General features: G+C 69.0%; 43 protein-coding genes and 1 riboswitch (2 of these 44 only partly in view). Of the genes, 18 read left to right on the forward strand and 25 right to left on the reverse strand.

The window, feature by feature from the left end:
* Nucleotides 1-364, forward strand: partial view of a PHP domain-containing protein gene (locus tag IT184_06800; GenBank protein MCC7008508.1) — the 3' end only. 668 nt of this gene lie to the left of the window's left edge; 364 of the gene's 1,032 nt are visible here — the last part of the coding sequence; its start codon lies beyond the left edge, outside the window; its stop codon occupies nucleotides 362-364.
* A gap of 30 nt (nucleotides 365-394) precedes the next feature.
* Here IT184_06800 and IT184_06805 read toward each other — a convergent pair whose 3' ends face one another.
* Nucleotides 395-1,279, reverse strand: coding sequence for a DUF1080 domain-containing protein (locus tag IT184_06805; GenBank protein ID MCC7008509.1), 885 nt, complete (start codon nucleotides 1,277-1,279; stop codon nucleotides 395-397).
* Nucleotides 1,280-1,423: 144 nt separating this feature from the next.
* Here IT184_06805 and IT184_06810 point away from each other — a divergent pair, with 144 nt between their 5' ends.
* A complete protein-coding gene (locus tag IT184_06810) occupies nucleotides 1,424-2,428 on the forward strand; it encodes a quinolinate phosphoribosyl transferase (protein MCC7008510.1) in 1,005 nt (334 codons plus the stop codon).
* A gap of 18 nt (nucleotides 2,429-2,446) precedes the next feature.
* Here the strand turns inward: IT184_06810 and IT184_06815 are convergent, their stop codons facing one another.
* Entirely contained in the window at nucleotides 2,447-3,211 is a 765-nt protein-coding gene (locus IT184_06815; protein ID MCC7008511.1) for a hypothetical protein, read from the reverse strand.
* A gap of 293 nt (nucleotides 3,212-3,504) precedes the next feature.
* Here IT184_06815 and IT184_06820 point away from each other — a divergent pair, with 293 nt between their 5' ends.
* Complete coding sequence (locus tag IT184_06820) at nucleotides 3,505-6,129, forward strand: EAL domain-containing protein (GenBank protein ID MCC7008512.1); 2,625 nt, start codon at nucleotides 3,505-3,507, stop codon at nucleotides 6,127-6,129.
* A gap of 133 nt (nucleotides 6,130-6,262) precedes the next feature.
* On the forward strand, nucleotides 6,263-7,618 hold the full coding sequence (locus tag IT184_06825; protein ID MCC7008513.1) for a starvation-sensing protein RspA: 1,356 nt from the start codon (nucleotides 6,263-6,265) through the stop codon (nucleotides 7,616-7,618).
* On the opposite strand, the gene IT184_06830 is transcribed toward IT184_06825, so the two are convergent.
* The 5 genes from IT184_06830 to IT184_06850 all read right to left on the reverse strand — a co-directional run bounded on the left by IT184_06830 (nucleotide 7,608) and on the right by IT184_06850 (nucleotide 14,881).
* Complete coding sequence (locus IT184_06830) at nucleotides 7,608-9,077, reverse strand: glycosyltransferase family 2 protein (protein ID MCC7008514.1); 1,470 nt, start codon at nucleotides 9,075-9,077, stop codon at nucleotides 7,608-7,610. The genes IT184_06825 and IT184_06830 overlap by 11 nt on opposite strands.
* A 252-nt stretch (nucleotides 9,078-9,329) precedes the next feature.
* On the reverse strand, nucleotides 9,330-9,635 hold the full coding sequence (locus IT184_06835) for a hypothetical protein (protein MCC7008515.1): 306 nt from the start codon (nucleotides 9,633-9,635) through the stop codon (nucleotides 9,330-9,332).
* 46 nt (nucleotides 9,636-9,681) lie between these two features.
* Nucleotides 9,682-12,567, reverse strand: coding sequence for a serine/threonine-protein kinase (locus IT184_06840; GenBank protein ID MCC7008516.1), 2,886 nt, complete (start codon nucleotides 12,565-12,567; stop codon nucleotides 9,682-9,684).
* A gap of 132 nt (nucleotides 12,568-12,699) precedes the next feature.
* Nucleotides 12,700-13,167, reverse strand: coding sequence for a RidA family protein (locus IT184_06845; protein MCC7008517.1), 468 nt, complete (start codon nucleotides 13,165-13,167; stop codon nucleotides 12,700-12,702).
* A 22-nt stretch (nucleotides 13,168-13,189) separates the two neighbouring features.
* Nucleotides 13,190-14,881, reverse strand: coding sequence for an aminotransferase class V-fold PLP-dependent enzyme (locus IT184_06850; GenBank protein ID MCC7008518.1), 1,692 nt, complete (start codon nucleotides 14,879-14,881; stop codon nucleotides 13,190-13,192).
* A 180-nt stretch (nucleotides 14,882-15,061) separates the two neighbouring features.
* On the opposite strand from IT184_06850, the gene IT184_06855 reads away from it, so the two are divergent.
* The 6 genes from IT184_06855 to IT184_06880 all read left to right on the forward strand — a co-directional run bounded on the left by IT184_06855 (nucleotide 15,062) and on the right by IT184_06880 (nucleotide 23,655).
* Nucleotides 15,062-16,384 carry an amidohydrolase/deacetylase family metallohydrolase gene (locus tag IT184_06855; protein MCC7008519.1) on the forward strand — a complete coding sequence of 441 codons (1,323 nt, stop codon included), beginning with the start codon at nucleotides 15,062-15,064 and terminating at the stop codon, nucleotides 16,382-16,384.
* Between the two features lie 109 nt (nucleotides 16,385-16,493).
* Nucleotides 16,494-18,812, forward strand: a complete 2,319-nt coding sequence (locus IT184_06860) for a PQQ-binding-like beta-propeller repeat protein (protein ID MCC7008520.1) — start codon at nucleotides 16,494-16,496, stop codon at nucleotides 18,810-18,812.
* Nucleotides 18,813-18,822: 10 nt separating this feature from the next.
* Nucleotides 18,823-19,551, forward strand: a complete 729-nt coding sequence (locus tag IT184_06865) for an RraA family protein (protein ID MCC7008521.1) — start codon at nucleotides 18,823-18,825, stop codon at nucleotides 19,549-19,551.
* 72 nt (nucleotides 19,552-19,623) lie between these two features.
* The gene (locus IT184_06870) at nucleotides 19,624-20,799 is read left to right on the forward strand and encodes an aldose 1-epimerase (protein MCC7008522.1); all 1,176 of its coding nucleotides are present in this window, start codon (nucleotides 19,624-19,626) and stop codon (nucleotides 20,797-20,799) included.
* Nucleotides 20,800-20,853: 54 nt separating this feature from the next.
* Nucleotides 20,854-21,609: a DUF1080 domain-containing protein gene (locus IT184_06875; protein ID MCC7008523.1), complete on the forward strand. Its 756-nt coding sequence runs from the start codon at nucleotides 20,854-20,856 to the stop codon at nucleotides 21,607-21,609.
* 699 nt (nucleotides 21,610-22,308) lie between these two features.
* Nucleotides 22,309-23,655 (forward strand): Gfo/Idh/MocA family oxidoreductase, encoded by a 1,347-nt coding sequence (locus IT184_06880; GenBank protein ID MCC7008524.1) that lies wholly within the window; start codon nucleotides 22,309-22,311, stop codon nucleotides 23,653-23,655.
* A gap of 13 nt (nucleotides 23,656-23,668) precedes the next feature.
* On the opposite strand, the gene IT184_06885 is transcribed toward IT184_06880, so the two are convergent.
* The 3 genes from IT184_06885 to IT184_06895 all read right to left on the reverse strand — a co-directional run bounded on the left by IT184_06885 (nucleotide 23,669) and on the right by IT184_06895 (nucleotide 27,073).
* Nucleotides 23,669-24,700, reverse strand: coding sequence for a sugar phosphate isomerase/epimerase (locus tag IT184_06885; GenBank protein MCC7008525.1), 1,032 nt, complete (start codon nucleotides 24,698-24,700; stop codon nucleotides 23,669-23,671).
* 175 nt (nucleotides 24,701-24,875) lie between these two features.
* Nucleotides 24,876-25,943, reverse strand: coding sequence for a Gfo/Idh/MocA family oxidoreductase (locus IT184_06890; protein MCC7008526.1), 1,068 nt, complete (start codon nucleotides 25,941-25,943; stop codon nucleotides 24,876-24,878).
* Nucleotides 25,943-27,073: a DegT/DnrJ/EryC1/StrS family aminotransferase gene (locus IT184_06895; GenBank protein MCC7008527.1), complete on the reverse strand. Its 1,131-nt coding sequence runs from the start codon at nucleotides 27,071-27,073 to the stop codon at nucleotides 25,943-25,945. The genes IT184_06890 and IT184_06895 overlap by 1 nt, the downstream gene beginning before the upstream one ends.
* A 465-nt stretch (nucleotides 27,074-27,538) precedes the next feature.
* Here IT184_06895 and IT184_06900 point away from each other — a divergent pair, with 465 nt between their 5' ends.
* Nucleotides 27,539-27,955, forward strand: a complete 417-nt coding sequence (locus IT184_06900) for a four helix bundle protein (protein MCC7008528.1) — start codon at nucleotides 27,539-27,541, stop codon at nucleotides 27,953-27,955.
* 176 nt (nucleotides 27,956-28,131) lie between these two features.
* On the opposite strand, the gene IT184_06905 is transcribed toward IT184_06900, so the two are convergent.
* The 11 genes from IT184_06905 to IT184_06955 all read right to left on the reverse strand — a co-directional run bounded on the left by IT184_06905 (nucleotide 28,132) and on the right by IT184_06955 (nucleotide 39,723).
* Entirely contained in the window at nucleotides 28,132-28,326 is a 195-nt protein-coding gene (locus tag IT184_06905; GenBank protein MCC7008529.1) for a hypothetical protein, read from the reverse strand.
* Nucleotides 28,327-28,334: 8 nt separating this feature from the next.
* Nucleotides 28,335-28,904, reverse strand: coding sequence for a cytochrome c oxidase subunit 3 (locus IT184_06910; GenBank protein MCC7008530.1), 570 nt, complete (start codon nucleotides 28,902-28,904; stop codon nucleotides 28,335-28,337).
* Between the two features lie 2 nt (nucleotides 28,905-28,906).
* On the reverse strand, nucleotides 28,907-29,272 hold the full coding sequence (locus IT184_06915; protein MCC7008531.1) for a cytochrome C oxidase subunit IV family protein: 366 nt from the start codon (nucleotides 29,270-29,272) through the stop codon (nucleotides 28,907-28,909).
* 5 nt (nucleotides 29,273-29,277) lie between these two features.
* Nucleotides 29,278-29,817 carry a cytochrome c oxidase subunit 3 gene (locus tag IT184_06920; protein ID MCC7008532.1) on the reverse strand — a complete coding sequence of 180 codons (540 nt, stop codon included), beginning with the start codon at nucleotides 29,815-29,817 and terminating at the stop codon, nucleotides 29,278-29,280.
* Nucleotides 29,818-29,886: 69 nt separating this feature from the next.
* Nucleotides 29,887-31,647, reverse strand: coding sequence for a cbb3-type cytochrome c oxidase subunit I (locus tag IT184_06925; GenBank protein ID MCC7008533.1), 1,761 nt, complete (start codon nucleotides 31,645-31,647; stop codon nucleotides 29,887-29,889).
* On the reverse strand, nucleotides 31,644-32,360 hold the full coding sequence (locus IT184_06930; GenBank protein MCC7008534.1) for a cytochrome c oxidase subunit II: 717 nt from the start codon (nucleotides 32,358-32,360) through the stop codon (nucleotides 31,644-31,646). The genes IT184_06925 and IT184_06930 overlap by 4 nt, the downstream gene beginning before the upstream one ends.
* A gap of 127 nt (nucleotides 32,361-32,487) precedes the next feature.
* Complete coding sequence (locus tag IT184_06935; protein MCC7008535.1) at nucleotides 32,488-33,132, reverse strand: c-type cytochrome; 645 nt, start codon at nucleotides 33,130-33,132, stop codon at nucleotides 32,488-32,490.
* Nucleotides 33,133-33,307: 175 nt separating this feature from the next.
* Nucleotides 33,308-34,957, reverse strand: a complete 1,650-nt coding sequence (locus tag IT184_06940; protein ID MCC7008536.1) for a PQQ-dependent dehydrogenase, methanol/ethanol family — start codon at nucleotides 34,955-34,957, stop codon at nucleotides 33,308-33,310.
* Entirely contained in the window at nucleotides 34,954-35,769 is an 816-nt protein-coding gene (locus IT184_06945) for a c-type cytochrome (GenBank protein MCC7008537.1), read from the reverse strand. The genes IT184_06940 and IT184_06945 overlap by 4 nt, the downstream gene beginning before the upstream one ends.
* 1,194 nt (nucleotides 35,770-36,963) lie before the next feature.
* Nucleotides 36,964-38,121, reverse strand: a complete 1,158-nt coding sequence (locus IT184_06950) for an MFS transporter (GenBank protein ID MCC7008538.1) — start codon at nucleotides 38,119-38,121, stop codon at nucleotides 36,964-36,966.
* Between the two features lie 207 nt (nucleotides 38,122-38,328).
* Nucleotides 38,329-39,723 (reverse strand): 6-phosphofructokinase, encoded by a 1,395-nt coding sequence (locus IT184_06955; GenBank protein ID MCC7008539.1) that lies wholly within the window; start codon nucleotides 39,721-39,723, stop codon nucleotides 38,329-38,331.
* A gap of 156 nt (nucleotides 39,724-39,879) precedes the next feature.
* On the opposite strand from IT184_06955, the gene IT184_06960 reads away from it, so the two are divergent.
* Both IT184_06960 and IT184_06965 read left to right on the forward strand, forming a co-directional pair.
* On the forward strand, nucleotides 39,880-41,490 hold the full coding sequence (locus IT184_06960; GenBank protein ID MCC7008540.1) for an amidohydrolase: 1,611 nt from the start codon (nucleotides 39,880-39,882) through the stop codon (nucleotides 41,488-41,490).
* Nucleotides 41,491-41,899: 409 nt separating this feature from the next.
* On the forward strand, nucleotides 41,900-42,571 hold the full coding sequence (locus IT184_06965) for an N-acetyltransferase (protein ID MCC7008541.1): 672 nt from the start codon (nucleotides 41,900-41,902) through the stop codon (nucleotides 42,569-42,571).
* Between the two features lie 292 nt (nucleotides 42,572-42,863).
* Here IT184_06965 and IT184_06970 read toward each other — a convergent pair whose 3' ends face one another.
* Nucleotides 42,864-44,873, reverse strand: coding sequence for an amidase (locus tag IT184_06970; GenBank protein MCC7008542.1), 2,010 nt, complete (start codon nucleotides 44,871-44,873; stop codon nucleotides 42,864-42,866).
* Nucleotides 44,874-45,370: 497 nt separating this feature from the next.
* Here IT184_06970 and IT184_06975 point away from each other — a divergent pair, with 497 nt between their 5' ends.
* From IT184_06975 to IT184_06985, 3 genes are all read left to right on the forward strand, one after another.
* Nucleotides 45,371-48,214 carry a TonB-dependent receptor gene (locus tag IT184_06975; GenBank protein ID MCC7008543.1) on the forward strand — a complete coding sequence of 948 codons (2,844 nt, stop codon included), beginning with the start codon at nucleotides 45,371-45,373 and terminating at the stop codon, nucleotides 48,212-48,214.
* A gap of 169 nt (nucleotides 48,215-48,383) precedes the next feature.
* Nucleotides 48,384-49,568, forward strand: a complete 1,185-nt coding sequence (locus IT184_06980; protein ID MCC7008544.1) for a Gfo/Idh/MocA family oxidoreductase — start codon at nucleotides 48,384-48,386, stop codon at nucleotides 49,566-49,568.
* A gap of 24 nt (nucleotides 49,569-49,592) precedes the next feature.
* Entirely contained in the window at nucleotides 49,593-50,117 is a 525-nt protein-coding gene (locus IT184_06985; protein ID MCC7008545.1) for a hypothetical protein, read from the forward strand.
* 99 nt (nucleotides 50,118-50,216) lie between these two features.
* Here IT184_06985 and IT184_06990 read toward each other — a convergent pair whose 3' ends face one another.
* Entirely contained in the window at nucleotides 50,217-51,728 is a 1,512-nt protein-coding gene (locus IT184_06990; protein ID MCC7008546.1) for a Ppx/GppA family phosphatase, read from the reverse strand.
* 109 nt (nucleotides 51,729-51,837) lie between these two features.
* Here IT184_06990 and galK point away from each other — a divergent pair, with 109 nt between their 5' ends.
* Nucleotides 51,838-52,998 carry a galactokinase gene (galK, locus tag IT184_06995; GenBank protein ID MCC7008547.1) on the forward strand — a complete coding sequence of 387 codons (1,161 nt, stop codon included), beginning with the start codon at nucleotides 51,838-51,840 and terminating at the stop codon, nucleotides 52,996-52,998.
* Here the strand turns inward: galK and IT184_07000 are convergent.
* Nucleotides 52,978-55,437, reverse strand: coding sequence for a TonB-dependent receptor (locus tag IT184_07000; protein MCC7008548.1), 2,460 nt, complete (start codon nucleotides 55,435-55,437; stop codon nucleotides 52,978-52,980). The genes galK and IT184_07000 overlap by 21 nt on opposite strands.
* 27 nt (nucleotides 55,438-55,464) lie before the next feature.
* Nucleotides 55,465-55,662, reverse strand: a riboswitch (cobalamin riboswitch).
* A 10-nt stretch (nucleotides 55,663-55,672) separates the two neighbouring features.
* Between IT184_07000 and IT184_07005 the strand changes: the two genes are divergently transcribed.
* Nucleotides 55,673-56,527: a hypothetical protein gene (locus IT184_07005; GenBank protein MCC7008549.1), complete on the forward strand. Its 855-nt coding sequence runs from the start codon at nucleotides 55,673-55,675 to the stop codon at nucleotides 56,525-56,527.
* Between the two features lie 336 nt (nucleotides 56,528-56,863).
* Here the strand turns inward: IT184_07005 and fabD are convergent, their stop codons facing one another.
* A protein-coding gene (gene fabD, locus IT184_07010) for an ACP S-malonyltransferase (GenBank protein ID MCC7008550.1) crosses the window boundary here: on the reverse strand, nucleotides 56,864-57,671 show its 3' portion. Its footprint extends 47 nt past the window's final position; 808 of the gene's 855 nt are visible here — the last part of the coding sequence; the start codon falls outside the window, past its right edge; it ends in the stop codon at nucleotides 56,864-56,866.

The raw sequence follows: 57,671 nt of genomic DNA on the forward strand, positions 1-57,671 counted from the left end.
GCATCACTTCAAGCGGCCGGGTGATCCCAACGCGTCCGGCCCCGGCCGGGGATGGGTGGTCGTGCGGGCCACGGCGCTCGATCCGGCGGCCGTCACTCGCGCGCTCGATCAGGGCGAGTTCTACGCGTCGACCGGCGTGGAGCTGAACGCGTACGAGGCCACCGACACCGGCATCACGGTGTCGGTCAAGCCTACGACCTTCTCGAAATACCGCATCCAGTTCGTGGGCAAGGAGGGACGGCTGCTCGCCGAGAGCGCGACGCCGTCGGCGACCTACACGTTCCGCGGCGGCGAGGGCTACGTCCGCGCGCGCGTGCTCGAGAGCAACGGCCGGATGGCGTGGACGCAGCCGGTGATGCGATGACTCGCCGCGCGCGGCCGGGCCGCCGGCGCACTACGGACGGCAGGCGCCCGGCTTCGGTCTGACGTAGTAGCTCTTGTAGTTCGACGCCTTCGGGTCCATGCATCCCTCGAGCTCGAGCAATTCGATCTTGCGGAAGTCGGCTGGCGCCGTTTCGGCCTGAATCGAGATGAAGCCGCCGGCGAGCGGCGTGCCGTCGACCTTCACGGCCGGATCGACCGGGTTCACCGATCCGCCGCCGATCTGCGGCCGCGTGTACTCGAGCACGGCCTGTCCGTCGATCAGGTGCTGGATCGCCTCGTCGCCCTTGACGAGCACTTCGACCCGCACCCACTGGTCGCCGTCGTACGTCTTCGAGCTCGAGTTCAGACAGTGCGTCGTCGTCAGCAGGCCTTTCATGACGATGTTGGTGCCGGGCGTGCAGACGTTGGCGGTCGTGCGCGGCTTGCCGTCGCCGAGGCCGCCGAGCAACTGCACCTCGATTGAGATCGGGAAATCCTGATCGCGCAGCATCGTCCGCGGATCGGGACTGCTCAGCATGAGCCCGTTGTTGCGCATCGCCCAGGCCGGCCCGCCGGGCACCTGCTGCCCCACGAACCGGTACTCGGCGGCGAGCAGGTAGTACGAGAACGGCTGCCCGTAGAAGAGGTGGCCGAACTCTCCGTCGAACTTCGTCCACTTGTCGTAGCGGACTTTCAGCAACCCGTCTTCGACACGGAACGTGTCGTTGAAATTCTCGCCGAGCGGGTGCTTCGTGAACTTCGGCGTCCAGCCGCCGAGATCGCGCCCGTTGAAGAGCTGAATCCAGGCCTTCTCGTCGGCCTGTGCCTGCGAGGCCGCCGGCGCCGACCGGCCGGCGATGGCCGACGCGCCGAGTCCGGCCAGGACGATCCCGAGCGTCCATCCTGCTCGCTTCATACGCACCTCGACGACAGAGAGACGAGGGGGACTATACGACAGAACGGGCGAGGGGTTGCCACGTCCGAGCGCGGCCCGCTAGCATGCCCTGCTGTGCCGCGTCCGCGTCTCGATCCCTCCGTCTTCAATCTGCCCGTCGAGCGCATGCGCAGCGGGTACTACTCCGACAAGTACTTCGTGCGCACGCGGGACGTGCTGCACCGCGAGGGCCACGCGCCGCGCGTGCTGATGCAGGTGTTCGGCAAGTCGCGGGCGTACCTCGGCGGCATCGACGAAGCCATCGCGATCCTCAAGCTCTGCGCCGACGACTGGCACGCGCTCGAGGTGCACGCGCTCTACGACGGCGACGAGATCGCGCCGTACGAAACCGTCATGACGATCGAAGGGCCGTACCCGTCGTTCGCCGTGCTCGAGACGCTGTATCTCGGCGTGCTCGCGCGCCGCACGCGCGTCGGTACCAACACGCGGCTCGTGGTCGACGCCGCCCGGCCCAAGACCGTGATGTTCTTCCCGGCGCGCCACGATCATTGGCTCGTGCAGACGGGCGACGGCTACGCGGCGCACATCGCCGGCGCCATCGGCGTCTCGACCGACGCGCAGGCGAGCTGGTGGGGATCGTCCGGCATCGGCACGGTGCCGCACGCGCTCGTCGCGGCGTACGGCGGCGACACCGTGCGCGCGACGCAGGCCTTCGCCGAGGCGACCGGCCCCGATGTGCAGATCGTCACGCTCGTCGACTACGAGAACGACTGCGTCCGCACGTCGCTCGAGGTCGCGCGCGCGCTCGGCGCCCGGCTCTGGGGCGTGCGGCTCGATACGTCCGAGAACCTCGTGGACCGGTCGATCATCCCGCAGATGGGCGCGTTCCGGCCGACGGGCGTGATCCCGCAGCTCGTCCGCAACGTGCGCGAGGCGCTCGACCGCGACCGCTTCCGCTCCGTCCGGATCGTGGCCTCCGGCGGGTTCACGGTCGAGAAGATCCGCCAGTTCGAGGAACAAGGCGTGCCGGTGGACTCGTACGGCGTCGGCTCGTCGCTCTTCGGCGGCCGCTACGATTTCACCGCCGACATCGTGATGGTCGAGGACCGCCCGCAGGCCAAGGTCGGCCGCCGCTACCGGCCGAACCCGAGGCTCACACGAGTGGACTAGCTGTCGCCCCCGACGCGATCACTTCCGGAGCGTCGTGAGACAGTCCTGGAGTCCGGCGCGCAGGGCACCGCCGTCCGATCCGAGCGCGACGAACGAGTAGCCCCAGTCGCGGCATCGCGGCACGAGCGCGGGGTCGTGCACGAGGATGCCGGCCGCCTTGCCGTGCGCGCGGGCCGAGGCGCTCACGCGACGGAGCGCCTCGACGAAGCGCGGATGATCGTACTGGTCCGGCAGGCCGAGGGTGTACGAGAGGTCGGTCGGTCCCACGAACAGAACGTCGGCGCCGTCGACGGCGGCGATCGCGTCGACGTGATCGACGGCGGCGGGCGTCTCGATCTGCAGCACCGCGAGCAGCCGCTCGTGCGCGTGCGCGAAGTACTCGCCGAACGCCGCGCCGAATGCCGATCCGCGATGGAACTTCGCCACGCCCCGCACGCCCCTGGGCGGATAACGCATCGCGGCGACCGCGCGCGCCGCCTCGTCCGGCGTGCTCACGTACGGCACCATCACGCCGCAGGCGCCCGCGTCGAGCACCCGCTTGACGCGCGCCGCGTCGTTCGCGGCGATGCGCACAATCGGCACGGCGGGCGTCGCCGACGCTGCCTGCAACTGATGCAGCAGCGTGTCCTCGCCTCCCGGCCCGTGCTCGTGATCGATCAAGAGGAAGTCGAAGCCGACCAGGCCGGCGATTTCGACGACGAGCGGCGACGCCAGGTTCAGGAACGTGCCGCACGTCCACTCACCGGCGAGCACCCGCGCGCGGAATTCCGGCGATGGTTTCATGCGCGCGCATCGTACACCGGCCGCGTTCAAAATTGTGGACGACCGTGCGTTTCTGTCGGCGGCGCCGGTGCGGTCCCGTGCAGAAACGTGATCGCCGCTTCCCGGCCCGAGGGCACACCTCTTGCTCCCTCCCGCGGCCGATGCCGTCCGTCCATCCCCCCTTTCAAACCCCGCCAGGCTCCTCCGGCTCCTCCGCCCCTGACCACGCGTCGTCACCCGGCGATGGCGGAGACCTCCACACGACGCTCGAGCGGCTGCATCGCCAGTTCGATGCGCTCGGCCAGGCGGCGCAGATGGACACCATCATCGGCGGCGACGTGGACGCCGCCGCCCGCGCGCTCGTCGAGCTCGCGACGCGCGCCATGGCGTGCGAGCGCGTGAACGCCTGGCTCTTCAACGAAGCCGAGTCGGAGCTGCACTGCATCGCCTGCTACGAGGCCACGCCAGGGCGGCACTCGTCCGGCATGGTGCTCTGCGAGCCCGACTTCCGCAACGAGTTCCAGGCGCTCAAGGACGCGCGCTACGTCGACGCGCACGATCCGTTGACCGATCCGCGCACGGCGGGCTACGTCGAGTCGTACTTGAAGCCGCTCGGCATCACCTCCATGCTCGACGCGGTCATTCGCGCCTCGGGCCGCAATCTCGGCCTGCTCTGCTTCGAGCACGTCGGCCGGCCGCATCGCTGGACGAAGGACGAGATCGCGTTCGCCTGTCAGCTCGCCGACAAACTCGGCCTCGCCCTGCTCACGCGCGAGCGGCTCGGCGCCGCCGAACGGCTGCGCGACAGCGAGGCCGCGCTCGCCGAGGCGCAGGCGATCGCGCGCGTGGGGAGCTGGGAGTTCGATCTCGTCCGACGGACGCTGCGCTGGTCGCGCGAAACGTACCGCATCTTCGGCGTGACGCGCGCGACGTTCGTGCCGACCTACGAGGCCATGCTGACGCGGCTCCATCCCGACGATCGGGACCGGGTGGACGTGGACTTCCAGGCCTCCGTCCGGACCCGGACGCTGCTCGCGCTCGATTTGCGGATCGTGCAGGACGACGGCCAGATCAGGCACGTGCACGCGCGCGGCCGCACGTCCTACGACGCCCAGGGCCGGCCGACGCGCGCGGTCGGCACCGTGCAGGACATCACCGAACGCAAGCGCATCGAGGACGACCAGCAGTTCACCAACACGCTGCTGCGCACGCAGATGGAGACCTCGCCCGACGCGATCCTCGTCGTGGGGACCCATGGGCGCATCATCGCGGCCAACCAGCGTTTCGCGGACATGTTCCTCACGAGCGTCGATCGACTCCTCGGCGCCGACGGCGACCAGGTCCTCACCGCGGCGGCGTCGCACATGAAGTCGGCCGACGCCTTCCTCACCCGGCTGCGCCAACTGCACACGCCCAGCGACGAGATGGGTCACGACGAGCTCGAGACGACCGACGGCCGCTACTTCGAACGCCACACGGCGCTGCTCCGCACGCCGGCCGGCACCGAGCTCGGCCGCGTGTGGTTCTTCCGTGAGATCACCGCGCGTAAATCCGCCGAGCTGCAGATCCTCCATGCCGCGCGGCACGACGCGCTCACGGGCCTGCCGAACCGCCGGGTCTTCGTCGAGGAGCTGCGGCACGCGATCGCCCGGGTGACGCGCGGCGCCAAACCCTTCGCCGTGCTGTACCTCGATCTCGACTACTTCAAGGACGTCAACGATACGCTCGGCCATCCGGTCGGCGACGAGCTGCTGCGGGTGGTGGCGGCGCGGCTGCGCGCCACGGTCAGAGACACCGATCTCGTCGCGCGCTTCGGCGGCGACGAGTTCGCCGTCGTGGTCTCCGAGATCGACCAGCCGGTGGACGCCGCCATCGTCGCCAGCCACATCGCCAAGGCCATCAGCGAGCCGTGCTGGGTGCAGGAGAGCGAGATTCGGCTCGGCGCCAGCATCGGGATATCCGTGCACGGCCCGCAGTACCTCGATCCGGAGATGCTGCTGGCGCACGCGGACGTCGCGCTCTACCGCGCGAAGGCCGAACGGCGCGGCTTCTACCGGTTCTTCACCGAGGCGATGGACACCGACGTGCGCACGCGCGTCACCCTGCGCAGCGAGCTCCGTCGCGCGATCGACGACGGCCAGCTCTTTCTCGTGTATCAGCCGCAGATCGACCTCGAGTCAGGGCGGATCACCGGCGTCGAGGCGCTCGTGCGATGGCGTCATCCCGAGCGAGGCGTGCTGGATCCGGGCGTGTTCATTCCCGTTGCCGAGGACAGCGGCCTCGTCGTCGCGCTCAGCCACTGGGTGCTGCGCGACGCGTGTCACCGGACGCGCGCATGGCTCGACGAAGGCATCCCGCTGTCGCGGGTCAGCGTCAACCTGTCGGCGGTGCAGTTCAAGATGGCCCTGGAGCTCGAGGCCGAAATCGCGGCCGCACTGGTCGACTCGAGCCTGGCGGCCCACTATCTCGAGCTCGAGCTGACCGAGTCGGTGCTCATGGCGGCCTCGCGCGAACACAACGACGTGCTCGCCCGCCTGCGCGCCAACGGCATGACGCTCGCGATCGACGACTTCGGCACCGGCTACTCGTCGCTCGGGTACCTCCGGCGGTTCCCGGTCGATCGGATCAAGATCGCGCGCGAGTTCGTCTCGCGCATCCTCGACGATGCGGGGAGCGCGGCGATCGTGAAGGCAACGATCAGCCTGGCCCGCGAGCTGGGCATGGCGGTGATCGCCGAAGGCGTCGACTCGCCGGCGCAGGTCGGATTGCTCAGCCAGTGGGGCTGCCGCGAGGCGCAGGGGTTCTTCTTCGCGAAGCCGCTCAGCGGCGACGAGATCACGCCGCTGCTCCGGCGCGGCCACACGATGTCGTTCGTCCCTCCGCCGCGCCGGCGGCGGCTGCGGGACGGCTCCGACGTACCGACCCCATCGGTCCACTAGCCGCGAGCCGACTGCCAAGCTCACGGAGGCGCGTGCGCACGTCCCGGGCGGCAAAGGGCGCGCCGGCCGAGTCGCCGCGCCCGCGATTCCGGGGCCGCCTGCGGTGGCGTAGAATGCGCCGCGGGAGTCAACCATGACCGCCATTCCGCGCCGCAGCCTTCTGAAACTCTTCGGGGGCGCCGGGTTCGCCGGCGTCTCGACGCGCCGGATGCTCGCCGCCGAGGCGGCCGCCGCGCAGGCCACGCGCGCGCTGCCCACGCCGCGCATCCGCGACGTGAGCGTGATCGAGACCGCGCCGGGCGGCGTGAGGCTCACGGTCGTCAAGATCACGACCGACCAGGACGGCCTCTACGGCTACGGCTGCGCGACCTTCACGCAGCGCGCCGATCTCGTCAGGCCGGCCGTCGAGCGCTATCTCAAACCGTTCCTCGTGGGTAGACCGGCCGATCGCATCGACGACACCTGGCAGGCGCTGTACTTCAGCTCGTACTGGCGCAACGGGCCGGTGCTGAACAACGCGATCAGCGGCGTGGACCAGGCGCTCTGGGACATCAAGGGCCGTCAGGCCGGCATGCCCGTGTACCAGTTGCTCGGCGGCAAGTGCCGCGAGGCCGTCGACTGCTACGGACACGCAGCCGGCAACGAGATCCCGCAGGTCATCGAGAACGCGAAGAACTACATCGCGCAGGGCTTCCGTCACGTCCGCGTCCAGGTCGGCGTGCCGGGCATGGCCGGCTACGGCGCGGGTGGCGGTGCGGCGGCGGCGCAGGCCGCGCTCCACAACGCGCCGGTCTTCGAGCCGATGGCGTACTACCGGCGCGCCATGCGGCTCTTCGACGCGTGCCGCACCGAGCTCGGCGACGAGATCGAGCTGCTCCACGACGTGCACGAGCGCGTGTCGCCCAACCAGGGCGTCCAGTTCTGCAAGGACGCCGAGCGGTTCAAGCTCTTCTTCGTCGAGGACCCGGTGTCGCCAGAAGACATCGCGTACTTCCGCCAGATTCGACAGCAGTGCAGCACGCCGCTCGCCATGGGCGAGCTGTTCAACAGCCCGCACGAGTGGCAGCCGCTCATCGCCGAGCGGCTGATCGACTACATCCGCATCCACGTCTCGCAGGCCGGCGGTCTCACGCCCTGCCGGAAGATCGCTGCCTTCGCCGAGCAGTTCGGCGTGAAGACGGCCTGGCACGGGCCCGGCGACGTCTCGCCCGTCGGCCACATGGCGAACGTCACGCTCGGCATCGCGTGCTACAACTTCGGCATCAACGAATACTCGGCGTTCAACCAGAATCACCAGGAGGTCTTCAAGGGCTGCCCGGTGATGAAGAACGGCTACCTGTGGGTGAACGAGTCGCCGGGATGGGGCATCGAGATCGACGAGAAGGCCGCGGCGAAGTTCCCGTTCGGACGCGAGACCGGCGAGCGCGGCCAGCTCAACGGCGGATGGGGCGAGGTGCGTCGCCGGGACGGCACGGTGATCAAGCAGTAGACGCGGCGATGGTCCTGAGCCGCCGGGCGCGCGTCCACAGCGCCGGCCATGCCTCGACGAGCGCGCCGAAACGCCGAACGAAGCCGGCGAGCGCGCGATAGCCCGCGTCGATGCCGGCGCGATCGTGGAACTCGATCGGCAGCGCAAACCACGGGGAGTCTGCCGCGGCTGCCACCCGGCGCCGGCAGTCCGCGAGCGCGTCGCGCCAGTACTGCGGACAGCCCTGCGTGAGGGCGTCACGCTCCGCCGCGTCGATCTGCTGGAACCTCGCGGTCCGCATCACGCCCGCGACGAACGCCTTGAACTCGAGAGGCTTCCACCCGGCGACGTCCTGCAGCCCCGCGCCGACGTCGCGAAGCCGCGCCGCTGGCGATTGGCGTGCAGACGTCCGGGCGAGACGGCGGATCAGCACGATCAGCAACTCGGCGACCCGCACCTGCGTCACGCCGCGACGTTCGGCCTCGGTGTACGGCGACCGGCGCGCCGAATCGTGTAGCACGCCGACTGCCAGATGGCCGAACAGCGCGGCCGCGTCGGTCGCCGCGAGAAGCGCGCCGAAGACGCCGTCCTCGTTGCGGGAGATCGGCGGAAACGGCGGCGCGAGCCGGCGGTTCTCCAGAGCCAGGCACCCGGCGGGCGTATTGGCGGCGTGCGTGGCGTAGCTCGCAACGGCGACGCGGCGCTCTTCCCGGCTCGTCATCGCGGTCCTGAATTCGCGGGCACTCGACCAGAGCCGCTCGCGTAACGATCCGCGGCTGAAGAGCAAGCGATCGGGCGCCGGACGCCCGGCGTCTCCGGCCATGCCCGCGCAGGTCACGCGCACGGTCATCGGACGTCCCTGGGCCACCCGCGCCTTCAAGTGCGCGCACGCGTCATTCAGGTCGGGCAGGTCGAGCGCCGCATCCGTCGGCACGGCCCCGACCTGCCGGCCCAGCAACTCCTCGTGCGCGCCGAGGAGGTCTATCGGCGGGCGCGTCACCAACGCGAGCGCCGCACGGCGGGTTGGAAAGAACCTGAACTCGCGGCGCTCGTCGTGCCCGGCGACTGTCCATCCATGCCGCCGATCCGGCAGCTCCCACGGCTCCAGCACGATGTCGTCGTCGACGAACAGCACCTGTCGGCCCGCAGTGAGCAACAGGAGCAGATTGCGATTCGCCCCGGCGCTTCCCGGCGTGAGCGACGACGCGAGCGCGCGCGGCACGCGCCACGCTCGCCGCAGCCGCGCAGCTTTCGCGGCACCGATGTAGATGAACGCCATCTTCGAGTGCTTCGTCGCGCGCGTGACCACCGCCCGCGTCTCGCGACGCCCGCGTGCCGTCCGTGAGCCGTCGACAACGACAGCTCGAAGCCGGCGGCCTGGAGGCGCAGCGGCGACGACCGATGCCAGCGTCCGTGCGAGGCTCGCGGGCCGATCGGCCGTCACCACGCCGATGTCCGTGATTGGAGAGACGCTGGCCACGGGGCTCCACCGGCCAGCGTGCCTGGCCGCACAAAGCACTACTCGACGCGACGGACCTCGTCAGACGCACTGGCCCACGCTGTCGACTTCGACATCGTCGAGTCGTATGTGCTGAGCCGCAACTGACGGCGTTGTGAGTCGTGAGCTCTGAGTTGTGAGGCCGGACGGCGGCCACACTCGAGACGCACTCTCAGAGCTCGAGATCGCGCCACGGGCAACGGCTCATGGGCGTGACGTCGGGGTGCGCCGAGATCAGGAGCAGAGATCGGGCATGTCGCAGTGATCGCCGCAGTCGACGAACGGATGCCGGCAATCCTGCCCGCGCGCGCTGGACGTTGGCGGTTGGCGGTACTTGTGCCGGATGTCCTGGACGAACGTGCCGAGATCCTTGAACAACGACAGCATCTTCGTGTGCTTCCTGTCGTCGCCCGAGTAGATCGAGATCCCTTCCCGCTCGATCGCCAGCACGTACTGACGCAAGCCGGCGAGAATGGTCGCATCGCTTCCCGTCCGTGACCGTTGGACGGTCCGTGCCCGATTCGAAGGACGCTTGGCCATCAGGTCTCCTCTGCTGGGTGAACGCCGCCGCGCGCGGAGAATAGCACTATCGGCCTGCCATCGCCATGAGCCAGATGTCGTTCTTCTGCTCGGCGCGCGACGCGAGCAGGGTTCCGTCGGGCAACGGCGCGAGGCCCGCGAACGTCACGCCCGCCAGCCTGTTGTCGGTCATCTTCCGGCCGCGGCCCCCCTTCAGCGGATACTCGACGACGTTGTGCACGCCGGCCTCGACGACGGTGGCGTAGATCGCTCGCGCGGCACCATCGAGCCGCGTCGTCGGACCGAAGACGCCGGCAAGGCGCAGCACCACGTCGGCCGTGTCGGGAGGCCTGACGACCAGCACGTCGACGTCGGCCGATCGGTCCTCGTGCACCACGCGCGATCGCACGACGACGACGCCCTGTGAATCGGCCAGCCATCCGCGCATGAAGGTCGAACCGGATCCTTCCAAGCGGACGTCTCGCGACGCCCGCTGTTCGAGGTCGATCAGACGCGCGAACGAGGCACCACGGCGCGAGACCAGGAGCGCAAGCCATCGCCCGTCCGGCGACACGCTCAGACCGTGGAAGACCTCCTGCGCGTCGGCCTGGGCCAGCGGTGCGTCTGGAGCGGACGCGCCGATGACGTACCGGCGTACGACCCAGCCCTGGCTCTCGTCGATGACGAACAACGCCGCGCCATCCGGCGCCCAGGCCACGTGCGGTTCCGTCCAATCCGAAGGAAACGTCGCGTACCCCGGAACACGTCCGGTCGAGCTGACCTGCGTCTTCTGATCGGAGGAGAGATCGAGGACGAAGACCGCCGCGTGCGCGCCGTCCGGCGCCATCCGGTGATAGGCGATGCGGCGGCCATCGGGCGAGACGATCGGCGCGAACCCGTCGGTCAGCGCGCGCGGCGCCGCCACGGGCTGACCGCGCTGGATCGCGCCGGTGAACAGCACCGCGTCGAGCGACTCATTGCCTTCGCGCGTGACCGCGGGGTTGCGCTGGAACACCACACGTGCGCCGTCGCGGGCGACGCTCGGCGACGAATCCCGCAGCGCGTCGTCGGTCACCTGGCGGCCTGCGGCGCCGTCGACGATCCAGAGATGTGCGGCCTGCGACGTCTGCTGGAAGCTCACGAGCCGCCCGTCGGGCGATGTGCTGTCGGGCAGCTCCACGGTCGGGCTCGACGTGAGCGGCGAGGATCGACCCGACGACAGCGAGGTTTCCCAGAGGTCCACCTGTCCGCTGCGGTTCGTCTGGTAGATCACCGTGTCGTCCCGGCCGGCCCAGATCGGATGGCGTTCGAAGAACTGGTCGTTCGTCACGCGACGCATCGACGAGCCGTCGAGGTTCGCCGTCCAGAGATCCTCCTGGCCGGCGATCGCCATCGAGAACACGACGCGGCCGTCGGCCGGACGCACGTCGAACTCCTCGGGCGTGCCGTCCACGCGCCAGGCGGCGCTGACGGGCTGAAAGGTGCCCGCGTCCAGGTCGACCTTCCAGAGCGATCGTCCCCGCGCGTCGCTGACCTGCACGTACACGATGTGGCCAATCCAGCGCAGCAGCTTGAAGGGCGCGGAGCCGGCGGCCATCGCCACGCTGGCGACCGGCGTGCCGCCGAAGAACGCCGGCACGACCACGAGGCGCGACGCTGACGCCTGCCGGACGACGTACGCGATCCGCGCGCCGTCGGGCGACCAGACCTGGCTCACGACCGTGCCGTCGGAGGTCGCGACGCGTTGCGCGTCGCCTCCATCCACGCGCCGTACTTTCAGCTCGGTGAGCCCGGCCGCGCTGGAGATGAACGACACCCACTGCGCGTCGGGCGAGATTCGGCTCTCGAACTCCTCCGCCGACGTCGTGACGAACGGGCGGTGCATCCAGACGGGCGCCGGATTCGCGTCTCGCCCCGCGATCCACGCGAGCGCGATCGCCATCGCTCCAAGCGCACCGGCCCACAGCCACCGCTGGACGTGTGTCCGGCGCCGCACGGCGCCGGCGGTTTCTGCGTTGCCGCCGATGCCGCTGCTGCTCAGCCCGCCGGCGATCCGGCGAAGCTCGGCCACCACCTCTCCGGCCGACGCGGGGCGGTCGGCCGGGACCTTCTCGAGGCAGGCGTCCACGAGGCGCGCGAGGTCGGCCGGCACGGCGGGCGCGATCCGATCCAGGCGGATCGGCGGATCCGACTGGATCCGGCGCACGTAGTCGTACGCGTTGCTGCCGCGAAACGGCAGCCGTCCGCTCAGGCACTCGAAGAGGACCACGCCGAACGAGAAGAGATCGGCGCGCGCGGTTACGGGCCGTCCCGCGGCTTGCTCCGGCGCCATGTAGTGCGGTGTGCCGGCGAAGGCATCGCTCAGCGGCGGCGCGATGCGCGTCTCGCCAGCCGTCGGATCCGCGAGCGCGAGACCGAAGTCCAGCAGCTTGACGTGGCCATGGGTGGTGATGACGACGTTGGCGGGCTTGACGTCACGATGGACGAGCCCGTGTGCGTGCGCGGCGGCCAGCCCTTCGGCGATCTCGATCGCGACCCGCACCGTGGCCTCGATGGACGGCACGCCGCGCGCCAACACGGCCGCGAGCGTCTCGCCCTCGACGAACTCCATGACGATGAGCGGCTCGCTGCCCGTGTCGACGAGCTCGTAGATCTTGCAGATGTAGGGATGGTCGAGCGATGCGGCGGCCAGGGCTTCGGCCCGCAGCCTGGCCGCGCCGCGCGTGTCGAGCAACTGCGCGCCGTGGAGCGCCTTGATCGCCACCGGCCGCGCGAGGCGTGTGTCGACGGCCTTGTAGACTGCCCCGATGCCGCCCGAACCGACGAGCGAGACGACCTCGTAGTGCGCCGACCGCCCTGCTGCCGCGATGAGCGCCCGGATGTGCTCCAACCCCGGCGGCGGCGAATCACCCCGGCCTCCGGCCGGCGGCGCGACAGGCGGATCGGCGCTCATGGGACTAGGGCAGCGACGGACTCTGAGTCATGAATGGTGAGCCGTGAGCCTGCGCGCGTCGCGCCGAGGCGCGGTCGGGAACACAGGGCTCAGCCGGGGCGCCGGCCCAGCGACCCGGGCCGAGCGCCGTCGTCAGATATACGCCACGCAATCGATCTCGACGAGGCCGCCGTCGGGCATCACGACGCCGCCGATCGTCGTGCGGGTCGGGAACACCGGTCCGAAGCGCTGCCGATAGACGGCGTTCATGGCGTCGAAGTGCCGGATGTCCGCGAGGTACACGTTGACCTTGAGGACCTTGTCGAGCGCCGAGCCGGCGGCCTTCAGCGACTCCTCGACGTTGTCGATCGTCTTCGTCACCTGCGCGGTGATGTCGCCCTGGAAACCGGCGCCGACGCCCTTGCCGGAGATGAAGAGCAGGTTGCCGTAGGCGACCTCCGGGCTGTACGGCGGCGGAGGGTTGCCGGGAGACTGACGGAAGAAGCGACGCTCCTGTCGGGCGCCGCCGGCGGGGGTTTGCGCTGCAGCCGCGGCGGGCGCGCCGACGGCCAGCGCGGGGAGTCCGGCGGTGAGGAACGTTCGGCGAGTCTTCTTTGGCATCGACGGGCCTCGAAAATGGATGCTATCCGGCAGAGCGGGCACTGCCGGACGCGCGGCGTTTCGCGGTCCAGGTCGCCTTGAGGTACTCGCCCATGTCGAGCGCGCCCGACATCGCGTCACCTGCGAGCGTGCCCGTGAACCGGTAGCTGAGCGAATCCCCGTGCCGCTCGGTCACGGTGCTGCCGAACGCCACGGCGTCGCCGCTCACCGTCCCGGTGAGGTCGCGGCTCTGGAAGTCGCCCTGATGGACTCCGGTCAGGCGGCCGTTGTTCTGGAACACGGAGATGGTGTGCGTCGAGGCGCTCGCGACGTACTTGATCTGGACGTCCCAGACGCCGGTCAGATCGCCGGCAGGAGGCAGCACCGGCGCTGGCGGCTTCAGCGTGTGGGCCGCCGACAGCACGGCCGCGAGCCGATCGGCGACGATCTTCTCGTCGCCGGGCGCCATCGTCGACGGCACGAGCGCGATGCCGGTGTCGCCGGCGAGCGGTGGGCCGCCGCCACGCCCGCCGTTGCCGCCGCTCGCGCTGAGCAGGATGCGCGGATCGGTGCTGTCGAGCAGTTGCACCACGTCGGCCCCGGTGAGGCCCAGCTTCTGCGCTTCCCAGCGCACGGTGAGCTGCGGGCTGCGGTTGCTCCGGCCGCCGGGCTCGGTGCGAAGGTTCGTCGTGACGCCGGCGATGGTCGACACGCGATCGGCGATGAACCGGCACCGGGCGATCCAGTCGCGCCACTGCGCCTCGTGATCGCGCGCCGCCCAGCTCTCGACGGCCACGAGCATCCCGATCATCTCCTCGCGGCCGACCTTCATCGCGCGCGCATAGCCGTGGTGCGGCGCGCTGTGCACCCAGGCCGCCTGCACGAGGTCCTTGCGGCCGAGCAGCAAGCCGGCGCTCTGCGGCCCGCGGATGAACTTGCCGCCGCTGTACGCGACGAGCGTGGCGCCGCGCTGGAGGTGGAGGTTCGGGATCGTCAGCACTTCGGCTGCCGCGTCGACGAGCACCGGCACGTCGTGGCGCTTCGCGACGGCCGCGATGGCCTCGGTGCCCATGGGCCCGCTCTCGTTCTCCGGCTTCGCGAAGATGTAGATCATCGCGGTCCGCGGGCCGATCGCCCGTTCGAGCTCGTCCGGCGTGTCGACCTCGACGATCCGCACGCCCACCGCGCGAATGGCCGCGTCGTAGACGTTGCGCGAGCTGCCCGGGATGATCACCTCGTCCTTCGCGAATCCCTCGAGGTTCGGGATGCGAACGTGCCGGTCCGGATTGCCGCCCGCGACGCACGCGGCCGTCGCGTGCGACATCGCCGCCGCGCAGCCGGCGCTCACCATGCCCCACTCGGCGCCGGTGAGCTCAGCCAGCCGCTGCCCCACGGCGTGCATCACCTCGTCGAGCTGCGCGTGCTGGAGGTTGGCCCGCGTCTTCGCCGCCTGCACTTCGGGCAGCTCGATGTTGCCGCCCAGCACGGTGAGCGTGCCGCGGCAGTTGACGAACGGCCGCACGCCGATGGCTTCGTAGACGTTCGGCGCCGCCGCGATGGTGCTCCCGCCGATCTTCTGCGCGGCCTGGTCCATCGCCCCCGGCATCGTTGCGGCCGCCGCGGGATTGCGACCGGCGAACCACCCCATGCCGCCGGCCAGGCCCGCCCATCCGAAGAGCTGCCGCCGGTTCAACTGTCGCAGGGACTTCGGCACCCAAGAGTCCGGGGTGGACATGCACGCCTCCTCTGGCGGGAGCGACAAGAAAAACACCTCGGCCTGGGTTTGTCAATCGTCAGCATCGCGCGTCGGCATGGCCGATCTCCCGATGCCCCGCAGCGCGATGCCCCGATGTCCCGATACCCGATGTCCCGATGCCAGTGTGTTACCATCCGCTCCTCTTCCGGGAATGGCTGAATGAGACGTGTCGCCGTGTGCCTGCTCGGTCTTGCGCTGGGGCCGGCGACGAGCGCCCAGCAGCCAGCCTACGATCTACTGCTCAAAGGCGGCCACGTCGTGGACGGCCGCAGCTCGCTCAGCGCGATCCGCGACGTCGCCATCAAAGGTCGAACGATCGCGGCGATCGCCGAGAACATCCCGGCCGCGCGGGCGGCGCGCACCGTGGACGCGCGCGGCCTGTACGTCGCGCCCGGCCTGATCGACATCCACGTCCACGTGTTCACCGGCGAGAAGACCGCGACCTACGCGGGCGGCGACCTGAGCGTCTGGCCGGACAACTACGGCCTGCGCACGTGCACCACGACCATGGTCGACGCGGGCAGCTCGGGGTGGCGCAGCTTCGAGGACTTCAAACGCCGCGTGATCGATCGGTCGAAGACGCGCGTCCTCGCGTTCCTCAACATCGTCGGCGTCGGCATGCGCGAGGGGCAGCTCGAGCAGAACGTCGAGGACATGGACGCGCAGGCGACGGCCGACATGGCCCAGAAGTACAAAGACCTCGTTGTCGGCATCAAGAGCGCGCACTACAACGGCCCAGGGTGGACGCCGTACGAGCGGGCCGAAGCGGCCGGCCGCATGGCGAACGTGCCCGTCATGGTGGACTTCGGCGGCAACGTCCGGAACGGCCGGAGCATCATGGAGCTCTTCACGAAGTACTTCCGGCCGGGAGACATCTACACGCACATGTACGGCGGCGTCCGCGGCGAGCAGGACGCCGCGACGCGGGGGCCCAGCGCCGCGTTCATCGAAGGACGCAAGCGCGGCATCGTCCTCGACGTGGGCCACGGCGGGGGAAGCTTCCGGTGGAGCGCGGCGGTGCCGATGGTCGAGGCGGGGCTGCTGCCCGATTCGATCTCGACCGACCTGCACACGTCGAGCTCGCAGTCGGGCATGAAGGACCTGCTCGACGTCATGAGCAAGTTCCTGGCGCTCGGTCTGTCGGTCGAGGACGTGCTCGTCCGCGCGACCTGGAATCCCGCGCGGGAGATCAAGCGCGACACGCTCGGGCATCTCTCGGTCGGCGCACCGGCCGACGTCGCCGTGCTCCGCGTCGAGGACGGGCAGTTCGGCTTCTACGATCAGGTCAACGCGCGCGTGGCCGGCACGCGCCGGTTCGCGTGTGAGATCACGCTGCGCGACGGGACGGCCGTCTGGGACGCGAACGCGCGGGCGAAGGACGCCTTCGATCCTCAGGCGCCGCTGCCGGCGCCCGGTGCCGGGCTGTCGTTTCCGGCCGCGTCACCGGCCGGTTCGCCCGCCACTCCGCCGCCGGCGCGCTGATGCCCACGCCCTCCGTCTCGCTCGCGCCCGTCGTCTCATCACCGTCCGTTCGTTCGCTCGTTCGTTCGTGTCGTCATCCATCCCTATCGTGTCGTTCCAGGAGTCATCGATGTCCGATCGCACTTCGTCTTCTCGACAGCGAAGCCACGTGACGTTCGCCGTCGCCGCCGTCGCGCTCACCGCGATGGCCGCCGGCGGCGCGCTCACGGCCGCCCGATCCACCAACTGGTGGTGGGACAATCTCGGCGGCCCCGACAGCTCGCACTTTTCCGCGCTCGATCAGATCAACAAGTCCAACGTGAACCAGTTGCAGGTCGCCTGGTTCTATCCGCACGGCACCACCGGCTTCAACCCGATCGTCGCCGACGACATGATGTTCGTCAGCGGCCGGAACAGCTCGCTCATCGCGCTCGACCCGACCACCGGCAAGGAGATCTGGATTCACGAGAACATCCCCGGCCTGTCGGTGCGCGGCGTGAACTACTGGCAGAGCGAGGACGGGAAAGACAAGCGGCTGATTTTCACGACCACGCCCGGCCCGTTCCTCCAGGAGATCGACGCCCGCACCGGCAAGTCGATCACGAGCTTCGGCACCAACGGGTACGTGGACCTGCGGGAGGGTCTGCGCAATGCCGGCATCGGCTTCCGCGTGCCCAATCCCGGCAAGGTCTACAAGAACACGATCATCCTCGGCTCGGCGACGGGCGAGGCCTGGATCTCGCCGCCGGGCGATCTCCGCGCGTTCGACGTGGTCACGGGCAAACGGCTCTGGCAGTTCCACACCGTCCCGGAGCCGGGCGAGTTCGGCTACGAGACGTGGCCGAAGGATGCCTACAAGTACGTCGGCGGCGCGAACACCTGGGGCGAGATCGCGATCGACGAGGAGCGCGGCATCGGGTACTTCCCGACCGGCTCGCCGACCTACGACTTCTACGGCGCCGACCGCGCCGGTCAGAACCTCTTCGGCAACTGCCTCATCGCGCTCGATCTCAAGACCGGCAAGCGCCTGTGGCACTTCCAGACGATCCACCACGACCTCTGGGATCTCGACAACGTGTCGGCGCCTCAGCTCGTCACCGTGCGACAGAACGGCCGCCGCATCGACGCCGTGGCGCACGCCGGCAAGACGGGCTTCCTGTACGTCTTCAATCGCGTCACGGGCGAGCCGCTCTGGCCCATCGAGGAGCGCGCCGTGCCGAAGAGCGACGTGCCCGGCGAGCAGTCGTGGCCGACCCAGCCGTTCCCGACGAAGCCCGAGCCGTTCGCGCGGCAGAGCTTCACGGCCGACGACATCAACAAGTGGCTCCTCACGCCCGAGCAGCAGGCCGAGCTGCGCGAGCGGGTCTTGAAGGCGCGCAACGGCACCGGCCCGCAGGGCGGCATCTTCATCCCGCCCGCGGTCGGCGAGGACTCCATCTCGATGCCAGGCAATCAGGGCGGCTCCAACTGGGGCACGACCGCCGCCGATCCCGACAAGGGCCTCGTCTTCGTGCTCGGCATCGACGAGGTCGCGATCCTGAAGCTCGTCAACGTGAAGGACGCGGGCGCGGCCGGGCGCGGCGGGTTCGGCAACCAGGCCGGCGCGCAGGCCTATGCGCAGTACTGCGCGGCCTGCCACGGCCAGAACCTCCAGAACCCGCTCCCCGGCGTGCCGAACCTCACCGGCGTGACGACGCGCGTCGCCGACGATGTGATCCGGACGATGGTCACGTCGGGCGGCGGCCAGATGAGGCCGGTGCCGGGCATCACGGATCTCGAGCTCGCGGCGGTCATTCAGTTCCTCTCGGCCGGCGCGGGCCGCGGCGGCGGCTTCGGACGCGGCGGCGCGAACGTCGTGTTCCCGCCCGGACCGGTCGTCGCCTCAGGCGGCGTGCCGACACCCGCGCTCGCGCCCGACACCCGGCCGGAATTCGGCGGCCGCGGGCCGACGGGCGGCAACGCCGCGTATCCTGCCGGCGTCGAGGCGCCGGCAATGCGCTTCGCGACCGGCTACAACGTCATGGGAACATCGACCAGCCCGCCGTACTCGCGACTCACGGCGTACGACCTCAATACCGGCACGATCAAGTGGCAGGTGCCGGTCGGCGATGACCCGCAGACCGTCGCGCGCGGCGGCCCGGCCAACACCGGCGCGGTCGGCCTGCGCACCGGCATCATGCCCACCAAGGCCGGCCTCGTGTTTCTCGCCGACGGCGACGGCAAGGTACGCGCCTACGACGAGGAGACCGGCAAGGTGCTGTGGACCGGGACGACACCCGCCGGATCGCGCGGCGTGCCGGCCGTCTATCAAGCCAAGGGCAAGCAGTACCTCGTCGTCGTCGCCCAGCCCGGCGGCGGCCGAAACGGGGGCGGACGCGGCGGCGAGGCCCCGACCCTCGCGCCGGATGCGCCGCGCGGCTACATCGCCTTCGCGCTGCCGTCGAAGTGAGATCGCCATCATGCTGAGATCGTTCACCGTCTTCATCGTCGTCGTCCTCGCGCTCGCAGTCACGGTACACCGGCCGCTGGCCCAGACCGATCCGCTCATCGCCGGGTTCAAGAAGACGTACCCGGCGTCCGTGTCGGACGCGGTCGAGATCGTGACCGGCCGCAACGGCGCGATGGGGCACGACATGAAGCTGGTGAACGGCACGTCGATCGTGGGGCGGGCCGTGACGGCGCTCGTCAGGCCCGCCCCGCCCGAGCAGGCCACGCCGGCGCTCGCGACGAAGCACTCGGTCGAGATGATCGACAACGCGCGCGTCGGCGACGTCGGCGTGATCGTGATGGAGGGCACGCTCGACATCGCGGCGATGGGCAACCTGATGGCCACCGGCGCCAAGGCGCGCGGCATGGCGGGCGTCGTCCTCGACGGCGCCATCCGCGACGTCTGGGACATCCGGCGCATGGGCCTGACGGTCTTCGCGCGCTCGGTGTCGCCGCGCACGGCGGTGGGCCACTACGCCACGGTCGCCCGCGATGTGCCGGTCGAATGCGGCGGCATCACCGTTCGGCCCGGCGACATCATCGTCGGCGACGAGGACGGCGTGGTCGTCGTACCCCAGGAACGCGCGGCCGAGGTGCTCAAGGCCGCCCAAGATATCGACGCCCGCGAATCCGGCATGTTCCCGTTCATCCGCAGGTTCAAGTCGCTGCAGAAGGCGATCGAGACGTTCAACAGAATCTGAACGCTCACCGACCGACCCGCAGTCGACCCAAACCTCCGCACCAGCCGCAGCGCCTCGAGGAGCGCATTCCACGTGACGGGGCGGACGGTCGTCATCGGCACGAGCGGCGGTGGATCGATCATGCGCGGGAGTGCGATGATGTGCCCACTGCACGCCATGAGCCGTCCACGCGGATCGCCGTTCGCGCTCGCCGTCGTCGTCGTGCTGTATCTCGCGGTGCAGGCGACGGCGCAGTCGCCGCGCTACACGGCGCGCCAGATCGGTGACATCGTCGAACTGCGCGACGCGCGGGCCGACGTGAAGGTGTCGGTGCTGACGCCGGTCAGCAACGCCTACGAGATCGTCGTCAAAGGCCAGGACATCCTGCGCAAGCCGTTCGCGTCGCTCGACCAGTTGCGCGCGAGCCCCGGGCTGAACGGCGTGCCGCTGCTCTGGCCGTTCGCGAACCGGCTCGATGAGCAGGCGTTCTACGCGAACGGCACGAAGTACTCGTTCGATCCAGGGATCGGCAACACCGGGCGCGGCGCGATCCCGATCCATGGATACCTGACGAGCGCGCGCGACTGGAAGGTCGTCGAGGCCAACGCCGGCGCCAGCGGCGCGTGGGTCACGAGCCGGCTCGAGTTCTTCCGCAATCCCCGATACATGAAGCAGTTCCCGTTCGCCCACGTCCTGACGATGACGTATCGGCTGTCGGACGGCCGGCTGGAAGTGCGCACGAGAATCGAGAACCTGAGCCAGGAGCCGCTGCCGGTGACGATCGGGTTCCATCCGTACTGCCAGCTCACCGACTCGGCGCGCGACGCGTGGACGCTCTCGCTCGCGGCGCGCACGCACTGGCGGCTCGACGACCGAAAGATCCCGACGGGCGAAAACGAGCCGATCGAGCGCCTGCTGCCGGCGCCCGCCCGCGTGCCGCTCGCCGGCGTGGCGCTCGACGACGTCTTCAGCGATCTCGTGCGCGACGCGGACGGACGCGCCACCATGACGCTCTCCGGCGTGCGGCAGGCGATCGACGTCGCGCTCGGTCCGAAGTTCCGGACCGTCGTCGTCTACACGCCGCCACTCGGCGGCCGGGGTGCGACAGGCTCGCCCGCCGAAGCGCGCGGCAGCATCGCGATCGAACCGATGGCCGGCATCACGGATGCGATGAACCTGGCCCATCGCGGGCTTTACAGGGATCTGCAGAGCATCCCGCCGGGCGGCGTCTGGGACGAGAGCTTCTGGATCACACCGCGCGGCTTCTAGCGGAGCCGGTCGTTTCCTGTAGAATGCGAGCTTCCAGAACTCGAGGGAGGACCCATGAGAGTGACCGCATCCCTGTTCGCGGCTGGCCTCGTCGTCGCGCTCGGCCTCGTCGCCACCCCGCTCGCCCAGAGCGCGCCGCCTGCGGGCTTCGTCTCCATTTTCAACGGCAAGGACCTGACCGGCTGGAAGATCCCCGAGGGCGACGGCGGTCACTGGAAGGTCGTCGGCGGAGTGATCGACTACGACGCCAGCAGCGAAGCCAAGGACAAGAACCTCTGGACGGTCAAGTCGTACAAGAACTTCGAGCTGATGGTCGACTGGCGGATCAAGGAAGTCGTCTACATCAACAAGAACATGAAGATCGTCATGCCGGACGGCACGAACAAGAAGAACGCCGACGGCAAGGAGATCAACATGGCGGTCCCGGACTCCGATTCCGGCATCGTCCCGCGCGGATTCGGCAAGGCGCAGTTCAACATCTGGAACTGGCCGGTGGGATCGGGCGAGATGTACGGGTACCGCACGGACGCGAAGTCGACGCCGGAGATGCGCCGCAACGCAACGCCGCGGATGAACGCGGACAAGAACATCGGCGAGTGGAACACGTTCCACATCACGGTGGTCGGCAACACGGTCATGTGCCAGCTCAACGGACAGACCGTGATCCCGAAGTGGACGCTGCCGGATCTGCCGGCCGAGGGCCCGATCGGCCTCCAGCACCACGGCGGCCCGAAGGGACCGGACGGCATCTACAGCGGCATTCCCGCCCTGCTCCAGTACCGCAACATCTACGTGAAGGAAATGCCGTAGACGGGTACGACTGGTACGACAGGAACGGCGGGTACGGCGGGTACGAGGAACGAACTGGCGCGGGTCAACTTCGTTCGGGTACGACAGATACGACGGGTACGACAGGTCCAAGGAACGAACTGACGCAGGTCAGCTTTGCTCTGACAGCCGGATCGCGGGTGGGTTCCGGCCGAGGTGTGCGGGATCGAGTGTTCGGTGTAACGCCGGCAGACCGCGCCGCCGTGGAGCGCCGCGATGTAGATTCCGCTATGGACGGTCCGGAGTGGGGTCGTGAGCGTCGGCCGTCGCGGGCGGCGACGACGGCGTTCGATTCCTTGGCGCGGGGTCGCGCGGCGTGACGCGCGTGGCGGCTCGGGCGGAGGGTGCGGATACGGGGTGCGACGGCGTCCAGTTGACGTCAGGCAGCACCATCAGGATGCCGACGAGGCCGGCACACGTCCATCGTCCTGGTTTCATTGGCTGAGGAGCCTTTCCCGCGAGGCTGCCCCCAGTCTGGCGGCCGCGCGGCCTTGCTGTGCGGCGCGGAGCTCGGCTGTCCATCGCCGGACTTCGTGCGCGCGTTTCGATCCCGATTGGAATGCCTGCGGCGGCGCTGCGTCAAGCACTTTCGCGGGTTGTCCGCGTAGGTGGCCCGACGCGTGCGATTCGCGACTCTGTGGCCGCGGGTTGTCTTATGCTGCCCTCTGACGGAGGCCTCCCATGATCGAACGGCGTCGCGTCATCACCCGGCGTGAGTTCGTCGGCGGAACGCTTTCGGCGGTGGGTCTGGCCGCCGCCCCGGCAATCCTGCGCGGCCGGGGGCTGAACGACAAGCTCGACATCGCGATCATCGGCGCCGGCGGCCGGGGCGCCGCGAACCTCAAGGGCGTCGCGTCCGAGAACATCGTCGCGCTCTGCGACGTGAACCGGACGGCCCTCGATCAGGCCGCCGCCGCGTTCCCTGCCGCGAAACGCTACGCCGATCTCCGCAAGGTGTTCGACGACGCGCGCGGGTTCGACGCCGCGGTGGTCAGCACCTGTGAGCACACGCACGCGTTCGCGACGATGCTGGCGCTCGAGCACGGCAAGCACGTCTACTGCGAGAAGCCGCTCGCCTACAACATCTGGGAGACGCGCCGCGTGCGCGAGAAGGCGGCCACGGCCAAGGTCGCGACGCAGATGGGCATCCAGATCCACGCCGGCGACAACTACCGGCGCGTGGTGGAGCTGGTGCGGAGCGGCGCCATCGGCCCCGTGCGCGAGGTGCACGTCTGGGTCGGCCGATCGTGGGGTCTACAGAGCCGCGAGGCGGCCGAGCGCAACAAGGACGTCGTGTTCGTCGCCGAACGGCCCGGCCCTGAGCCTGCACCGGCCGATCTCGACTGGGATCTGTGGCTTGGCCCCGCACCGGCGCGACCCTTCAACTCGGTGTACGTGCCTGGTCCGAAGTGGTACCGCTGGTGGGATTTCGGCAGCGGGACCATGAGCGATCTGGGGAGCCACTGGAACGACTTGCCCTTCTGGGCGCTGGAACTCGACGCGCCGCTCACCGTCGAGGCGTCGACGGCGATGCGGCACCCGGACCTGGCGCCCGCGACGATGAGCGCCACCTACGAGTACGGCGCGCGAGGCGATCTGCCGCCGGTCACGCTCACGTTCTACCAGGGCGAGATGAAGCCGCAAGTCTGGGCCGAGGGCCGGATCCCGCAATGGCCGAGCGGCTGCCTCTTCGTCGGCAGCAAGGGCATGGTGCTCTCCGACCACTCGAAGCACGTGCTGCTGCCGGAGCACGCGTTCGCCGGCTTCGTGCGACCGCCGCAGACGATCGAGAAATCGCCGGGACATTACGCCGAGTGGATCGATGCCTGCAAGACCGGCAAGCCGACCTCGGCGGATTTCCAGTACTCTGGCTGGCTGACCGAAGCCAACCATCTCGGCAACGTCGCGCTCAGGGTCGGCAGGAAGATCGAGTGGGACAAGGGGCGCATGCGCGCGACGAACGCGCCGGAGGCCGAGCGGTTCATTCGGCGCGAGTACCGCAGCGGCTGGCGCGACATCCTCGGCTGAACGTCGCCGACCGTCACTTGCCGTCGCGTATCAGCGACAGCCGGGCAGCCTGCTCGGCGAGCGTGAGGTCGATCGGCGCTTCGATCGTCATCCAGCCGTTGTAGCCGACCTGGTCGAGCGCCGTCCTGACGATCGGCCATCGCACGCTGCCCTCACGCAGGTTCACGAACCTGCCCTGGCCGTCGGGATCAGCCGGGTCGAGCCAATAGTCCTTGACGTGTACCTTCGCGAGCAACGGCCCGAGCGTGAGGATCCACTCTTCAGGCCGGCTGTACTTCACGTGGTTGCCGATGTCGTAGTACGCGCGCACCCACGGGCTCTGGAACGAGGCGACGAAGTGTTGGAAGTACGCCGGGCTCGGCCAGAGGTTGTTCCACACGTTCTCGAGCGCGATCACGACGCGCAGCCGCTCGGCGAGCGGGATGAGGCGCGCGACGAGCGGCACCGACGCATCGACCGCGTGGTTCTGCGCGCGGATGTACTCCGAGTACGGCGCGTTGTCGCCGGCGACGACGCGGCGGACGTGTCCCGTCCGCTCGTCGAACTCGATCTGGAACTCCCACGGCCTGGGCATGAGCAGGCCGCCCTTCTGTCCGCTGCCGCCCGGCGTGTGAGCGTCCACACGGCACGGCACGAGCAGCACGGCGTCGGCGCCGAGCGCCGCGGCCGACCGCAGCGCATCTTCGGTCACGGCGTAGCTCTGATCGACCTGGCTCCGATCCTGGCTGTTGAACGCCGCCGATCCGCGAAGCACGGAGTGGATGCGGAGCCCGATCGACTCGGCCGCCTTACGGACCTCTTCGGCCTCGGCAGGCGGCACGATGCGGCTCTCGATGCCGTCGAAGCCGGCAGCCTTGGCATCGGCGAGCGACTGGGGCGTCGGGCGTTCCTGGATCATCGCGATCCGGAGAACCGTCGTGAACGGCGCGGCGGCGCGGGGGGCGTCGACGGTCGCCCGCGCGCTCACCGCCTGTGCCGCGCCGGCGCCGATGACCGCGCCCACCGATGATGTGAGGAACTGACGACGGGTCGCGCGTGGTGTCATGACTCCCCAACGTGGCCGGCGCATCGTCGATCGCCGCGACGCAGGCCGCCGTCCGGCGGCCATTCCCCGCGGAGTGTATCAGCCGAACTTGCCCGCCGGACGTGTCATGACGGCACCGTGCCGTAGCGCCGCCCGAGATGCGCCGCGCCGCGTCGCGCCTACGGATCGCGGAGCGCTACTCCTTGTACTCCTTGGCGCTCTCGTCGAGCGTCATGAGGACCTTGCCGGCCGGAACGCGGGCGCGCAGGGTCTCGAGCTCGTCCATGCCGCCGGCTAGCGGCAGCGCGACCTGTCCACCGAGCGCCGCCGACCGGTACAACGCCGCCATGATCTCGAACCCTTGAAAGGCGCGATCGAAGCTCGCCGGATGTGGCCTGTTCTCGTCGTCGAGCCAGTCCGCCATTTCCTGAACGTACGGCGCCATGTCGTGGTCGTAGTCCATGCCGCCGGGACCTGAGAGCACGCCGTCCTTCGTGACGGCGCGCCAGCCGCTGCCGGTGTGCACTTCGGCGTACCCCTCGGTCCCCTGCGCGCCGATCCGGGCCTTGCGCCACCAGTACGGAACCTCGGGAACGTCCGGCGCGCCGGCGCCGCAGTCGTACACGCCGCGCACGCCATTGCCGAAATGCACGACGCCGGCGACGTAGTCGGGCGACGCGTGGATGTCGGCGAGCTTGCCGCGTCCGGCCGCCTGTCCCATCGCCCATTCGGCCGGCTGGTAGTCGTTGAACCAGCAGGTGTAGTCGATGAGGTGGCTGAGCATGTGCGCCGCCCAGCCCGTGGCCGTGCCGTAGACCGTGTAGACGCGGCCGATCGCTCCGCTCGCGATGATCTCCTTGACCTTCCGGTAGTGGTCGCCGTAGCGGTGCTGATGGCTCACCACCGCCTTGACGCCAGCCCGATCGAGCGCGCTCTTCATCGCGAGCGCCTCGAGGCTCGTCATCGCGACCGGCTTCTCGAACGCGATGAGCCGCGCGCCGCTCTCGATGCCGATCTGGACGAGCGGCAGGCGCAGGTTCGGCAGCGTACAGAAGCAGAACACGTCCGGCTTCGTTTCGCGCGCCAGCACCGCGGCATCCGTGCTCGTGCGCGGCCCCGCGAGCTTCGCGGCGGCCGCATCGAGCTTCGCCCGATCGATGTCGCACAGCCCGACCAGCTCGAAATGCGGATTGCGGGCAAACGCCTGCGCGTGGTGCACGCCGCGTTTGCCCATCCCGACGACGACGACGCGATAGCGCGCCATTACTTCGCCGCCTTGTCCCACTCGAGAACCTTCGCGATCACGTAGTCGACCTCTTCGGCCTTCAGCTCGGGGAACATCGGCAGGCTGACGCACGACGCCGCGTTCCGCTCGGCGTGCTCCACCGAGCCGACGATGCGGGCGCCCTTGCCCCAGGGATAGCCCTCCTGCTCGTGGATGGCGATCGAGTAGTGCGTCTTCGCATCGACCCCGTGGGCCACGAGGAAGTCCACCAACTGGCCGCGGTGCGCCGGATTCTTCGTCTCGACGGCGTAGAGGTGGAAGACGTGCCGATAGCCGTGCCGCGCGTGCGGCAGCGTGATGTGCGAGGCGCCCTTCAACCCGGCGGTGTACCGCGCCGCCCACTGGATGCGCTGGTCATTCCACGCATGGATGTGCTTCAGCTTGGCGCTGAGCACGCCGGCGTGGAGGTCGTCGAGCCGGCTGTTGAACCCGAAGCTGTGGACGTTGCGCTTGGCCGATCCGTGGTTGCGCAGCTTGCGGACCTTGGCGTCGATATCCGCGTTGTTGGTGATCACGGCTCCGCCGTCGCCGAACGTCCCAAGGTTCTTTTGGATGATGAAGCTGACCGACACGGCGTCGCTCAGCTCGCCGATCGTGAACGTGTCGCCCGCGGCGTCGATCGCCTGCGCGTTGTCCTCGATCACCTTGAGGTGATGCTTGTCGGCGATCCTCCGGATGGCCGGCATGTCGGCGCATTGGCCGTACAAGTGGACGGGGACGATCGCCTTCGTCTTCGGCGTGATGGCGGCCTCGATCTTCGCCGGGTCGATGCACTTGGTCAGCGGATCGCAGTCGACGAACACGGCCGTCGCCCCGGCGATCCAGATCGCCTCGGCGGTCGCGAAGAACGTGTTGGGATGGGTGATGACCTCGTCGCCCTGGCCGATGCCCAGCGCCATCAGCGTCAGCCAGATGGAGTCGGTGCCGTTGCCGGTCCCAATCGCGTGCCGCATGCCGTGGAAGTCCGCGAGCTCCTTCTCGAACTGCTTGAGCATGGGCCCCTGGACGTACTCGCCGCTCTCGATGACGCGCTGGATATTGGCGTCGATCTCCTGCTTGATGTTGGTGTACTGCCGCACGTGTCCGTAGAAACCGACCTGCATCCGCATTCTCCTGCTCTCGGGCCGTGCCCGACGACTCCGGAAATGTTTGAGTCTATACCAGGACGGGTACGACAGGTACGACCGGTGCGACGGGTACGACAGGCGAGAGGAACGGACTGACGCGGGTCATCTTTTCCCGGGTACGACGGGTGCGACCGGTACGACAGGTACGACGGGCGAGAGGAACGGGCTGACGCGGGTCATCTTTTCCCGGGTACGACGGGTGCGACCGGTGCGACGGACGCGCGGAAAAGTACGGCAGATCGACAGAGGAGAGGAGCGCGCTGACGTGCTTCTTGCCGGACCAGCCGCGTGATTCAGGCGGCTGGTCCGCAGCGGAGGCCAGGGTCGTGGTGCAGACACTGCGATCTGGATCGAATCGCAGTACGAGGTTGCTTCAATCTCCCGTGCGCGGATGATGCGTGCGTCGTCTGTCGGCGAGCGGCACGGCCCGTGCATCGAGGACGCCGCGTGGGCGTCCGGAGCTATCGAGATCTGATCGCGTGGCAGCTCGCCGATGAATTCAAGCAGGAGGTCATCAATATCGTGCTGGCCAGCCAGGCCGCGCGCCAGGACGTCCACTACCGCACGCAACTGTTCAACGCGGCGACTGCCGTCTCGAAGGATGTCGTGGAAGGTTTCCTTCGATACTCACCCGCCGAATTCAGCCGGTTCCTCGACTACGCGATCGGCTCGCTCGGAGAGGCGGAGGGGCGGCTCGTCGACGGCATCGACCTTCGGTTCTTCGACCGGCAGACCTGCCTGCCCGCCCTCCGCCTGGCCCGACGCTGCCTCGTCGCCCTCGTCCGGCTGAAACAGAGCCAACGTCAGGCCACCCATCCCAAACCACGCCCCACCAGAACGCGCGACGCCCCTTCGAACACGTGAATCGCACCACTCCGCTCTCGCCGCACCTCACACCAGACGAACATCTGGCGACCGCCTTGTCGTTCCTGCCACCTGACGTACGAGTCGCACCTATCGGACCCGAGCAGAAGCCGGCCAGCGTCAGCTCGTTCCTGTCGCCCGTCGTACCCGACGTACCAGTCGTACCCGTGGTCTTACTACTGTCGTGTCTTGAAGTAGATCCACAACCCGATCCCGCCGATGAAGCTCAACGGCAGGATGGAGAGCATGGCGCTCATGGAGAGGTAGGCTTGCCAGTTGTCGCGGGTCCCGGCGACGCCGCAGACGGGGCACGCGAGCGCCAACGCGGGCGTGAGCGCGACGAGCAGCAGCGCGAGGAGGGCGGCGCGCATGGAGTTCCCTAGAAGTATACCCGCGCGTAGATGATCGGCCACAGGCCGACGACGAAGTACCAGAACGTCTGTGCCCCGAGGAAGAACCCCGGCGTCAACGTGCCCCGCCGCAGCCGTCGCCAGGCGAGCCCGAGCGCGATGAGCGCGCCCACGGCGTGCAGGCCGTGCGCCCCGACGATGAGGTAGAAGAAGGCGCCCAGCCGGCTCGAGAACATCGTCATGCCCTGGCTGAGCAGGCCCACCCACTCGCGGCCCTGCAGGCCCACGAACGCAGCCCCGAGCAGCCAGGCGACGCCGAGCGTACGCGACGCGGCCGGCGACCGGCGCGCAAACTGCCGGCCTGCGGCGACCGTCAACCCGCCGCTCGCGACGAGCGCCGCCGTGTTGATGAGCGTGCCGGTCACCGGCAGGAGCGGCTCGGTCGGGATGCTCCAGACGCCCGGGCGGGCCCCGGCGCGCGAGATCGTGAACGCGCTGATCAATCCGGCGAAGAACATGATCTCGGCGCCGATGAACAACAGCGTTCCGAGCACGCTCGCCGGAATCACCTCGCGCCGCGCGGCCATGGCGGCTCGCACGGTTACTCGGCGTGCGCTGGCGCGGTGTGGGCCGGCTCCGTGTAGAGCTTCTGCCAACGCTGTCCCTGGTGCTCCATGACGTCCGGCGCGACGCCCCAGAAGAGGACGACCATGAACGCGACCATCCCGATGAGCAGGTACGCGACCCACCGGCCCTCGATGTTCACGTGCATGAAGTTCTTCGCCACCAGATAGGCCTTGACGATGGCGATGCCGAAGGCGGTGATGAGCGTCACCAGCCGAATCCCGAACATCGGCCCGACGATGCTGACGACCAGCAGGGCGCAGAGCAGCGCCCAGACCTTGACGTAGTGCTGATCGTGGCCGGCGTGGGCCGCGTGAGCGGATGCGTGTGCGTCGTGCGCCATGATGCCTACTTCGCGATGTACAGCAGCGGGAAGAGGAAGATCCAGACCAGGTCCACGAAGTGCCAGTAGATCCCGATGTTCTCGACGCGCTGCAGGTGCTGGTTCCGCGCCGCCGAGGCCGCGACGATCAGCATGATCACCATGCCGGCGATCACGTGCGCGGCGTGCAGGCCGGCCGCCGTGTAGTAGAACGACCAGAACAGGCTCGACGTGATCGTGAAGCCGGCCTGGATCTCATGCGTCCACTCGAACCCCTTCACGACGAGGAACACGGCACCACCGAGCGTCGTGTAGCGCAGCAGCTTGGCCGCGCGCGCGCCGTCGCCGCGCTCGGCGGCCGCGTGCGCGAGCACGGCGGACAGGCTCGACGTCAGCAGGACGAAGGTGTTGAAGCCGCCTGCCCAGACGTTCGTGTGCGCCGCCTGATCGCCGAAACCTACGTGCCCGATGCGGTTCATGACGTAGGACGCGAGCAGGCCGCCGAAGATCACGATCTCGGAGGCGATGACCCACCAGACGCCGAGGCGTCCGGTGGGCAGGTCCATGGCCCGTCGCTGCGTAGCGAGTGGAGTCGAAGTCGTCGTCACCCGGAAGTCCTCGTTTGAAAAGCGCGGCTAGCGTTCCGGCGCGGCCATCGCACCGCTTGGCGCCGGCCCGTGACCCGCCGCGCCGAGCCGCGGCTCCTGACCAGCGGGACCCGCCGGCTCGTACTGGGGCCAGAAATCGTCGGCGCGATCCGGCACGCCGTACTCGTACGGCCCGCGGTACACGGTCGGCATCACCGGGAAGTTGCCGTGCGGCGGCGGCGACGCCGCCAGCCACTCGAGCGTCGTCGCCTTCCAGGGATTCGCCCCGGCCACGGCTCCGCCACGCAGGCTCCGGGCGAAGTTGTAGAAGAAGACGACCTGGAACGCGATCATCGCCAGCAGCGCGTAGGTGGCCATGATGCGCAGGTTCTGCAGGTACGGCAGGTTCAGATCCGGGAAGCCGGAGTAGTCGAAGATCCGCCGATGGTCTCCGGCCGCGCCCGTGATGAACAGCGGCAGGAAGATCAGGTTGAACGAGATAATCGTTCCCCAGAAGTGAATCTTGCCCAGCCGCTCGTCCATCATGCGGCCGAACATCTTCGGGAACCAGTGCGTGATCCCGGCAAAGCCCGCGATGAAGGCGATCGGGAAGAACGTGTAATGGAAGTGGGCGGTCACGAAGTAGGTGTCGTGGAAGTAGATGTCCGACCCGGCCGCACCCAGGAAGATCCCGGTGACGCCGCCCCACAGGAACTCGACGAGGAACGCCAGCGCCCACAGCATCGGCGTCGTCAGCGAGATCGCGCCACCGTAGAGCGTCGCGATGTAGACGAACACCATCTCCGCGACCGGGATCGAGATGATGAGCGTCGTGACGCTGAAAAGGCTCGCCATGCGCGGGTCGATGCCGGCCACGAACTGGTGGTGCGCCCACACGAAGAACGAGATGATCGAGGTCGCCACCGCCGTGTAGACGATGGTGCGGTAGGCGAAGAGCCGCTTGCGGGCGTGCACGGCCATCACCTCGGCCACGATCCCCATGGCGGGCAGCAGCACGACGTAGACCTCGGGGTGCCCGAAGAACCAGAAGAGGTGCTGCCAGAGCACGGGATCGCCCCCGCGCGCCGGATCGTAGAAGCCGGTCCCGATGACCTGGTCGAAGAGCAGCATCACGGCGCCCGCGACCAGCGGGCCGACCGACGCCATGAAGAGCACGCTCGCGATCACGATCATCCAGACGACGATCGGGATGTCGAACATGCGCATCCCCGGCGCGCGCGAGTTCATCGTCGTCGTGATGAAGTTGATGCCGCCGAGCAGGAACGCCACGAACTCGAGCGCCACGGCGACGAGCCACATCGTGGCCCCGATGGGCGTCTGGTTGTAGACGCCGCTCGTCGAGAGCGGCGGGTACGCGGTCCAGGCCCCGCCGAACGCGCCGCCCGGCACGAAGAACGACGCGGTCAGCAGCACGGCGCTGAGGAAGAAGATCTGGAACGACAGGCGGTTGACCTTGGGAAAGGCCATGTCGTCGCAGCCGACCATCAGCGGAATCAGGTAGTTGCCGAACGCCGCGATCAGCACGGGCATCGCGACCCAGAAGATCATGATGCTGCCGTGCGACGTCACGAGCGCGTTGTACGAGGACGCCGAGACCCGTCCGAACAGCGGCACGGCCTCCCCAGGGAACGCGAGCTGCATCCGGAACACGTAGACGGTGAACCCGCCGATGAGCGCCATCGCCATCCCGGTGAACAGGTACTGGAAGGCGATCATCTTGTGGTCGGTCGACCACACGTACTTCAGCAGGCCCGACGGCTCGTGCGCCGCCGCGTGTTCGTGGCTCATCGCGCCCCTCCCTGCCCGGCGGCGCCGGTATTGGCGGCGAGCGCCGGCATCACGCCGTGCTCACGCAGCCATTCCTGGTGCGCGGTCGCGGTCTGCACGTGGATGCGGGCCGGCATCAACCCGTGGCCGATGCCGCAGATCTCCGCGCACTGGATGTCGAAGTCCCCGGCGAGCGTCGGCTTGAACCACCCCGCGATCATCCGGCCCGGCACGGCGTCCTGCTTGAGGCGGAACGCCGGCACCGAGAAGCTGTGCAGCACGTCCTTCGAGTGCAGCTCGAACCGATAGGTGCGGTTCTGCTGCACGTAGAGATCGTCGACCGTCTTGATGTCATCGGCCGTGTCGAGCCGCCCGTCCGGCCCGGCGTGCACGAACGTCCAGGCCCACTGCTGCGAGACGACGCGCACGGTCTCCTCCGGCACGGGGTCGGTGACCTTCACGTCGTTCCACACCCGCAGCGCAGCAACGACGATGACCACGTCGAAGACCAGCACGGCGTAGTGCGGATACGAGACCCAGCGCTTCTCGCTCTTCACGTCGCCGGTCACGTACTTGGACCTGACGCCCTCACGTTTGCGGAACCGCAGGATCAGCCAGAACAGCACCGCCTCGGCCAGCAGGAACCAGGCGCCGACGATGACGAGAATCAGGAAGATGAGCGAATCCACGTCGGCAGCGAACGTGGAGGCCTGCGGAACGAACCAGGAGATCACGGGAGGTCCTCAGTAAATCAGGAAATAGGACGCCACGGTGAACGCGATCGCGCCCCAGACCGTGGCGACGAACACCTGCCGGGCAATGGCCTTCGGATCGTACTCACCACTTGCCATCCGTTTCCCCCTACCTCGGCAACGCGTGCACGTAGGCCGCCACGCTGTCGACCTCGGCCGGCTGCACCGTCAGGGCCATGCCGGCCATCTGCGCGCCGATCGGGTCGTCCTTGACGGCGCCGCGGACGCCGCTCTGGAACTTCCTGAGCTGACGGGCGACGTACCAGTCGTCCATGCCGGCGAGCGGCGGCGCGTTCAACGCCTCGTTGCCTTCGCCCTTCGGCCCGTGGCACGCGGCGCACACGGCGAACTTCGTCTGGCCGACGGCCGGATCCGCGCCGGCGACGGCGGCCGGCGAGGTCCCGGCCGGCAGCGACGCCACGTAGGACGCCACGGCGTCGATCTCCGCCTGCGTCCCCATCTGCATCGCCATCGCCCGCATCCTCAGCCCTTCGGCATCGTCGAAGTGCCTGCCGCGAGTGCCGGCCTTGAAGCGCTGCAACTGCGATGCGACGTACCAGCGAGGCATCGCCGCGATCCGAGGCGCGCCAAACGTCGCGTCGCCCGCGCCGGCCTCGCCATGGCAGCTCGCGCACGCGCGGTACAGTTGCTCGCCCGACGCGGTTGCGCCCTGCGCCACACTACAGCCGGCTCCGGCCACCGCACCGCCGAGCAGGCCGAGGACGGCGTACAAACGAAGAGTGGACACGCTCATCTCGATCTCTTCACCTATGGCTGCCGTCGCGCCTGCAAAGGATTCGCCAGTGGCGGCCCTCTGCGCACAACGGCTCGACCTTGCGTCCGCCGGCCGACCGCGAGGGCCGACCGGAGAAATCACGAGAACGCTGTGGATTTTGCCACATCACACGCGCCGTGTGTTGCTCATCGCGCTATTCCCGCAGACCGAACGTGATGAGCACGTTGCCGCTGATGTACGAGATGAACTGCCGCCCGTCCACCATGTACGTCGTCGGAGCCGAGCGCATCTGCGCGGAGCTGAGGTTGGACTTCCACAGGGGCGCCCCCGTGCGCGCGTCGAGCGCCAGCAAGTAGCCGTCGCGGCTGCCCGTGAACACGAGATCCGAGGCAGTCGTCATGATCCCGCTCTCGGTCAGATCGTAGAGCGGGAACGTCCACTTGCGATCGCCCGTTGCCGGATCGAGCGCGAGGATGACGCCGTGCGACTGCGCATCGGTCCAATTGTTGATCGGCGGGCGGCCGATGTTCGGCGATACCGGTGCATCGGGCGCCGGCCGCGTCGCGCGGAAGCCGCCGCCCATGAAGTTGCCACCCGGCTTGTACTGCGCGGGCGCTGGCGTGAACACGCCCGACACATCTTCCCACGCGCCGACGTAGAACAGCCCGGTGCGCGGGCTGTACGACGGCGACCACCAGTTCGTGCCGCCCTGCTGGCCAGGGAACGTCGGCATGCCGGGCGGCTGCGGCGTCTGGATCGGCCGGCCGCTCGCGTCGAGCCCGCTCGCCCAATTCACCTTGACGAACGGCTTGCCGAGCAGGAACTTGCCGGTCACTCGATCGAGCACGTAGAAGAACCCGTTCCGGTTGGCCGCCATCAGCAGCTTCGCGGGCCTGCCCTGCCAGTTCGCGTCGACGAGCACGGGCACCTGAATCGCATCCCAATCGTAGGCGTCGTTCGGCGTGAACTGAAAATGCCACTTCAGCACGCCCGTGTCGGCGTCGAGCGCCACGACCGAGTCGGTGTAGAGATTGTCGCCTTTGCGTTGGCTGGGATTGAAGTCAGGCCCAGGATTGCCGACGCCCCAATAGGTCAGGTTCAGCGCCGGGTCGTAGGTGCCGGTCACCCAGAGCGATCCGCCGCCGGTCTTCCATGCATCGCCCTCCCAGGTCTCGCCGCCAGGCTCGCCGGGGGCCGGCACGGTGTAGAAGCGCCAGCGCTCTCTGCCGCTCGCCACGTCGTACGCCGCGATGAACCCGCGGATCCCGTACTCACCGCCGCCGACGCCGACGATGACCGTGTCCTTCACGACGAGCGGCGCCAGACTGATCGAGTAGCCGAGCGAGGCCTCCGCGACCTTCGTGTTCCACACCTGCCGCCCGGTTCTCGCGTCCACAGCCACCAGATGCGCGTCGAGCGTGCCCATGAACAGCGTGTGGCCGTGGATGCCGAGGCCGCGGTTGTTCGCGCCGCAGCACACCTTCACGTCGGCCGCGCCGACGTACTTGTAGATCCAGTAGAGCCGGCCGGTCTTCGCGTCGACCGCCAGGACGTCGTTCGGCCGCTGCGTCAGGTACATCACGCCGTCGACGACGATCGGCGAGCTCTCCCACGAGCCGAACACCTGATTCTGCAGCAGCCACTTGATCTCGAGATTCCTGACGTTGGCCGGCGTGATCTGCGTCAGCGGGCTGTAGCGCTGTCCGAAGTACGCTCCCGAGTACGTGAGCCAGTTGTGCGGCTCGCCCGTCGCGTTGACGATGCGCGACGGCGAGACCTGTGCGCCGATCCCAGCCGCCCCTGCGACGACGGCGGCCAGCACGACGGCTGCGGTGCGCGTCATGGACGCCCGCCTTTCAACGACGCGAGAAACCCGACGACGTCTGCGATCTCGCCCGTGCTCAGCCGCATGCCGTACTTCGGCATCGTCGAGGTCCGGCTGACGGTCCACTCGCGCAGATCGCCTTTGACGAACGACCGCAGCCGGCCATCGGTCGTGATGAGCTGGACGGTGTAAAGATCTTCGTTCAGGCGGCGCCCGTTCACCACGCCACCGTCGGCGAGCACCGCCCGCACGGGACGGTTGATCGGCAGCATCACGGGATCCGGATCGAGCAGCGCCGCGAGGATCGCCGCAGGCGTGCGCTGCCGCGCGATATCGGCGAGCTCTGGCCCAGCGAACGCGCCGCGCTCGTCGAGACGATGGCACGACAGGCACTCGCCCTTGCCCTCAATGATCGCCTGGCCGCGGATCGGATCGCCGAGCGCCACCGGCACGGCGGGGGTTGCATCGAAGCCGGCCCGGATGAAGGCGACGAGCCCGGTTATCTCCGCCTGCTCGAGGCGGAAGGACGGCATCCCGGCAGTCGGGATGCCGGACGCGATCAGCGCCCGCAGCGCCTCGTCGGTCGGCGCGCGGCGGATCGGGCCGCGCCGCAGATCGACGCCGCTCACGCCCGTACCGGTCGGGCCATGACAGGTGACGCACACGGTGCCGTAGACGCGCTGCCCCACCGCGATGTCGGCGGCCGAATACTGTGCCGGATGGTCCTGGACCGGTGGCTGCGCACGAGCAGGCTGAACGGCCGCCGCCGACACGACGAGCAGGACGGCAGCGCGCCGCAGAACGGCGTGCGGCGAGGACGGCACGGGCATGAACGGCCGGAGTATACTGCGCGCCGCCAGCGGTCACAATCACGGGTACGACAGGGACGACGGGTGCGACCGGTACGACAGGTACGACGGGCGACAGGAACGAACTGACGCGGGTCAGCTTTTCCCGGGTACGACGGGCGCGACCGGTACGACGGGTACGACAGGCGACAGGAACGAGCTGACGCGGGTCAGCTCTTTCTTGATGGGATTGGTTGGTGCTGTTCGGAAGGGCGGATCGGCCGCAGGCGGAACCAACTGGCGCCCAGACGGCTGATGAGCGCACTCTGGACGACGCGAGGTTGCTAGCTATCCGTGAGACGGCATCACCAGCAGCATGACGCTCTTGGGGACAGCGTCGGCGCACACTGTGGACTGGGGCGTCACCCGGCGTTACCGACGACGCATGCAGCCGGCGTCATCAGCCATCGTCCGCAACCAGCTCCAACGCGAGAACTGCTCGAGCAACTTCGTCGTGCTCCACTGCGGCTCAAGGGTCGGCCTGGCAGGGCCGCCGCTCTCGGGCGGTGACTCGGCTGGCGCAAGCGACGCAAGCGCCATGAGGATCAGAACCGCATTGTGGCGCTCATCCTTCTGTCGTCGTGCGCTGCCAGAGATCGGAAGTGATGCAACAACCAGAATCCCGCTGCCGCTCGAGCGCACATGCCGCTGCCCTACCAAGCAGGGCGCGTGCGGGCGCATGGCGCGTTGAACCGCTACGATAGGAGCTGCGACGCATGCGTGGTCCGGTTCCTTGTGCCGCGCACGGACGTTCTCGCCGCGCAGTCAACTGACGCTGGCAGGCGCCTCTCCTTCACCGTCGCACCGTCGTCGCTATCTGGCACTTGCCCGCGTCACAGCACATTCGGGCCAGACATCCGCCGGCACGACAATCGACTCCGGAGATCGAGACCGCTGACATCGGCTCGTTCCTCTCGCCCGTCGTACCGGTCGTACCCGCAGTACCCGAGTCAAGATGACCTGCGCCAGCTCGTTCCTGTCGCCCGTCGTACCCGTCGTACCGGTCGTACCCGTCGTACCCGAGTCAAGATGACCCGCGTCAGCTCGTTCCTGTCGCCCGTCGTACCCGTCGTACCGGTCGCACCCGTCGTACCCGAGCCAAGCTGACCCGCGTCAGTTCGTTCCTGTCGCCTGTCGTACCCGTCGTACCGGTCGTACCCGTCGTACCCGCGTCTGCTACTCCGGCAACCCTTGGCCTTTCGTTTCGATCGAGAGCGGCAGCAGGGCCAGGCCGATGAGGAACGCGATCGCGGTGAAGGCGACCGGCGTGCCGATCGTTCCCATCGCCGACACGCCCCAGCCGACGAGGAACGTGATGCCCGCGCCGGCGAAGCGGCCGACCGAGCTGATGAAGCCGAGGGCGCTCGCGCGGCACTCGGTGCGGTACTGTTCCGGCAGCCAGAAGAGGTACGTCGTGAAGTTCGCGCCGCCCAGTCCAAGGAAGAACAGCAGACCGATGAACCAGGCGAGCGCGCCGGCCTCGAAGTAGAACGCCACGCCGAAGGTCAGCGTGATCGACAGGCACATGATCGCGAAGAACACGGCCGTCACGGGGCGGCGCCCCCAGCGCTCGGCGAGAAACGGCACGATGAGCGCGCCGGTGATGGTGCCGCACGCGAGCAGCACCGTGCCCCACGACGCCAGGCGCGCCGCGCTCGGCGCGGTGAGCCCGGCCTTGCCTGCAAGGAACGTGATGGCGGACGGCACGTAGACGGATCCAGCCCACAGCCCTGAGATCGAGCACAGCATCAGCGTCGAGTTGACGAGCGTGCGCCGCCGGTATTCCGGCGAGAACAGCGCGGCGAGCGAGGCGGCGGCCGACGATGACGGACGCCAGCGGACGGGCTCGTGCACGCTGCGGCGGATCCAGGCGACGAGCAGGGCCGGCGCGCCGCCGACCACGAACATCGCGCGCCAGCCGTAGGTCGCGCCGATCCAGGCATTGAGCAGGCCGGCGACGAGCATCCCGATGTAGTAGCCAGTCTGCATCAACCCGGCGCCGAGCTTGCGGCGCCGCTCGGGCCACTCCTCGGCGATGAAGGTCGAGCCGAGCGTCCACTCGCCGCCGACGCCGATGCCGGCGAGCAGCCGGAAGATCGCGAGCTGCCAGACGTTCGTCGCGAACGCGCCCGCGAAGGTGAAGAGCGAATAACAGAGGATCGTGAGGCTGAGCGTGCGGACGCGGCCGAAGCGATCGCCGACCGGTCCCCAGAGCATCGAGAACCCCCAGCCGACGAGAAACAGCGAGAAGCACAGCCCACCGTAGAACCCGACGTTCGCCGTCGTCGGCTCGATGCCCGAGCGCGGGAGCAGCTCGCGCAGCGCCGGCACCATCACGAGCGCGTAGATGAACGAGTCCACGCCGTCGAGCGCCCACCCGCCCCACGCGGCGAGGAACCCTTTCTTCTGATTCGCGGTCAGCCGCGCGTCCGCGGCGGTCGTCGACGACACGGCGCGCAGTATAGACGCAATGCCGGCCGCCGGTCGGAGCAGACAGGGCACTCCCGCAACGACCGCGCCGCCTCGACGGCGTCGCGTGCTTCAGGCAATCGCGCGCTCAGGCGCGAGGTACTCGATGCGCCGCGACATCAGCGCGTTCAACGATCGATGCGGATCGACGAGACGGCCGGGCGTGAACAGCCGCTCGCGCAGGTGCTCGGTGTCGTCGTGGCCGACGGCGCCCGTGAAGATCTGCTGAAGGTACTCGACGCCGAGCGCCGAGGGTCTCATCCGGTCCGCGTCGTAGAAGGCGGGGTGCAGCCGGCGGGCGTGGATGTGGCCCCACGTGTCGCGCAGCCCGGCCACGGGGAATCCTTCGACCCGGTACCCGCGGTCCCGCGTCCATCGCAGCGCGGCGATCGTGTTCCGCTCGCCCGCCAGCAGGAGATCGAGCGCATGGCCCCCGAGCTGCGCGGCGTGGAAGCGATCGAAGAGCAGCGGACGTCCTCCACGCTGCGTGTGGCCGACCTTGCGCGTGAAGATGACGTCCCGCGCGTGATCGCCGCGTCGCAGCCTCCGGAAGTACCGGTCGCCGATGCGGTCGACCAGCAGCAGACGCAGCGCGTCCGCCGCACCGGTGAACACCTTGTTGCCCGCCGGATCGGTGGACGCGTTCGCCGCGCCGAGCAGGCGGCCCGACGCGTCGCGAATGCCCTCGCCGCAGACAATCACCACGTTCTTTTGCGCGTCGTAGAGATCGATGACGCGATCGACGAGCAGGTCCACGTCGACCGGATGCTCCGGCGTGAGGATGACGTCGGGCTGCCCGTACGCGGAGCCGAGCGCGATGTAGCCGGACTCGCGGCCCATCACCTCGATGATCGCGATGCGCCGGTGACTCTCGGCCGTCGTGCGGATGCGCTCGACGCCGCTCGCCGCCACGAACACGGCCGTCGCGAAGCCCGGCGTGACGAAGTTGACCATGTCATCGAGCACCACCGTGGGACGGACGGCCGCCTGCCGATAGGTCCAGCCGCCGGCCGCCGCGGGATCCCGCTGCCACGTCGACGGCTCGTCCGCGTAGTTCAGGCCGAGGTCGTTGTCGATCGTCTTCGGAGCGAGCACGGCCGGCAGGTGTGCGGACAGCGCCTGCATGCCGTTGAGCGTCCCGTCGCCCCCGACGCAGATCAGCCCCTCGATGCCAAGGCGCCGAAGCCGGTCGACGATGACGGCGACGGTTGCCGGATCGTCGCCCGACAGGTAATCCCGCGACGCGCCGAGCAGCGTGCCGCCAATCGTCGGGTCGATCTCCGGGATCGGCTGGAACAACGGATTGAGGTAGACGTGCGGCAGCCGCGGATTGAAGAGGCTGTTGAATCCCTTCAGCAGGCCGATCACCGAGACCCGCCGCGCGCACGCACGCGTGACCACGCCGTGAATCGTTGCGTTCAGCGCCGGCGTATCGCCGCCCGCGGTCAACAAGCCGATGCGCGTCATCGACGCTCCTCCGCCGGTGCCTCGACCGGCCCTCGGGTAATCGGGCCGGGTGAGAGCCGCTTGAGGCCGCGGCGAAATCCCGGCCTGCCGCGCCGCCTCGAAGAGACCGCCTCCGTCGGGCCTGCGGTACCGGATAATGTCGCGCGGAGGATGTCCATGGCCCGCCTGCTCCGCCTGCTGCTCGCTCTCTCGTTCGTGCTCGCGCCTTCACTCGACGCCGCCGGGCAGGGCACTCCGCCTGCCGCCGTCCGCTCCCCGCAGCAGGTCGCGACCTGGAAGACGATGGCCTCGGAGAACGTGGACAGCATGGCCAAGCAGATCCAGGTCATGGTGGATTCGGTCTTCAGCTTCGGCGAGCTGGGCTTCCAGGAGGTCGAGACGTCGAAGTACCTGACCGGCATCCTCGAGAAGAGCGGCTTCAAGGTCACACGCGACTTCGCCGGCATCCCGACCGCGTGGGTCGCGACCTGGGGCAGCGGCAAGCCGGTGATCGCCCTCGGCTCGGACATCGACGGCATTCCGCAGGCCTCGCAGAAGCCAGGCGTGGCGTACCGCGATCCGGTCATCGCGGGTGCGCCCGGCCACGGCGAAGGACACAACACCGGCATGCCGCTCCAGATCACCGCGGCGCTCGCGGTGAAGCAGATCATGGAGCGCGAGAAGCTGCCCGGCACGCTCGTGCTCTGGCCGGGTGTGGCCGAAGAGCTGCTCGCGACGAAGGCCTGGTACGTGCGCGAAGGCATGTTCAAAGACGTCGACGTGTGCCTGTTCGCCCACGTGGGCAGCAATCTCAACACCTCGTGGGGACAGGGCGGCGGCACGGGCCTGATCTCGATCGAGTACTCGTTCACCGGCGAGACCGCGCACAGCGCCGGCGCGCCGTGGCGCGGACGCAGCGCGCTCGACGCGGTGGAGCTGATGAACGCCGCCTGGAACTACCACCGCGAGCACATGCGGCTGCAGCAACGCTCCCATTACGTGATCACCAACGGCGGCTATCAGCCCAACGTCGTCCCGCAATACGCGAGCGTCTGGTACTACTTCCGCGAGACCGACTACGCGCACATCAAGGAGATGTGGGACACCGGCAACAAGATGGCGGAAGCCGCGGCGATGATGACGAACACCACCTGGACGTCGCGCATTCTCGGCGCCGCCTGGCCGCAGCACATGAACAAGCCGGTGGCCGAGACGATGTACGCGAACATCCAGAAGGTCGGGCTGCCGAAGTGGACCGATGCCGATCAGACGCTCGCGAAGGGGCTGCAGAAGGAACTGAAGAACCCGCAGCAGCCCGGCCTGGCCATGGCGCTGTCGAAGCTCGACGGGCCGGTCGCCGAAGAAGATCAGCGCGGCGGCGGGTCCGACGACATCGGCGACGTGTCCTGGACCGTGCCGACCGTCACGCTGCGCTACCCGTCGAACATCCCGGGCCTGCCCGGCCACAACTGGTCGAGCGCGATCGCGAGCGCGACGCCGATCGCCCACAAAGGCGTGCTGGCCGGCGCCAAGGTGCAGGCCATGACGGTGCTGGACCTGCTCACGAACCCCGACCTCGTCAAGCAGGCCTGGGCCTACTTCAACGACGTGCAGACGAAGGACGTGAAGTACATCCCGCTCATCGCGAAGGACACCCCGCCGGCCATCCATCTGAACAAGGAGACGCTCGAGAAGTACCGGGAGGAGATGCGGAAGTACTACTACGACCCAAGCCAGTACGACACGTATCTCGATCAGCTCGGGATCAAGTATCCGACAGTCAGGTAACCGGTGCGACGGGGAACGACGGGTACGACAGGGACGACGGGTACGACAGGCGAGAGGAACGAGCTGACGCAGGTCATCTTGACTCGGGTACGCCGGGTACGACCGGTACGGCGGGTACGACGGGCGACTGGAACGAGCTGACGCAGGTCATCTTTGACGGGGTGCGACAGGTACGGCCGGTACGACGGGTACGACAGGCGACTGGAATGAACTGGCGCGGCTCATCTTTGACCGGGACGACAGCTACGGCCGGTACGACGGGCGACTGGAACGAACTGACGCAGGTCATCTTGACTCGGGTACGACGGGTACGACCGGTACGGCGGGTACGACGGGCGACAGGAACGAACTGGCGCGGGGATCATCTTCGATTGGGTCACGGCGCGAGGCGGGCGGCTGGACGGTCCTCATGGGCACGACGACTCGGCCGGGAGGACGGGTGGCCAACGCCGGTGTTCGAGAGCGTCGGCCTGGGCTGAAGTCGTGTGCCGACAGCCAGTGTCGTCCGCTCTCAGGGGCGTCGCGCGTGCCGCGGCTTGGATGCGGGCCGGTCCAACCAGGGCTGGCTATACTTGGCGGCGTGCCGTCCATTGCCGTCCGGCTCCGTCGCGCCGCAGTCGGCGACCTCGAGCGCATCAACGCTATCTACAACCACTTCGTTCTGACGTCGACGTGCACCTATCAGGAAGATCCGGACACGATCGACGCGCGGCGGGCCTGGCTCGAGCAGCACGGTCCGCAATATCCGGTCATCGTAGCGCTGGCCGACGATCTCGTCGTCGGCTGGGGATCGTTGTCGCGCTTCCACGCGCGGTCGGCGTACCGCTACACCGTGGAGAACTCGGTGTACGTCGACCACGAGTGGCAGCGGCAGGGGATCGGCTCGTCGATCCTGCGGGATCTCATCTCGCGCGCGCGCCTCATCGGATACCAGACCATCGTCGCCGAAATCGACGCCGAACAGACGGCCAGCCTCGCACTCCACGCGCGACACGGCTTCGAGCCCGCCGGCCGCCTCCAGGTGGTCGGCTACAAGTTCGGCCGCTGGCTCGACGTGGTCTATCTGCAGAAGCGACTGTAGCCGAAGGGCGCCCACCCTTCGGCTACAGTCGAACGATCGCCAACGATCCGTCGGCCCCCCAACGTTGACCAGCGTCAGTTCGTTCCTGTCGCCCGTCGTACCTGTCGTCCCGGTCGCACCCGTCGGACCCGCCAAAGATGACGCGCGGCAGTCCGTTCCTGTCGCCCGTCGTACCCGTCGTCCCGGTCGCACCCGTCGGACCAGCCAAAGTTGACCCGCGTCAGTTCGTTCCTCTCGCCCGTCGTACCCGTCGTACCAGTCGTACCCGTCGGACCAGTCGCACCGATCTCCCCTACTCGACCGGCCCGCTGAACTCCGGCGGCGTCCGCCGGTGCTTCGTGAGCGCCTCATAGGCCGCGGCGATCCGCACGAGCAGCGGCTCGCCGAATGGCCTCGCGGCAAAGTCGACACCGACGGGCAACTGGGCCGCGACCGGGCCGACGAGACGCGTCCCATCCGGAAACGCGGGATCCGGGACGCGATCGTAGACCTCCGTCGTGAATCCGGCCGGTACGCTGACGGCGGGGAATCCGTTCTGTCCGAGCAGCGTCCAGTGCGCCTGGTTGCGCCCGTTCACGGCCGGCTCTTCCGGTGCTTGGATCTTCTGCGGCGTGATGTTGTTCGTCGGGTAGACCAGGGCGTCGAGATTCAGATCCGCCATGCACGACAGCACGACCTGCTGAAAGGCCCAGCGCTGCAGCATCCGATCGGCCATGTCGAGCTCGCGCGGTGCGGGCGCGGCCGGCGGCCGCGATGCGCCGTAGGGCGTCTCGGTGCTGATGTTCGGGCTCGACGCCGCGAATACGGGATCGACGATCGGTCTGGTGGCCACCGCGACCGCCTCCGGGGTCTTCAGCGCCGGATCATCGCGCTTCCGCAGGTAGAGCGCGCGCCAGTAGGCACTGTCACCCGTCGCCGCGGCTGGCGCCACCTGCCGGATCGAGATCCGATCCGGCACACGCTCGGGATGCATCGTCAGATCGACCAGCGTCGCCACGTGATCGCCGATGGGCCGCCCCTCGACATCGACCGGAAACAGATCGGGATGCATCCGCGTGAACAGCGTGCCAAAGGCTTGCGGCACGTAGCGCTGGAAGCACTCGGTGAAGAGCGCGCCGCCCGGTCCCGGATCGACGACGGTCGCACCGGTCTGTTTCAGCTCGGCCACGGCGCGATCGACGACCGTGATGACGGGTTCATCGCGTTTCGAGTAGAGCCGCAGGTCCATGTACTCGCGGATGACGCCGATGCGCAGTCCGGCGAGCCCCTGGCCGGCCACGTACGACTCGAGCGGCTGTGCCGGCAGCCGCCCGACGCTGAACGCCGTGAACGGGTCCTTCGGGTCGTAGCCGATCACGGCACCGAGCACCTTCGCCGCGTCCTCCACCGTGCGGCAGATCGGCCCGAGCCGCACGTTCACGCCCGGCCCGTTCATGCCGGCCCGGCTGATCAGCTCCTGCGTCGGCGAGAGCCCCACCACGCTGCTGGCCGACGACGGAATCCGAATCGAGGTGCCGGTCTCCTCGCCGATCGAGCAGGTCACGAAGTTCGCCGCCACGCTCACGGCCGATCCCGAGCTCGAGCCGCGCGGCGTGCGCTCGGTGTCGTACGCGTTGCACACCGTGCCGCCGAACGCGCTCCGGGAATTGAAGCCCCCGCGGTTCGCCTTGGCGAGGATGATCGCGCCCGCCTTGCGCAGCCGCTCTACGACCGTGGAGTCGGCCGGCGGTCGATCGTTCGCGAACGCGACGTCGGCGCCGTTGGTGGTCCGCATGTCGAACGTATCGAACTGATCCTTGATTGAGACGACGACGCCGTGGAGCGGCCCGACGAGCCGGCCGGTGCGCGCCAGCTCGCGATCCTGAGCGGCGGCCGTCTCGAGCGCGTCCGGCATCGCCACGCCGTCGTCGGCCTGGTCCGTCAGGCTGCGCGCCTTGTGATCGTCGAACCCCCAGGCGCGACGGGCGGCCGGCCGCAGGTTGAGCGTGCCGAGCGCATTGAGCTGGCCGGCGTGCGGGATCGGCGTGATCGGTCCGAGCAGCCCCTGCGGCTGCTCCACGCACGTCCCGTTGTAGGCCTTGATGCGCGCGAGGTATCGCTTCACGATCTCCTCGGTGGTGACGGCCCGCGCGACGAGCGCCTGCTGAATCGCGGCGATCGTCTTCTCCTCGATCTCGAATCCCGCGCTGGCGCCACCGGCGCCGGGCGATGGCGACGGCGCGTCCGGTGCGGCTGCCGCGCCGGCCGCCACCGCGATCCATGCGGCGGCGACGGCCGCCAGTGTCCGTAACAGCGTGTTCATGTCTTCTCCTCCGTGCGGACCGACGAGGCCGTGAGCTCGGCGCCGCAGCCCGCCCCCTCGACAGCAAGCGCGGTGCCGCTTCGCGGGTGATGCCCATTCACACGCGAGATCCTCCCGACGGGCCGGCTGTCGTCGACTCGATGGCGAAACGAGATTCGACAGAAATGACTGATCCGAGAAGCCGAGAAACGTGATTTGTCGATCGTATGCGACGCGCGTGCTGAACCGATGCGATTCGTGACGATCGCGTCAGGAGAGCGAGCGATGCTTCCGATCTCGGCTAGGACATTTGTGGAGTCTTACGAGAGCGATTCTTCAGAGTTGTCGATCACGCAGCAACGCGCCACGCGACGTGACGGCCCGTCGAGCCCGGTGTTTCCCTGCTGTCCTGCAGTCGCGACGCGACGAACCCGCCGGCACATCGCTTGCGATTGTCGGTCCGCATCGCGCCCGCCGATCGCGGCGCGCGACCGTTCCGCTTCGCGAAAGGAGACACCATGCCGTTCACAGTCACGCCGCGCTCGTGGGTCGTCCCGCTGCTGCTCCTGCTCCTGATCCCGATTCACGCGCTCGCGCAGGACGCCACGATCGTCGGCCTCGTCGTCGACGAGCAGAAGCTGCCGGTGCCCGGCGCGACGGTCACGGCCACGTCGGCGTCGACTGGCCGCAAGTTCGTTGGGGCCACCGACGACCGCGGCGAATACCGGCTCGCGGGCCTGGCGGCCGGCCGCTACGCAGTGTCGGCGGAGCTCGGCGGCTTCGCGACGATCACGCTGGCCGACGTGGAGTTGCTCGTCGGCCAGAACGCGACCCTGCCCTTCGTCATGAAGCTGGCGGCCACGTCGGAATCGCTGACCGTCACCGCCGAAGCGCCGCTCGTCGATCTGCTGCAGGCGCGCGTCGCCGGCAACGTCGATCGCCGGCAGATGGAAGCGCTGCCGATCGCCGGTCGCAACTGGCAGCAGTTGACCTCCATGGTGAAGGGCATCACGGCCAACACCATCACGGCGCGGCCTGGCGTGGCGCGCGATGCGGCGTTCTCGCTGAATCTCGACGGCCAGGACATCACGCAGAACGCGAGCACGTCCGGTTTCGGCCAGCCGGGCATCAGCCGGGAGGCGATCGCCGAGTTCCAGGTCATCACCAACCTGTTCGACGTCACGATGGGCCGCTCGACCGGCATTCAAGTGCAGGCGATCACGCGGGCCGGCACCAATCTCTTCTCGGGCAGCGCTTACGGCTACTTCCGCGACGATGCCCTCAATGCCAAGGACCCCTTCGCCGGGCGTGTGCTCCCGTATGCGAACCGTCAGATGGGGTTCACCGTCGGCGGGCCCATCGTCCGCAACCGCCTGCACTTCTTCGGCTCGTACGAGGACGAGAAGGAGCCGAACACGTCCGTCTTCACGGTCAGCGCGCTCGGCAGCCAGCGGTTCGAGATCCCGACCGAACGCACGGCACGCACGGGGCTCGTCCGCGTCGACTATCAATTGGACCGCGGCGATCACCTGACCATGCGGTCCGGCTACTGGCGGGACCTGTCCAACACGGTGTCGGGCCATCCGTCCCGCGAGGTCGACAACCGCTACGACTCGAACTACACGTCGGTCGCCTGGTCCCGCGCCGCCGGCACGCGAGTCCACGAGCTGAAGGTCAACGCGTTCCACTACCACTGGCTCGTCGAGCCGCTCGCCGTGTTGGGCCAGACGCCGAACTACAGCTTTCCCGGCCTGGCGCTCGGCGGGCCGAGCAATCAGCCGCAGAACTGGTTCGAGGACTTCGTGACGACGCGCTACGACCTCTCCACGCGCCTGGGTGCCCACGACCTGAAGATCGGCGCCGAGCTCCGGCTGGGCGGTGAGGAAGGCTGGTGGCTGAAAGGATCGCGCGGGACGATGACCTTCAGCCGGCTGCCGTCGGACATCGGGGCGCGCATCCCGGCCGACGCGGCGCTCGACCCGAACCGCTGGAACCTCGCCGGGCTCGACGCGCTCGCCCAAACGTTCACGATCAACTACGCGCGGCTCGGCGGAGGCAAGGACGGGTACGGCGACTTCTCGTTCGACACGCCGCGGCCGATGATCGCCGGCTGGATCGGCGACACGTGGCGCGTGACGCCCGCGATGACGCTGAACCTCGGCGTCCGGTACGACGTCGCCTGGCAGGATCTCGTGGCGCCCGGCGTGGCCAACACCGAGATCCTCGTCGACAGCGGGCTCGGCGCCGAGGACTTCGGCTACCGCAGCGACATCCGCGATCTGAACAACGTCGCACCGCGGGTTGGCGCGGCCTGGCGCGCGACCGACGACGGCACGCTCGTAATCCGGGGCGGCACGGGAATCTACTACAGCAGCGCCAACTCGAATCAGCCGGTCGACGCCAGCCTCTGGAACGGCCAGCGCGTGATCTCCAGCACGTTCACCAATGACGGCAAGCCCGGATGGGTGCTCGATCCCACGCGCGGCGTGACGGCCGACGACGTGCTGTCGGGGCGGGTGCCGCCGCAGCCGCAGAGCCCGGTCGTCATCGCACACGACTTCAAGATGCCCTACGCCTGGCAGAGCATGATCGGATTCCAGAAGCAGCTCACACCGGTGCTGGGGATCGACGTCGATCTCGTGCACTACAAGGGCTACAACGAGGACTCGCAGCGCGATCCGAATCTCTTCTACGACGCGGCGACCGGGCTGCCGAGGAATCCCAACGTCCACGGCCGGCCCAATCCGGCCTACGGCGTGATCAACCTGAAGGAGAGCCACGGCCGATCCGACTACCTCGCGCTCGCGGCCGCCGCGACGCGGCGCTACGCGAACCGGTTCCAGATCGGCGCGACCTACACGTACATGTTCTACAAGCGCGACACCGGCATCGGCAGCGCCGGCTACGGCGCCACGCAGCTCAACCCGTTCGACATCATGGCCGACTGGGCGCCGTCGGCCGACTACCAGGAGCACACGCTGCGCGTGAACGGTGTCTGGAACGTGCCCTTCCAGGACCTGACGGTCGCCGGATCGGCCGCCTACGGGTCCGGCAACCCGACGTCGATCACGACGAACGTCGATCCGCTCGGCACCGGCGCCAACCGCGTGCGCGCCGACCTGAGCGTCATCCCGCGCAACACGTTCTTCGGCGAGTCGTTCAAGACCGTGGACGTGCGCCTCTCGAAGGACATCCCGCTCGGCGCGACGATGAGGCTGACCGCCATCGCCGAGGTGTTCAACCTCTTCAACAGCGCGCGGTACCGCTACAACACGCTCGAAACGTCGCCAACGTTCGGCCAGCCGAACGCATCGGGGGGATCGCCAAGGACGGGCCAACTGGCGTTCAAGATCACGTTCTGATCGGTCCCGAGCCCTGAGTCCCGGGTCGCGAGTTCTCGCGTTCTTCAACCCGCCGGACCGGCCGCCAGCCGACCGGACCAGCGGACCACGACGTGCGAACTCGGGACCCGGGACCAGGACCCGGGACCCGGGACCCAGGACCCGGGACCGTCTTTGCTATCCTCTGCCCATGCATCGGATCGCCATGCTCGGCACGGGCCTGATTGGCCGTCTGTACGTCAGCACGCTCGTCGGCGCGCGCAGCCGCGACCGTGTCGAGGTCGTCTACTCGCGATCGCCGGACCGCGCGGCGGCGTTCGCGAAGACGTGGGGCATTCCGCACGCGACCTCGAACATGGACGAGGCCCTCACCCACCCCGACGTCGACGTGGTCGTCATCGGTCTTCCGAACCACCTGCACGAGCAGGCGGTCCTCACGGCCGCAAGAGCGAAGAAAGCCATCCTCTGCACGAAGCCGCTCGCGCGCACGGCGGCCGAAGCTCACCGGATGCTCGAGGCGGTCGAGCGCGCCGGCGTCTTCCACGGCTACCTCGAGGATCTCGTGTATCCGCCGAAGACGCTCAAGGCGATCCGGTCGGTGCAGCAGGGTGCGATCGGCCGCGTCCTGTGGGCGCGATCGCGCGAGGCGCATCCGGGCCCGCACAGCCACTGGTTCTGGGACAAGACGCAGTCGGGCGGCGGCGCGATCATCGACCTGGGCTGCCACTGCATCGAGATCAGCCGGAGCTTCATCGGCAAGCGCGTGCGCCCCGTCGAGGTGACGTGCTGGGCCGACACGCAGGTGCACCCGATCGAGGCCGAGGACAGCGCGGTCGGGCTGGTGAAGTACGCCAACGGCGCGATCGGCCAGTTCGAAGTGAGCTGGGCGTTCCGCGGCGGCATGGACCTGCGCGACGAAGTCTCCGGCACGGAAGGGACGATCTGGCTCAACCACTGGTTGCGGACCGGCTTCGAGATGTTCACGTCGGTCGGCGAGCGCGGTTACGTGGCGGAGAAAGCCGAAGGCTCGACCGGCTGGCTCTTCCCGGTGGGTGACGAGGAAGGGGCGCTCGGGCTCGTCGAGATGTTCTCGGACATGCTGAACGCGCTCGACCGCGGCACGGCGCCGATGGAGGACTTCTACGACGGTTACGTCGTGAACGCGATCATCGACGCCGCGCTGCTCTCGGCGAAGAGCAAGCGGTGGGAGCCGGTCCAGCTCGACGACTGGCGTGGCGATGACACGGCGAGCACCGGCGCCGCCCTCCGCGACTTCGACGCCGATCACTACCTCATCAAAGAGGAAACGATGCCCGATGGCCGTGTCCGCCGTATCCTGAAGGAGAAGGTCAGCGGCAACGTCGTCCAGCGGTGACGTGCCGGTGACAGCGAGGTTCCAATGATTCGGCGTGTCGCGCTCGCTGCGCTCTTCGTGGTTCCCTCGTTCGCTGCCGCGCCGCAGCAGGTGACGCGCGACGACGTCAAGGGCATCCGCAACCTCGCACGCCTCGAGACGACCGTCGCGTGTGCCGGCGTCACGGCAGTCGAGGCGATTCCCGAAATCCGCAAGATGGGCTTCGCGTCGATCGTCAACCTGCGCGAGGCCTCGGAGCCCGACGCCAACGTCGAGGCGGAAGCGGCCGCCGCCAAGGCTGCCGGCCTCGTGTATTTCCACGTCCCGTTCAATGGACAGGCCCCTACGCCGGCCGCTGCCGACCAGTTCATCGCGGCGATCACGTCGCCTGGCGCGGAGCCGGCGTTCATCCACTGCTCGGGCGGCAACCGCGCCGCGACGATGTGGCTCATCAAGCGGCTCGTCGTCGATCGCTGGCCCGAGGACAAGGCGATCGCGGAAGCCGCCGCGCTCGGGCAGACGAGCACACCACTCCGGCAGTTCGCGCTCGACTACGCCCGCAAGCATTGACGGCGACCGTCCGGGGCGATGACGCCCTCCGCCACATCGCTCGGTCTGGCCCCCCCGCACCGACACGGAGATCACGGCCGGCGGCTCGGCTCCGCGCGACTACTTCGCACGGACAACCAGCGTCTTGCCGAAGGCGCGCTGGAACCTCGCACCGAGGTCGCGGCTGCGCCATGCCGGCAGCGCCGGCGCCCTGATCTTCACGTCGGCTCCGCCGACGCGGCACGAGACCGCGACGGGCCGTCCGCGTGGGCATCGGCGCTCGATCTCGTCCGCGAGCGCCAGCAGCACGGCCGCCCGATCCAGCCGGTCGAGATCGCCGGGCGGCAGCAGAGGTCGGAGCCTCGCCGAGTCGGCGTGACGATCGCCGGCCAGCCGGACGATTCCCGACACGAGGGCGACGTCGCGATGGGAGAAGCCGTCCAGCTCGGTCGCGAGCAGCATGTCGGCCGTGTGCAGATGCCGGTCGAAGAAGTCGAGGGTGCGGCCGATGTCGAGCAGCCAGGCGCCGTGCTCGACGGCCTCGGCGATGCGATCGGGCAGCGACGGCTCCAGCGCCTCGACCAGTTGACGCGCGATCGATCGCCGCCGATCGGCTGCACTCGCGTCCCAGCCGTCGAAACGGGCGCCGAGCGAGGCGAGCGACGACTCGCGCAGTTGCGCGATCGGCGGCATGCCGATGTCGAGCAGGCTGGCCGCGACGCCTTCGCGGACGCCCTGCCCCGACACGATCACCTCGGCCGCGCCGAGCATCTCGAGCAGCGTCTCGATCGCGACGGCGCCGCCCACGATCGAGTCCGCGCGCTCCGCGCTCAGCCCGGCGATCTCGTCGCGATTGCGCTCGCGCGTCGCCGCAAGCTCCTGGACCATCCGGTGCAGGCGCTTCAGCGGCACCACGTACCCGTGCAGCGTGCTGATCGGGTACTCGTGCAGGCTGCGATCGATCTTCGCGAGGTTTCGCAGCGTGCCGCCGGTGCCGACGACCACGTCGCTGCGGCGGAGCCGCGGCAGGCGGGCCTTCGACAGGTGCTTCGCCACGTGCGCGCGCAGCTTCCGCAGCTCGCGCGGCCTCGGCGGATCGGACTCGAGGAACATCCGGCTCAGCCGGAGGGCCCCGAGGGGCAGGCTGACGGCATGCTGCAGCCGGCGCGCGCGGAACTGCGAGATCTGCAGGCTGCCGCCCCCGAGGTCGAAGAGCAGGCCGTTGGCGACCGGCAGGCCGCGGATCGCGCCGGCGAACCCGTGCCGCGCTTCGTCGCGGCCGCTCAGGATCCGCACCTGGAGGCCGAGCTCGCGACGCAGCCGCTCCATGAACAGCCGCCCGTTCCGCGCATCACGCATCGCGGCGGTCGCGACGGCCACCACACGCGAGGCGCCGGCGCCTTTGGCCACCGCGTGGAAGTCCCGCACCGCCTCCATCGTGCGCGCCATCGTCTCCTCACTGAGGTGCGCGTGCTCGTCCACGTCGCCGACCAGCCGCAGCGGCGCGCGCGAGCCGGTGAGCAGCCGCAGATGACGCGCCTGATCGGCCTCGAGCACGACGACGCGGCCCGAGTTGGAACCGATGTCGATGACCGCGACCACGGGACGACGGCGAGAGGACGAGAGAGACATGCTGCGCAGTCTACGTGACGTGCGCCGCTTCCGAACGGCGCGGCTCGCCGGCGCGCACATCGGGAGCCCGCCTCCATCGGGAAGCCAGATGTCCAGATATCATCGCGTCATGGCCGTGCCCGCTGCCAGCCGCGCCGTCGAGGCCTTCCGCGATCGCTATCGGGCGGATCCCCTCTGGCTCGTCGCGGCGCCAGGTCGCGTGAACCTCATCGGCGAGCACACCGACTACAACGACGGGTTCGTGCTGCCGATGGCGATCGACCGCCGCACGGCGATCGCCGCGGGCCCCTCGTCCGATCGCACGGCCGTGTTCCACAGCGCGTGGGCCGAGGAGGGCGTGAGGATCGACCTCACGGTGCCCCCGCGGCGAGGCGCGCCGCAGTGGGCCAACTACGTGCGGGGCGTCATCGACGGCTTCGCCGCCGAACGCACGCCGATTCCTGGGCTGCGGGCCGTCATCGAGTCCGACGTGCCGGCCGGCAGCGGCCTCTCGAGCAGCGCCGCGCTCGAGGTGGCGGTGGCGACGCTCCTTGAGACCGCATCGGGACGCGCGCTCACGCCGGTGGCGAAAGCGCTGCTCTGCCAGCGGGCCGAGCGCGAGTTCGCCGGCGTGCCGAGCGGGATCATGGACCAGTTCACGTCGACGATGGCGACCGAGAACCACGCGTTGCTGATCGACTGCCGGTCGCTCGCGGTCGACCACATCCCGATGGACGATCCGGCCGTCGTCGTGCTGATCGTGAACACGAACGTGCGCCACGACCTCGCCAGCGGCGAGTACGCGCGCCGGCATGCGGAGTGCCGCGCCGCCGCGGCGGCGATCGGCGTGCCGGCGCTCAGGGACGCGACCCTCGAGGATGTCAATCGGGCCGCGCTCGATCCCGTCCTCCTCCGCCGCGCGAGGCACGTCGTCGGCGAGAACGCTCGGACGCTCGCCGCCGCGCGCGCGATGGCGGCCGGCGACTGGCCGGAATTCGGACGGCTGATGTACGCGAGCCACGCGTCGCTTCGCGGCGACTACGAGGTCAGTTGCCGCGAGCTCGACCTCGTCGTCGAGACCGCGCGCGAGATCGGCGAACCCGGCGGCGTGTTCGGCGCCCGCATGACGGGCGGGGGCTTCGGCGGCTCGGCGATCTGCCTGGTGCGCGCCGACGCGGTCGAGCGCGCGCGGCACGTGATCGCCGACACGTATGCGACCCTCGGTCCGCGGGGCGCGACGCTGTTCTCGTCGCGCCCCGCCGGGCACGCGTCAGTCCTGCCGAGCTGGTGAGATCGGCGTGCGATCGCCGCCGAACCCAATTCGCAGACCGGCCCGGCCGGCGCGGTCGAGCGCCGGGTATCCGGAGGCGGACTCGTACTGGGCGTTCAGCAGGTTGTCGACCGCGACGTACGCCGACACGTGCGGCGTGAGCGCCCAGGACATCGTGGCGTCGACACGACGCACCGCCGCGCCGAGATCGCGATTCGGCAGGAGCATCGTGCTGCCGAAGTCCGGATCGCTCAGGAACGTGCTGTCGTCGTAGCGGCCCGCCATCGAGGCGTTGGCGAACAGGCGCAACGGGCCCTGGCTGTACTCGAGCACCACGCCGCCGGTGTGCGCAGGACGCCGGAACGGCCGGCCGCCGACGAGCGGCGAGTAGGTGCCGATCGGTTGATCGGGATAGGCCGGGTTGATGGACGGCAGAAGCGCGCTGCTGTCGAACGACCGCGTCACGCGCGACGACAGGTACGTGTACGTCGCGGTCACGCGGAGCGGCGGGGCGAGCGCGGCGGTGACGGCCGTCTCGAGGCCACGCGCGCGATACGCCTGCGAGTTCATGTACGCGCCGTAGCCGGCGGCCGCGATGAGATCGTCGGCCACGCCGAAACGCGAGAGCCAGGTGGAGCCGACGTACTCGATCAGGTCGGTGAACCTGTTCTCGAACCACGTGACGTTGAGCCGCACGCGCCCGCCGAGCGCCGCCTGCTCGAGGCCGACGTCGAGGCCGGTGCTGCGTTCGGGCCGCAGCGGATCGACCGAAAGCGTCGCGGACGGCGATGCTTGCACGAGGCTCGACAGCGACGAGAGCTCCTGCAGCAGCGATGGCGCCTTCACGCCTCTTCCAGCGTTGAACGTGACCTTGGTCTCGCCGAGGCGCGCGCTCGCGGCGGGCGCACGCAAGTAGGCCGCCACCGACAGCCTGGGCACGACGGTCGTCTGGAACACCGTGTGGTGGTCGACGCCGAGGCCGGCGTTGACGAACAGACGTCCGGTCGCCGCACGCGCTTCGACGAACGCACCGACGTCGCGGCGATCGACGGATTGGCGAAGCCCGGCGCCGCTCACCCCATGCTCGTCGTCCAGCCGGAGCCCTCCGGCCACGCTGAGGGCCGGACGCAGCCGGTAGTCGGCGACGGCGTAGAGCGATCGGCGGCGGCTCTCGGAGTCGTAGCGCATGGGGTACGCGCCGCCGAAGTCGAGGACGGCCCGGCCCGTCGCGACGGTGCCGTTCGCGCCGCGGATGGTGACGACGTCGCCGAGATAGGTCGGCCCGAACCCGAAGGGATCGAACGGCTCGCCGGTCGGTGCCGGATTGTCCAGTCGGAGCGAGTACTCGACGGACGAGACGCGAACGTCCGTCGTCAGCCGGCTGCCGAGCCGAGACCGCGCCGAGAGCGCCACCGTTGTGGTGGTCGTGCGCTGCGACGAGTCGTCCGCGATGCCGAAGTAGTCCACCGCATTCGGCACGCCCTGGCGCGTCGCGCTATGACGCACGGCCAGGTCGATATCGGTGGTGCGACCGGCCGCCGCGCCGAACCGGCCCGTGTAGGTGTCGTTGACGAACGAGCCGTTGGGCGTCTGGTTGTCGGTGTCGATCCGCGAGAACGCGGAGAAGTAGTCGAGCCGCCCGGCCGCGCCGGCCACCGACGTGGTGTGCCGCGAGGTGCCGAACGATCCCCCTTCCGTCGCGTAGACGACTTCGGGCCGTCGTGATCGGCCGCGCCGCGTCGTGACGGTCACGACGCCGGCGAGCGCGTCGGTGCCGTACAGCACGCTGTTCGCGCCGCGCAGCACCTCGACGCGCTCGATGCCGGTGGTCTGGAGATCCGAGAAGTTGAACGCGCCGCCGATCTCGTTCACCGGCACGCCGTCGACGATGACCTTCGCGAAGCCGGAGTTGCCGCCGCGAAGGAACAGCGACGCGGTGCCGCCGCGCGCGCCGGTCTGCAGCACGAACGCGCCCGGCACGGTGCGCAGCGCCTCGAGCACCTCGGCCTTCCGGGACGCATCGAGATCGGCGCGGTCGATCACCGTGACGGACGCCCCGACCTGCGACTGCGGCAGCTCGGCCGCTGCCGCGGACACCACCGTCTCCTGCGCGAACGGCCCGAGCGACAGCACGAGCCGGAGATCGCGGCGGCCAGCCGCATCCACGAAGAACGGCGGCAGGCGAGCCGTCAGGAACCCCGGCGCCACCGCCTCGATGCGGCATCGGCCACGTTCCGCCGGCGCAGGAAACGAGAACGCGCCCTCGTCGTCAGTCGTGGCGGACGAGAGGCGCGCGTCTTCGCGGAGGAGCGTCACGGACGCGCCGCGAACGCGTGCGCCGAGCGGATCGAGCACGTGACCGGCAATCGTGCCGGCCGGTTGCCCCGCACGGGCGTCGGAACTGAACAGCAGAAGGAGAACCGTGAAGGAAAGCTGGAAGAACCGCGAGCGAGCGTGCATGGAGACCCTTTCTGTTGGCCGCAGAAAGTCAGCCGAAACACCCTGGGTAGGTCTCCTGGCTCGGAGGTGCAGTCGTGGTGACCTGCTGGTCGCTTCACCTTCCCCAGCCGAAGCTGAGTGGCAACTCGAAGCGACCGCCCTCGCTCACAGTGGCGGAACCGCGCCGGACTCGCACCGGACTTCCCCGTTATGCCCCTCGTGGGCACCCAAGGCCGAAGGAACGGTAACATGGAGTGTGGCGTTTGGAAAGCTGGACACGCGCGCCGGGCGTCTCGTGCGGACGCTCGCCGTGTGCTGCCTGCTGATCGCGACGCCGCTCACCGCCGTGGCCCAATCGAACCTGCCGCCGGAGGCGACGGCAGGCACCCCGGCGCTCGAGCACGGGCTGCACCTGTTCTACAGCGGCCGATACGAACCGTCCGCCGAAGTCGCCCTCAGCGTCCGCACGGCCGATCCCGAGAATCTGGCGACGTACGACCTGCGGACGTCCGCCCTGCACTTCCAGCTTCGCCGCGCCATGGGCGACGGAGAGGATCGCGAGCGGCTGTACAAGCAGTGCAGCAGTTGCGCCGCTATCGTCGCGAACTTCATGGAGGATTTCGCGGCCGGCCGCGCCGCGGCGCGCGCGCAGGTCGCGGCGGATCCGGCTGATCAAGACGCGCTGTACTACCTCGGGAAGCTCGATCTCAACTACGTGTGGATGCGTTTGGGTACGCTCGGCCAACGAACGGGCTGGAACGAGTACTGGGAGGCGCGTCGGTCGCTCGATGCCGTGCTCAAGGCCAACCCGCGGCATCCGCGCGCTCGGATCGCACGTGCCTGGATCGACTACATCGTCGACACGAAGATGACGCGCGGCTTCCGCTGGATCCTCGGAGGCGGGAACAGGAAGCGCGCGCTCGCCACCGTGCGCGAGGTCGCGGCGAGCGACGTGTCGCGCTTCGACAGAGCCGAGGCAGGCTTCGCACTCTGGGACATGGAACAGCGCGAGCGCAACCTGCCGGCGGCCGTCATGGCCGCGCAGCAACTCGCGCGCGAGTTCCCCGAGAATCAGGAGCTCGTCAGGTTCCTGGAGAAGAACGGGATGTGATCGGCCCGACGCCGGCGGGCAGGTTCAAGAGGCTGGCGCCTGAGCGCGCAACACACGACAAGAGGCGGAACGCCGCCGCCCCCTCCCGAGCGAAGACGTCCGCACTCCTGTCGGCTCGAGACCCGAATGCCGTGCGGGATGGAACCTCGGCACCGGGACCCAGAGATCGAAGACTCGTCGGTCACACACCCGCGCCGCGCGCGAGGTGATTTCCTTCCGCCCACAAAAGCACGGTCTGTGCCACAGGTGACGTCGTGGCGTCGTGAGAATCTCAGCGACCCGATCGGACAGGTCGTGTAGGTCTTGCCTTCGGCCGTGACGTTCTTACAGCGCGGCTCACGACGCGCGAGCGCGAATCTGCGCCGCGAGCTTCGTCAGCACGGCGCCGGGGCCGGTCTCTTCGAGCTCCGTGACGCCGTGCGCGATCAGGTACTGCATCGAGTCGAGCCATCGCACCGAGTGCGCGATCTGCTCGGCGAGCGTCTCGCGCAGCCGGCCCGGGTCGTAGGGCCGGCCGGTGAGGTTCGCGATCACGGAAATGGCGGGCGCGCGCAGCGGGAACTGCGCGAGGAACGCGACGAACTCCGCCATCGGCTCGCGCATGTACCGTGAATGGAACGGCGCACTCACCTTGAGCGGAATCGCGCGGCCTCCGGCCGCCTTGAGCGCCGGCGCCACGGCTGCGAGATCGTCTTTCGGCCCGGCGATCACGGTCTGCTCGAACGAATTGAAGTTCGCGACGTCGAGCCGCCGCCCGGCCTCGCTCTCGGCCAGCACCGCTTCGATCCGCGCGGGCTCGAGCCCGATGACGGCCGTCATGCCGCCGCCGCTCACACGTCCCATCAGCGCCCCGCGACGCTGGACGAGACGCAGCCCCGTGGCGAAGTCGAATACACCCGCCGCCACGAGCGCGTTGTACTCGCCGAGGCTGTGCCCCGCGAGATAGGCAGGCGGCGTCGAGCCACGTTCGCTCCGCGCGCGATACGTCATCGCGTTGACGACGAACAGCGCCGGCTGCGTGAACGCCGTCAGCCCGAGCTGCCCGCCGGGGTCCTCCAAGCACAGCTCGCGAACCGAGTAACCCAGGATCGCATCGGCTTCAGCGGTCCAGTCGGCGAACCGATCGAAGAGCTCGCCGCCCATG

The organism is Acidobacteriota bacterium, from assembly GCA_020853395.1.
Lineage (GTDB): Bacteria > Acidobacteriota > Vicinamibacteria > Vicinamibacterales > SCN-69-37 > JADYYY01.

Bases quoted from the DNA above. Each gene is read 5' to 3' on its own strand.
- IT184_06805 (MCC7008509.1), bottom strand. From the start codon at position 1,279: ATGAAGCGAGCAGGATGGACGCTCGGGATCGTCCTGGCCGGACTCGGC.
- IT184_06810 (MCC7008510.1), top strand. From the start codon at position 1,424: ATGCGCAGCGGGTACTACTCCGACAAGTACTTCGTGCGCACGCGGGAC.
- IT184_06815 (MCC7008511.1), bottom strand. From the start codon at position 3,211: ATGAAACCATCGCCGGAATTCCGCGCGCGGGTGCTCGCCGGTGAGTGG.
- IT184_06820 (MCC7008512.1), top strand. From the start codon at position 3,505: ATGGACACCATCATCGGCGGCGACGTGGACGCCGCCGCCCGCGCGCTC.
- IT184_06825 (MCC7008513.1), top strand. From the start codon at position 6,263: ATGACCGCCATTCCGCGCCGCAGCCTTCTGAAACTCTTCGGGGGCGCC.
- IT184_06835 (MCC7008515.1), bottom strand. From the start codon at position 9,635: ATGGCCAAGCGTCCTTCGAATCGGGCACGGACCGTCCAACGGTCACGG.
- IT184_06840 (MCC7008516.1), bottom strand. From the start codon at position 12,567: ATGAGCGCCGATCCGCCTGTCGCGCCGCCGGCCGGAGGCCGGGGTGAT.
- IT184_06845 (MCC7008517.1), bottom strand. From the start codon at position 13,167: ATGCCAAAGAAGACTCGCCGAACGTTCCTCACCGCCGGACTCCCCGCG.
- IT184_06850 (MCC7008518.1), bottom strand. From the start codon at position 14,881: ATGTCCACCCCGGACTCTTGGGTGCCGAAGTCCCTGCGACAGTTGAAC.
- IT184_06855 (MCC7008519.1), top strand. From the start codon at position 15,062: ATGAGACGTGTCGCCGTGTGCCTGCTCGGTCTTGCGCTGGGGCCGGCG.
- IT184_06860 (MCC7008520.1), top strand. From the start codon at position 16,494: ATGTCCGATCGCACTTCGTCTTCTCGACAGCGAAGCCACGTGACGTTC.
- IT184_06865 (MCC7008521.1), top strand. From the start codon at position 18,823: ATGCTGAGATCGTTCACCGTCTTCATCGTCGTCGTCCTCGCGCTCGCA.
- IT184_06875 (MCC7008523.1), top strand. From the start codon at position 20,854: ATGAGAGTGACCGCATCCCTGTTCGCGGCTGGCCTCGTCGTCGCGCTC.
- IT184_06880 (MCC7008524.1), top strand. From the start codon at position 22,309: ATGATCGAACGGCGTCGCGTCATCACCCGGCGTGAGTTCGTCGGCGGA.
- IT184_06885 (MCC7008525.1), bottom strand. From the start codon at position 24,700: ATGACACCACGCGCGACCCGTCGTCAGTTCCTCACATCATCGGTGGGC.
- IT184_06890 (MCC7008526.1), bottom strand. From the start codon at position 25,943: ATGGCGCGCTATCGCGTCGTCGTCGTCGGGATGGGCAAACGCGGCGTG.
- IT184_06895 (MCC7008527.1), bottom strand. From the start codon at position 27,073: ATGCGGATGCAGGTCGGTTTCTACGGACACGTGCGGCAGTACACCAAC.
- IT184_06905 (MCC7008529.1), bottom strand. From the start codon at position 28,326: ATGCGCGCCGCCCTCCTCGCGCTGCTGCTCGTCGCGCTCACGCCCGCG.
- IT184_06915 (MCC7008531.1), bottom strand. From the start codon at position 29,272: ATGGCGCACGACGCACACGCATCCGCTCACGCGGCCCACGCCGGCCAC.
- IT184_06920 (MCC7008532.1), bottom strand. From the start codon at position 29,817: ATGGACCTGCCCACCGGACGCCTCGGCGTCTGGTGGGTCATCGCCTCC.
- IT184_06925 (MCC7008533.1), bottom strand. From the start codon at position 31,647: ATGAGCCACGAACACGCGGCGGCGCACGAGCCGTCGGGCCTGCTGAAG.
- IT184_06935 (MCC7008535.1), bottom strand. From the start codon at position 33,132: ATGAGCGTGTCCACTCTTCGTTTGTACGCCGTCCTCGGCCTGCTCGGC.
- IT184_06940 (MCC7008536.1), bottom strand. From the start codon at position 34,957: ATGACGCGCACCGCAGCCGTCGTGCTGGCCGCCGTCGTCGCAGGGGCG.
- IT184_06945 (MCC7008537.1), bottom strand. From the start codon at position 35,769: ATGCCCGTGCCGTCCTCGCCGCACGCCGTTCTGCGGCGCGCTGCCGTC.
- IT184_06950 (MCC7008538.1), bottom strand. From the start codon at position 38,121: ATGGTGCCGGCGCTGCGCGAGCTGCTCCCGCGCTCGGGCATCGAGCCG.
- IT184_06955 (MCC7008539.1), bottom strand. From the start codon at position 39,723: ATGACGCGCATCGGCTTGTTGACCGCGGGCGGCGATACGCCGGCGCTG.
- IT184_06960 (MCC7008540.1), top strand. From the start codon at position 39,880: ATGGCCCGCCTGCTCCGCCTGCTGCTCGCTCTCTCGTTCGTGCTCGCG.
- IT184_06965 (MCC7008541.1), top strand. From the start codon at position 41,900: ATGGGCACGACGACTCGGCCGGGAGGACGGGTGGCCAACGCCGGTGTT.
- IT184_06970 (MCC7008542.1), bottom strand. From the start codon at position 44,873: ATGAACACGCTGTTACGGACACTGGCGGCCGTCGCCGCCGCATGGATC.
- IT184_06975 (MCC7008543.1), top strand. From the start codon at position 45,371: ATGCCGTTCACAGTCACGCCGCGCTCGTGGGTCGTCCCGCTGCTGCTC.
- IT184_06980 (MCC7008544.1), top strand. From the start codon at position 48,384: ATGCATCGGATCGCCATGCTCGGCACGGGCCTGATTGGCCGTCTGTAC.
- IT184_06985 (MCC7008545.1), top strand. From the start codon at position 49,593: ATGATTCGGCGTGTCGCGCTCGCTGCGCTCTTCGTGGTTCCCTCGTTC.
- IT184_06990 (MCC7008546.1), bottom strand. From the start codon at position 51,728: ATGTCTCTCTCGTCCTCTCGCCGTCGTCCCGTGGTCGCGGTCATCGAC.
- galK (MCC7008547.1), top strand. From the start codon at position 51,838: ATGGCCGTGCCCGCTGCCAGCCGCGCCGTCGAGGCCTTCCGCGATCGC.
- IT184_07000 (MCC7008548.1), bottom strand. From the start codon at position 55,437: ATGCACGCTCGCTCGCGGTTCTTCCAGCTTTCCTTCACGGTTCTCCTT.